Source organism: Paraglaciecola aquimarina (genome assembly GCF_032464635.1).
GTDB classification, from domain to species: Bacteria; Pseudomonadota; Gammaproteobacteria; order Enterobacterales; family Alteromonadaceae; genus Paraglaciecola; species Paraglaciecola aquimarina.
On record NZ_JAWDIO010000002.1, the window covers coordinates 4,631,885 to 4,689,555 of the forward strand.

A 57,671-nucleotide genomic window follows, 5' to 3' on the forward strand; every position below is an offset into this window, starting at 1 on the left:
GATTGAATTCGAAGAATTAGCGACCTTTATGGCAAGTAAATTACAATTTTCTGATCTTGCCCGCCAGCAACAATCGAGCAATAAACAGGCGATTTACATTCACCTTTACTATCCAGATTTATGGGCTAGTATTTTACCGCACATTAATAAAGTAAGAGAAGAAGTGGATATTCTCATCACTGTGCCAAACTTTACTTGCGTGAAGGCACTGGTTCACATAGCCAATTCTCGTAGCAACATCCGATTCTTTCAGACCGAAAATATAGGTCGGGACGTTTACCCATTTTTACGGCTTTTAACGGCTGGCGTCTTTGACAATTATGACGCTGTTTGCAAGTTGCACACTAAAAAAGCTTACACACCTCAATCGGCAATGAGTGGATGGAGAATACGTTAAACGCTTTGCTAGGCACGTCAGACAACATACACAGAATTACTCAAGCCTTTAAAGATAAACCGCAATTGGGGGTGCTTGGCCCAGAACAGTATTTAATTCCCAAAGAAGTGGTAGAAAAGGAGCGGCTGAACAATCGATTCTTAAAAATAATCATGGAAGAACTAAAAATACCTGAATCGACTTTTTCTTATAATTATTTTGCAGGTACAATGTTCTGGTTTAGGCCTTCAGCCTTGAGTCAACTTAAAAAGTTAGAGCTCGATATAAATATGTTTCCAAATGAAATGAAACAAACAGATGGTACGATCATGCATGGCTTTGAGAGGCTATTCAACACAATAGCAGCATTTTCTAACTATAGAGTTGAAACAGAAAAAGAACAGACTTGATCAGCGATCTTTGTTTCAGGAATTGAAAGAATACCTAACTCAGTGTTTTTGCTGACAGTTTAAAGATGGAAAAGAACAGTGAGTTTAAGTAATCAAGTATTAAAAAGTTCGATTTGGGTATTAGCTATTTCATGGCTCAATAGATTTGTTGGCATGATTAGTACTTTGATACTCATTAGAGTACTAAGCCCAGAAGACTTCGGCATAGCCGCATTAGCCACCATGGTTATGTTTTTTTTCATGTCATTCAGTGAATTAGGGATAAGACAATATATCATCAAAGAGCAACATATTACTGACGATGAAGTGAATAGTGCATGGACGTTACAAATATTAATCAACCTTGGTATAGGTCTATTACTATTTTTTTCCGCGCCCTATCTAGCTGAATTTTTGAAAGATGATAAATTAAAAGACGTGTTGAGGGTATTGTCTCTGGTACCACTGCTAGGCTCACTAAACAATCCCGGAATGGTATTATTAGAAAAAAAGCTCGATTACGCCAAGCTAGGTAAAGTAGGCATCAGGGCAAGACTTATTTCAGCACCACCTACCGTTTATATTGCTTACATTTATGAATCATATTGGGCATTAATTATTGGCCAGATATTAAGTATCGCCATAACATTTGCTTTAACCTACGTATATATTTCATACAGACCAAAGTTTAGATGCAGTGGCTTTAAACATATATTTAGTAAAACAAAGTGGCTGCTAGCAAATTCACTCACAGGTTTTGCCCGTTCTAAAGCCGAGAACTTTATCGTGAATAATAAGTTTGGGACCGAAGGGGTCGGCTTGTATGATATATCTCGAGAATTTTCCCATTTACCCTACAGCGATATAATTGGTCCCGCTTCTAAGCCTTTGCTAGCAGGTATATCTTCAATAAAAGGTGACTTAGCTCAAGTTTATGAAGGCTTATTAAAGCATTTATATGTTTCTTTATTTTTCATTATTCCATCCATAGTGGGTACATTTGCTGTTGGCGAGTTTTTTGTTTATGTCGCAATGGGCGAACAATGGATGAGTGCAGTTGATATCTTTAAAGCAATTTCTTTATTGATGCCTGTCTTTATTATTTACTCATTATGCCGACAGGTCATGTTTTTCGCAGATGAATTAAAACTATTATCAATTGCCGATATCTTTTCAATTATTGTTATGTTCGTCGTGCTAGGTGCACCTTTTGTAGCGGATTTAACCACCCTGACCTGGATTAGGGTATTGATTGGATTTTTATTTGTATTGGTACTCATATCGCTATTAAAATTTAGATATAAATTAAAAGTGCTACCAATATTTACATTACTCACGATTGTTTCTTTACTAAGCGCCCCTTTTTACTTATCTATAGAATCATTGAAGCTACTTGATATGCAATTACCCGCCTATTTACTGTTGCTCCTGTATGTTTCCCTTGGTGTATTAGTCTATTTTTTAACAGTATTCTTAGTGCGCAACATTCTATCTAATCACAACCATTACTTTTTGTTTACCTATGAGTTTATTGACAAGAGTTTAGCAATCTTAACTCAAAAATTTAAATAGGCTCTCTGGTTTCGGTGATTACTAATTATATTTACTAAGCTTGTATTAGCTTTGAGGCGAGTTTAATGAAAACTTTATATTTTCATGTGGGAACACCCAAGACAGGGACCACAACACTGCAAGAATTTTGCCTTGCCAACAATGAAACACTAGAGCAGTCTGGGCTATATTATCCAAATACGCCTGAGCTTCTTAATAATCGCAGCGCCAATGGTTTTTTGTTGGTTAGCAACCAAAAGGATAGGGCAACACGCGCGAAATGCTGGGAAAAATATTTAAATTCTATTGCTAAAACTGATGCGAAAAATATATTAGTTTCGGAAGAGATATTTTTTCTCATGCCAAATATCGAAATGTTTAGTGAATTGAAATTTAAAGGTTATCAAGTCAAGTTTATTATTTACCTAAGACCTAGTTTTGAATACCTCTGCTCCTTTTGGTCAGAAATGTGCCGAGTCCATGAGCCCTATCGACCCTACCTAGAATATCCGCTTCCACTAGAACAATTTTTGCTAGGAGAAAACCGCTATACGAAAGATCTACAGAAAATTATTACGCTTGCTGAATTATTTGGTAACGACAATATCATAATTAGAACTTTTGAAAAAACGTCCTTTGTAGGAGGCGATCTAATATCAGATTTCATGAGCATTTTTGGGCTCCCAAGTACGTTAGAGCTAAAATCAATAGATGCGCAAAATCCAAATAATCGCTCTCGAAAAATGTTAGATACGATCAATATTCTTCAAACTGCAAATATACTAGGAAGCTTTTTACATGATATTTCAACTAGCATGCAAGACCCTAAGGATGTTGAGGCAGATTTTGAATATCTGTTGGGCACTATAGGCGGCGACTTAAATGCTCAGGAAAGTGTATCTGATGAAGTTATTGAAAAAGTGGTTGCTAAGTACGCAATAATAGAATCAGCCTTTGCCGAACAATTTCTAAACAGAAAACAACTATTTACAAATAATTTCCCCTCAGTCTACCAACAACCTCGTCCACATTATAAAGGCCTATCAAATGAGGAACTGCTTAAAATTAATATATTTGTTCAAAACAAGATTTACGCGATGAGACCTTCGTACCAAAAGCTGTGGCGAAAAATTGAGAAAAAGTTGTACAACAAATTTAAGAAGTAACTAAGGTTACAGTGCGCAACACATGGCTCATCATATAAGGCTGATGGGCTGTAAGAGGGTAAATAAAACAAACGGGCAAACTACACTCCAACCTCTGGGGCAGTCCTACATCTCCGTGGGTATGCATCATAAAAGTTCGAACCTAGTTCACCCTGAGCACGTATTCCAGAGATAAATCATTTATATGATCGTCTTACATACCCTGGCAATTGAAATCGCTGTAGCGGCTAATTGAGCGTATTTACAAACCTCTTTGCCAACTCTGAATATGTATTATCAATAAAACGATTGCTACCAATGAAATGTAAGACTGACACTTTACTATCAAAATCTAACACGGTTTGGTTGGCATTGAGTTTAGGAAATCCATAGTTTTGATACTGTGGCCAGCGTAAAATTTTTGGATCTTCGCATACTGAAATCATGACATTTGATGCAAACTGTTCTGACCCCCACTCATGCCACTTTTGTTTTCCGAGCTTTTGTTCCATTTCAACGGAAAAAGCCTGTAAAAGCTCAAAAGATAAAGTACCTTTTGGAAATCCAGTGAAAGCCGCACATCCCCTACAATATTGAGAAATATCAATTGAGCTAGCACTATGTAAATGTCGTTCGGCTGACACTTGAACATGTTTACCATTATGAGCGTTCATGACTAATCGTAAATACTCAGTATTAACAGGCTCAGGCCAAGCAGGGCTGCCAATTGTAAATGCCTGATTACGGCTAACATGATCAAATACTTCTGCAACAGGCCCAATTGTTAACGTATCAGTATCTACCTGAATTACGTAGGCGTCTTGACTCAGATGCAAAATATGAACTAAACGTTCCCAGCAAGCACCGGCAGGGCAAAGCCCCACATCGATATCTTTTATATGAGTGATATTCAAATGGGGAATATGTTTTTTTAACAGGGCATAATCTTCAGCAGTCAAACTGCCATCGTCTAGTAACTCAACAAACCCCTGACCAAACTGTTGCAAAAAGCTTTTTAAAGCCAGTAATGTCATATCTACAGCGGCATGATAGACTTGAGAAACTATCACTACCTCTTTGTTTTTTTCAAATTGCACTGGCGGTGTATGCCTAACTTTAGCAGCAACTAAATCAAATTTTCTTTTTTGGTATTTGCTCGATATTTTTTAATAAAGTATTCATAGTATTCAATTTAATTCGCAAAGTTAACATTCAGTCTTTTTGAACGCTTAGATTCGACATCAATTCGTTTTAAACACACGGCAACGGCAATGAGTGCATACAACAAGTCATAATACGCCAAACTTAATAAGCCCCCACAAACGCAATACACAATTAAAGTAGTATTGATTGATGCTGCCAAGGCTTTAATCCAATCATCTTCCGCTTTTTTCGTAATCTATTGGTCAACAATACACTGCCAATCAAAATCATCAAGAATAAGGATAAGCCCAAAAAGCCCGCATCCCCTAAAACCTGAAAATAAATACTGTGAGCCGCTTTGGCTTTGAATTTAGAGGTGTTATTAGGCGTAATGAAATCAAACCGACCAATATCATCGTAATAATATTGCCATACAAAGGAATGCTGCACCGAATCTTGCCCGACTCCTATGAAGGGATGATCCATAGCAGCTAAAGTAGCCAATTTCCATGCTGTAGTCCGTCCCATAAATGAACTGTCAGTATCTGCACTTTCAATGGTTTGAATTCGATCAGTCCATTTGTCGGCCGCAATATATATTGCGCCAGCACTAAACATGGCAGCCATAATAATAAAAAATAGTTTCGCCCTAGATTTAAGAAAAATCTTCCAACCCACTATGACTAAACCAATAAAGCCGCCTCTTGAATAGGAGCCAATAACACAAATAGCCGATAACCCTGCTAATCCAGTAAACCCTAGTTTTAAGTACTTGTGTTTAATTTGCGGAATAATATACATGTATATGGGAATAACCATTAATACAGCTAGAGCAAATAAGTTATTGTCTGTCATCATAGAATTATGAATACCGACTATTTTATAGCCACCTAGCGTCACGACGAACTTTAAGCCTTCGAAAAAGATATTAAATCCGATCCCAAGCAACATAGCACATAGAAAGGTTTCAATTCTATTTCGAGTGGTTAATAAGGTAAGAATAAGCGCAGCAAAAAGTATCGCCTTAAAAAAGTCACTCCATACCCCCCAAGACGATTGGCTACTGCCCCAGGTAAAATAATTTGATATGCCAGTTTGAATTAAAAATAAAACCATTAATACAAACAAACCGCCAGTCGGCTTTTTCTTCAGGGGATCATCACTCAAAAACATGGCAATGATAGTAATGAGAGCAAGTAAATAGGTATACCGAATATCAGAGGCAAAGCCCCACAACATGTTCTTTGGCACGGCCATAACCGTCCAAATCCAAGCACACAACCCATTAAAAGGATTTTTGAACGCGAGATATATGAACGGTAAAAACATTAAAACAAAAAGCAGATCCTTCATTTACGTTTTCTCTTTTCTGGCTTTTGTTTTGCTAAAAATGCCTTTCGATCGATTTGATCCTGCTTATCCCCTTTTATCAGGAAATAAATAACAAACCCCATGCTAATCAAAAAAACTATCGAACTCATTAATCATTAGCCTTTTGCATTGGAGTGATGTCTTTTTTCACTAACTGTACAACCCGTTTAGAGTTCTCTTGCCAAATAAACCGCTTTTCAATAACGCTCGCTTTCACTGCCGCTCGCATATTATCTAATTGATGAATATTCTCAATTGCATAAATAAACTTTTCGATAAAAGAGGCTTGATTGCCCTTTTCAAAAAACAATGCACTGTCGTCTGATAAAATCTCTCGAATATTTGGGCAATCAGGCGCAATAATCACGCTACCTACCGCCATATACTCGAACATCTTTAATGGCGATGCATAAGCCGTTACATCAGGTTGTAATGTTATATCGAATTCTTTCACGAAATTCAGTACTTTATCTCTGGTGACCAAGCCTTTAAAGTCAACTTTATCGGCCACTCCTAAACGTTTCGCTTGCTCTTTGAGCTCTGGTAGAATTAAACCGTCGCCAATACACACCAACTTTAACGGCAAGTCTTTATGCTCGGCTATGGCTTCTATCGCTTTATCCATACCATGCCAAGGATGAATAAACCCAGTAAAGCCAATGACAATTTCTTTTTTATCTAGGTTAATCGGCGTCTCAAGCATTTCATCAATAAATTCTTGTCGTACACCATTGTGGATAACCGTTATGTTTTCTTCTTCCACGCCTACTTGACGCAGATGATCAGCCAATACATCGGTAACAGGCAGGCAGCAGGTAGCATGTCGCCAAGTATAGTTTTCAACCTTTTTTGCTAACCACTTTAATGACAAGCCGCTATATCGACTACGCTCTTCTACAAGAGGGGCATTAATTTCTAAGATGATAGGTATATTAAACAGTTTCGCGGCCCAGATACCTGCTGGCTGATACAAATTATAACGTTCGTAGATAAACTCTGGTTTAAACTGTTTAATAGCAATAACTAATTTAACAAAAACCCATAAACTGTAAGTTAGCTCGAGTAATTCATAGACCCATGCTGGTAAAGCTTGTTTCAGTTTACTGACAAAACCACCGTCATGGCCAAAATCTGATTGTTCGTTCACTTGTGGTGCGACAAATCGCAACTCATGGCCTTGCTCAATGAAGGCATTTGTTAATTCTTCCACATGCACAAACTGTCCATCTTTCGAAGCAATTCTATGGTGGTACAGAATTTTCATAATTCACCCATCTTCTGCTTGCTTAAAAACGATTCGAAAATCACCAAAGACCATATAGTTAATCCATGATTTTTTTCTTTGATGATGCTCTAATAAAATATTATGGATCCCCTGAATATCAAAGTAATCTGTAGAGAGTAGGTTCTGCGATAGCACTCTAGACTCCAGTGTCTCTAACGGAATTTGCCTAAACCATTCGTCTAATGGAGAAGTAAAGCCCATTTTCTTTCTATTCAAAATGTAACTAGGGACTAACTTAGCAAAAGACTTTGCTATGAGTTTTTTACCGGTTCTCAAACCTAGATTAACCTTAGGTTTAATTCTTAAGCCCCATTCAACCAACTTATGATCAAGAAACGGCACTCTGACTTCTAATGAGTTTGCCATACTCGCTCGATCAACCTTGGTTAAAATGCTCCCCGGTAAATAGGTTTTAAAATCGATATATTGCACTTGCTTCAAAGACTCTTGCTCACCCACCTCTTTTGCTAAAGAGCGAAATAATCCTAAAGAGCTGTATTTATTCAACATTCGCTTAAACTTATCCGAATAGATCGTCTGCAAGGTTTTTTGAGCGCTGATTGAAATAGCATTGTGATAGCCATCTATTTTATCGTTACTCAAACCTTCGAATGTCGTTTTTGCTCTAAGTAGCTTAGGAATAAATCTAGATTCAGGATAGAACTTGGCAACGCCGGACAACAAAGAATTGCGCATAAATGATGGGATTATCTTTCTTAACCTTTCTTCAAATAGAAACATTTGGTGATTGCGATAACCAAAAAACAGTTCATCGGCACCATCACCAGAAAGAGCAACTTTGACATATTTATTTGTCGCTTGGCTCAATATATAAGTAGGAATGGCTGAGTTATCGGCAAATGGCTCATCATAAATATCAACAATTTTGTCTACCAAAGATAAATCATTGACTGAAACACTGGTATTAACATGGTCACACTGAAAGTGGCTGGCTACTTTTTTAGCATAATACGACTCGTCATATGCAGATAAATCAAAACCAATAGAACTTGTTTTGACTGCTTGAGTAGTATGCTGACTCATACTGCCAACAATGACAGTAGAATCTACACCTCCGGACAAGAACGCCCCCACTTGGACATCAGCCATCATTCTTAGTCTTACACTTTCACTCAGTAACTGTTGAAACTCATGTTTAAGACTTTCAACATCCTCATAATCACTATTTAAATGGTCTTTCAATACCCAATAAGGCTGCTCTGACAAACTACTAAAATCATCGATGTCTACCTCCATATAATGACCAGCCGCTAATTTTTTTACTGATTTATATATAGATTTTGGTTCAACGATATAACCAAGAGAAAAGAAATCTTCGATTGCCTGTTCACATAAGTCTGTATTTAATTTAGGGTGTAATTTAAGTGCTTTTAGCTCAGAAGCAACCAGTAAATCACCATCATCTGCCAGTGCCCAATATAAGGGTTTGATACCAAACCTGTCGCGCACCAAATACAGTTTGTTTTGCAATTTATCTAAAATAACAAATGCAAACATGCCCCGTAATTTATTGATTAAATCGGAGCCCCATTGTGCCCAACCGTGCAGCAATACTTCTGTGTCACAATGAGTTTCGAATACAAAACCTATGGTTTCTAACTCTTGTTTGAGTTCAGGGAAATTATAAATTTCACCGTTAAAGGTAACCACGGTAGTATCTCTACTCATAGGTTGCTGACCATTATCAATATCGACAATAGCCAATCTAGTATGACCCAATGCAACGCTTTTATTGACATAAAAGCCTTCGCCATCAGGTCCTCTATGCTCTAAAGAACGGGTCATTTTTTTGAACAATGCATCATCAGTATGAACCTGTCCATTTGCTCGAACCCAACACACTATTCCACACATAGATTAGGTATCCTTACCTAATCGCTTATATAGGGATGACAGCCCCCAAAAATACTTGTGTTTATACATCAAATAAAATAGTCCTTTAAGATGTGAGAAATGAAACTTAGTTAATTTGAAGCCCCGAGATAACTCTTGCGCATCGTGAATGACCGATACACTAGGAACGTAAGTTATGACATATCCAGCTTCCCAAACTCTTAGACAATAATCCACATCTTCAGGAGAATAAAAGATTTTCTCATCCAACAAGCCTACCTTTTCTAGGGTCTCTCGTTTTAACATCCAACATGCAGATATTGCATAATCAACATTTACCGGCACCGTAGCTTTTGACAAGTCTGATTCTTGCTCTTCCATATTTTTCAAAAATAGAAAACGCTGGAACTTTTTCCATAGGGTAGGAAAAGTATCGCAAGACAACTGATAGTTACCGCTGCCGTAAGTTACTCTAGGAACAGCCATACCACAATTGGGGTGTTCATCTAAATACTGCGACAAGCCAGTCAATGCAGGTTCATTCATATAGGCATCTGAGTCTAACACCAAGATATACTTACCTTTTGCCTGTTTTAAGGCTTGATTTCTCGAATAAGTAGTGCCGGTATTGTGACTGAGTAAAATAGACGTCAGTCGTCCTTCTAATTCCCCTTCAATACGAGAAAGGATCTCCAAGGTACCGTCTTTAGAACCATTGTCTACAACAAAAATTTCAAAATCTCGTTCACTCTGCTTCAAAGAAGACGTTAATGACGACAGACATTTTTCGATAAATTTAGCCGAATTAAAAGATAGAATGACTACAGAAATATCCATATTTAGTTCTCTATTCTTGAATTGTAATCAACAATTTTTTTAATGACTTCAGTTGGATCCATATCGTCTCTTACTAAAGTAGATGAGATAAGTGCTTTACCACCGAAATCGGTAAAGGTCAGCTTCGAATACAATTGGAACACTTTTATTTTCAGTTCATTGCTAAAAAATGCATTAGCCACTTTGTAGGTTATGAATATGTTGCGCTCAACACCCAATGAATTAACCACAACAATATGCCTATAGGGTACGTTTACATCCTTATATTCCAATGAGTGGTAACTATTACTTTTTATTGTCCACAATTCTGGGTCATATAACCTATTCTCCCAGGAAATGAGTTCTTTCGTTTCGTCTTCAAAATCATACTGAATCACATATTGAATGACCTTAGTATCTGGACCAATTGAGACTGCATCAGCTTGGGGGAAAATAGGATGCCAACCAAGATTCGTTTTATATGGAGTGGACAGTTGTTTACTTTCTGGGACGGCAGATTCTTTGAAAGCATTCAACTTATAATGATAAATTGACGATATAGCAGGTCCTATACAAACGGAACATAAAAAAGCGATTAACAATAACGGTTTAGGCGCTGAAATATTAATTTCCGAAGCCGTAGTGGAGGCAGATGAATGCCCTTCAACATCTGATATTCTATTCCCTAACAGCACAACCAAAATAATAACAATGCAGAAAAATACCCAGCCATAAACTATATGATCAAAACCAACCGCAGCTTGCATATCAGACACATGACCAATAAATACAATCATAAAGGCTCTAAGCCCATTAGCAATGATCGGTATTAGGCAAACACTCAGCATAAATATAAACTGGCGTTTTCGACTTTTGATTTGCAAATGTGTAATTAGCAAACCTAAGGTGATAGTCGAAAAAAGAAAACGGATCCCGCTACAAGCCTCAGCCACGTGAAATGTGCCTTCTGGAATGTAAAGGTATAACCCCTCTCTATAGATCGGTACATTAACGAGTTGCAGGAAAAATACCGTGAGGTCGGCTGTAATCTCTTGTAAGTTTGGAATTAGAAACTCGCCGAATGGCACACTAAGTATTAAAAAGAAAAGAGGAAATCGAATAATTTTAACAAAATCAAAACCATAAAACGCCCATATAGCAACGAGCGGAATAGACAAAAGGGAAAACTGCGAGAGTGCATTTATACCCACTATTGTTCCTACTAACCACAATAGAGACAACCCACCCACCACACCTAAAAGTAGTGGTGCGGGCTTAATAGTGGCATTCGATAGTTCAGCCTGTTTACGATAGATTAGCCAAATCGCAATAGGTGCAATTAAGAAACTATGTTCGAATGTTGTTGATTCAAACCAAGTGTTGACCAGTAAAATAAAGGTATTTTGAAATACTAATAAAAACAGGATCAAACAAATTGTGGATAACGTCCACTTCGCTACACTACCTTGTGAAAAAAGAGTCATGATAATTTACCTAAGTTACAGGTAAACATCAGAAAACGACTGCCACTTGTAGTCATTTAACAATCTTATCAATTTATTTTCCATTTTAGACAAATTAACATAATGTCTAAACTTAGACTTAAGTCCAGCCCCTGCAACTCTTGGTTGGTCAGGATCAATCTCCCATGGATGGAAATAAAAATTATAAGGTTGGCTTTCTTCTTGCAAATATTTATCAATTCTCTGCTTAGATAACCAATAGGGATAAAGTCTAAAAAATCCTCCACCACCAATACCGGTATTGCCTGTACTACGAGAAATTGTTGAAATGGGAATTTCTATAATCCCCTCTTTACGCTGATGACAAAACCGTGGCCATTCTGGCACACCATATAAATCATGCTTAACTGGGTAGGTACTTGAACTGTATTTAAAGCCTATATCAGACAGCTCATTAAACGCCCACTCATTATCATAACCTATTGAAAAGCTCGGAGCTCGGTAACCTACAACCTCTTTATTAGTTAGGTCTTCCAATAGCGCCTTAGAGCGAATAACGTCTTCACGAAACTCCTTTGGCGTTTGCTCGGTGGCTCTTCGATGAGAAAAACCGTGACTCGCGACTTCATGACCACGAGCAGATATTTCTTTGATTAGCTCAGGATATTTATCGGCCACCCACCCTAAAACAAAAAAGGTAGCGCTAGCATTGTGTTGCTCAAATAAATCAAGTAAGCGCTTGGTATTACGATCAACTCTGGGCATAAACTTATGCCAATCATCAGGACTAATAACCGACTCAAAAGCAGACACATGAAAAAAATCTTCAACGTCCACTGTCATGGCATTAATAATATCTTTTTTCAATTTATCTTCCTTTGCCAAACAAAACGACTTCCACTGTACGAATTAAGATCAATATATCTAACATAAGACTTTGATGTTTCACATAATATAAATCAAACTTTAGTTTTTCCATAGAGTCTTCAACACTCGCACCATACGGATAATTCAATTGGGCCCAACCTGCTAGTCCAGGTTTAACATTATGTCGTTGATTATAATATGGAATTTCTCGAATAAGCTGTTCTACAAATTGCGGACGCTCTGGTCGAGGACCTATAAAAGACATTTCGCCGCGAAATACATTCAACAGCTGTGGTAACTCATCAATCCTATACTTACGGATAAAATGTCCCACTTTTGTCACTCTTGAGTCGTTGGTGGTCGCCCACTTTGCCCCATCTTTTTCCGCGTCAAGTTTCATACTACGAAACTTAATGATCTTAAATAGTTTACCATTTAAGCCAACACGCTCTTGCTTATAAAAAACGGAGGCACCTTTCACTTTTACGTCTTCAAAAAATATTATCGCAGCAGTTATTAGCATGATAGGCCACATCACTAATAAAACTAACGTAGCTAGACAGCAATTGATACTGTAATCCAGAGCGTCTCTCAAATAATTTTGCGAGCTAAACCCATTAGAGTAAATCACCCAGCTCGGATACATCAAATTAACTACAATTTGCCCCGTTTCTCGCTCCATAAAATCGAGCAAATCCGTCACTTCAACACCTCTTAATCTACAATCGAAAAGTATCTCAACAGGCAAGGTTCCTCTTCTTTGATCACAAGCAATAACAACTTCATCAATGTCATTGTCGGTAATAAAGTTTCTAAAATTTTCATCTATTTTAACGTGAATAAGTTTCTCATTTTGAATACCCTCTTCTCGGTTGTCGCTAAGGAATTGGCACAAAACCAAGTAGTTCAAAACCAAAACGGTCCACTTCGCGGCGCATTCGTTTTTCAATAATTGACGCCCGCTCACCTGCACCAATAACAATTATTTTAGATTGCCCTAAACCGAGGATCCCTAGTCTATTGACAAAATACCTAAAGGTCGTCAGGGCAATGATGGTAAGGGCAGCGTAAATGGGTAAATAATATTGACTGGTTTCTACATTTAAGAACAAGCTGTTAATTGCTATTTCGACCATAAAATAACTAATGGCTACACTAACAAAAATTCGCCTAATAATGCCTCTAAATGTTTCCCGTAATTTAGATTCATAGAGCCCAACGGACAACGCTGCCACAATCACCACTACAGTGAAAAAACCTATTTGATATACCAACTGCGAGAAGGGTACGGATTGTAATGAAAAACCAAAAAAGTACTTTAACAAGAGTGAGGATATATACCCCATATATCCGACGATTAGAGCCTCTAGAAGCATTAAAATATTTGAACGTCGAATCTCTTTCTTACTACCAAAGCTCATTTATATATTCCACAAAGTGTTAATATTCATAATATTGTTGTTGTCTAGCAAGTCTAAAACTTGGTACATTGCAAATCTGTGAGTTAAACATCGAGGAGCGTAATTTACATGAAGCGTAACAAAATAGCATTGTCAAATTCGATATTTTTTTAATTTTATTAGCAACAGGCTGTTCGAATAACTCTGGCAAGCTGCCCAGTGCTACGACCTACACATCAAACACTACATCGGTAGCTGACTATCAGTATTTAATTGGCCCGGGGGATAATCTATCGATTTTTGTTTGGCGAAACCCAGATCTTTCAGGATCATTTATCGTTCGGCCTGATGGCATGGTTACGACTTCATTAGTTGAGGATTTGGTTGTCTCTGGAAAAACCCCTACAAACTTGGCAAGAGAAATAGAAGAAGAGCTAGGAAAATACATAAACAGTCCAAGAGTAACAGTTAGTGTAAACAACTTTTTAGGACCGCTCAGTGAACAAGTTAGAGTAATAGGTGAAGCGACCACCCCAAGCGCTATTAACTACACAGAAAAAATGACCTTGCTAGACTTAATGATTTCAGTCGGAGGTTTAACCGAATTTGCATCTGGCAATGATGCAAAACTAATTAGAATGGTTGATGGGAAACAGACAACCTATGAATTACAAATTGATGATTTAATTAAAGAAGGGGACATCGAGCAAAATATTGATATGTTACCAGGAGACATAATTATCATACCAGAAGCTTGGTATTAGCAGTTGATTAAAAAGGAAGTGGATAACAAATAATGCAAGATATTCAACAAACCCTAGAGCTTTTAGTTAATTACATAAAAGGTATCTGGGTTAAAAAGCGCTACGTAATAATATCTACTTGGTTAATATGCCCTATTGGCTTTTTCTATGTGTTGACGTTGCCAAACGTTTACCAATCGCAAGCCCGTGTTTATGTGGATACTCGTTCAGTTCTTCAACCTTTACTTAGAGGACTAGCAATTCAAACCAATCCACAGCAAGAAATAGCGATGATGGTCAAAACCCTATTAAGTAGACCTAATTTAGAGATTATTGCTAGAGAGTCAGACTTAGATATTACCGCAACCACGGCTGAAGCATATTCAAGTCTAATTGATTCGATGTCTAAGAATATAAAGCTAAACTCTGCTGGGCGGGATAACCTTTATACCATTTCTTACAGCAGTACCAGCCCAGAAATTGCGCGCACCGTAGTACAAGAAACCTTAAATTTATTTGTTGAAAATAGTAAAGGCAACAGCAGGAAAGACTCTGACTCAGCTAACCAATTCATTGATGAACAAATTAATGATTATGAAAATCGACTTTCTGCAGCGGAAACAAGACTGGCGAACTTTAAGCGAAAGTATTCAGATCTCTTGCCCAACCAAGGGAGTTTTTATCAAAATTATGCGCAATTACAGGAAAGTTTAGAGGCAACCCTTCTCACCATAAAAGAAATTCAGCAACAAATTGTAGCCCTGAAGAGTAACAATACTAGCCAAAAACCTAATGTTGATGAGTTCTCGGTACACCACAGCAATTCTCTGTCACCCTTGACTACTAGGTATGATGTCCGAATTAAAAACTTGGAAGAAAACCTTGATGAATTAATGTTGAAATATACCGAACTGCATCCGGATGTAATTGAAGCCCAGAACTTGCTCGCATCATTAAAAACGGCAAGAAAAAGTGAAATTGAGGAATACCTCGCCAGTTCCTCTAATACAGACGAAGCAAACTCTCAAGTAGGCTCTGTAGCTAGTGAGATTAAGTTGGAAGTAAGTCGTTTAGAAAGCCAAATAGCTTCGTTAAAGGTGCGACAGAACAATTATGAGGCAAAAATTCAGGTCTTAGCTGAGAAAATAGATTTGGTTCCTCAGGTAGAGGCAGAGCGCACGGCATTGGACCGAGACTATCAAGTCACAAAACGTAAATATGAAGAACTATTATCTCGAAAAGAGTCTTCAGACTTAGCGCAAAAAGCAGAGGCATCAAATGAAGACGTACAATTTAGAGTAATTGACCCACCTAGGGCTAATAATAAAGCTAGTGGCCCCAATAGACCTTTGTTGTATACCTTAGTGTTGATAGTAGCCTTTGGCGCTGGTTTTGGTGTGGCATTCTTGTTAAGTCAAATTAACCCGATTTTAATTAGACCAAACCAATTAACCCAGTTAACTGGCTATCCAGTACTAGGCGTTGTTAGCCATCTCAATAAAGCTAAAATGAAGAAAGTGGCCCGTAAGCGTTTGTTTATTTTCTTACTTTCTTCTGGCATGAATGTCGGTGCATACGGGGTATTAATCGCAGCAGACATTATGAAGATTGACATTTATGCAAGGATTTTCTCATGAACTCAATTGAAAAAGCACTTCAGAAAAAGAATGAACAACAGGAAACCACAGAAAGCTCAATTGAAAAGGCTCAACAGCGCAAGCCCAATCCAACTCATGTCAAGAAATCTAGACCAAGTGGCCCAATTGACGACTTAGTTATTAATTTCGAAAATTTAGGCAATAAAGGATTTGTGGCGACTAATTCACAAAGACAGTTAATTAATGAAGAATACAGGGCGATTAAACGAAAATTACTCAATAATGCATTTGGCCCGCTATCTAAGTCTTTAAACAACAGCAATATAATCATGGTTACCAGCTCTCGTCCAGGAGAAGGCAAAACCTTTACTGCTATCAACTTAGCGCTAAGCATTGCACTAGAAAAAGATAAAACAGTTTTGCTAGTTGATGCGGATGTGTTACGACCAAACGTAATGAGAACCTTAGAGCTAGAAAATAAAGAAGGTTTAATGGAATATCTACTTGGTGAAAAGGAAGATATTGCAGACATCATGTGCAAAACTAATCTCGAGAATTTAAAGATTATTTCAGCCGGAAAATCTCACCACCTTTCAACGGAGCTTTTGGCAAGTGAAAGGATGCATGATGCTGTTGAAGAGTTTGCGAATAGATATACCGATAGGGTAGTTATTGTAGATACGCCACCTTTATTAGGTATTAACGAAACCGCCGTGCTAGCCAACTTAGCCGGGCAAGCTTTGGTAGTAAGCGAAGAATCTAAAACTAAATTAGTTGATTTACAAATGGCTGTTGAGCAATTAAATCCAGATATGGCGATTGGCTTTGTCGTGAATAAATCAGAAAGAGAAAATATAGATACAGTCGGTTATGGCTATTATTATGCAGGGGCAGATCGGAACTAATGTCACTCACCTTGGATAACAAAAACCTAGTTAACCTAAGCTTGTTACTGTCGGGTTTAATTTCGTGCCATGCTTTTTCGGGCGAGTTAAAAATTAAAGGAGGCGTAGATACAAAAGCCTATCTTTACGAAACAGCAAATGGCCAAGAAAGTGAGTTTGTCTCAAACGAGGCGCTAGTGATCAAACCGTCGTTGACGGGTATATTCTCTAGCAAAGGCTTGACCGCTTCAATCAGTGCTGTCAATACAATAGCAAAACTGCAGAACGATGAATCTGCAGATGTCGATAGTGATAAACAGTACACCGAATTTCAATATGACAGTAAAGTTGTACTGATCGAAAACGTTATGGATATTACTCTGAATGGCCGCCAAAGATACCGCGCAGCCAGTCAGGCGCAAAGTTTGGTGAGTGATATTGTTTTAGCTCCTGGGGAACTGACAAAATTTCAAACCCATAATGCTACCTTTAATTTCAATACACCGAACCCCAAATATATTGGCTTAAATTTTCAAGCTAATTATGCAAAATCCAATTCTGACGATACTGTTGATGACAACAATCCCGATGATGAAACCTCAACGGGATACGACGGCGCAAACTTATCCTCTGTTATTAGACTTTATCAAGGCAGAAGTGCTAAAAACTTCTCTTTCGATATATCAACCAGTTATAACCACTCAGAGCAAAGAGATTTAGAAGACTTCGAATCACTAAACCACGACGCCACTATTGGGGTAGGTATTGCACCTAAACTTAGTTTCACCTTAGTCGGCAGTATGGATGAATATAAAGGCGAACGATTTAACAGGCTAGATTTAGACTCAAACAGCTATGGCGTGGGCTTCAATTGGGCTCCTAAACAAAACCGCAATATACTCATCACTTACAATCAATTGGAAGAAAATGAAGACAATACCACTAACTTTATTGGCCTAAATACGAATTGGGCCTTTACTGACAGAACCGATTTAGCATTGAGAGTCAGTAAAAAATTCTACGGCAATGCCTATTCATTCGATTTTTCACATAAGTTAAAAAACTTCCGCAGTTCAATAACCTATGACGAGCAGGTCAACACATTTGGAGGATTAAGCTACTCCAATACATCAGGCCTTTTCGTTTGTGAGTTTGGTTCGACTGAGTTTGCCAATTGTTTTCAGCCAAGTGGTACAGATTATATTTTAAAGCCGGGTGAAGAATACATAAATATAAACTACGTTGAGACCGATATTACTGAGCAGACTTTGCTTAGAAAAGCGGGAAGCCTCAATTTAGGTTATGAAAAAAACAAAGTGAAAGTGTCATTGGTAACGCGATACGAGAAAAACAGTTATTTAGAATCCGATAGCTATCAATCAACTAAATCGGCTATCTTGAACTTTTTACTTACCTTGAGCCATAGAACTAGTATAGGGCTCAGCTATAATCTCAGTCGCACGCAAGAGTATAATCGTGATGAATATAGCACTATAAGAAACATTGGGTTAGACTTCAATCGTAAACTAACAGAAGACTTTAGCTTAGTCATAAATGCTCGATATCTTGACCGCACTAGTGCGATAGAAACTGACTTAGTCACAGATAAACGTATCACGCTCGGACTAAAATATGAGTTTGATTAAATCTCTCTGCTCCTCGTTCGACAAGCACGTTCAGTGCAGCAATTTTGGTTCACTCCCAGCCCTTTTAGTGATGCTATTTGTGTGATTCGTCTAGCAACAACTCGTTATTAAGTACGACTACCCGCCTTGCTATACACGGAAATTTCGTCACTGAGTGAAGATTTAGTTGAGGTTAGGTGGCCAAAACATGTTGAATTATATTGATATTGCTTAGCCAAACTAGTGCTTCGCTTAAACGATAGCTATTATCCAGAACTCAGTCTAAATAAACACTAGCAATAGCGCATATTTGGCGTACTGCTGTAAACATTGCCCACAGCTTGTAATACAAAGACAAAACCTTCTTCGAACAACATCACACTGATATCAAAGTGTGAGTACCAACTCCGATAAATATACACACAGCGAGAGCGTCCCAGCGGGTTTTGCACGACGTCAAAGTATTCGAACAAGCATTTCTGTACAGCGTCACCTTGTTCAAAAGCCGTAGAATTGTTCTACGGGCATAGTTATTTGATGAAATTGATATAACTCAAGGCAGAAAAAAAGCACAAGATGTAAACCTTGTGCTTTTTGGAGCAACATTAATTTTGACAGGTTATTTAATAAATAACATTTCTTGATATTTAGGCAGTGGCCATAGATCGTCAGAAACAACCAACTCTAATTCGTCGGCGTGAGAACGCACTTCCAACATAAGAGGACACAAGACATTTGCACAATAATTCATGTGGGCTTCTTCGTCATCAAACTCTTCAACAGCCATTGCTTCTTTAAGTTTGCTCACTGCCGCCATCATTGCGTCAGTTTCACTCACAATATGATCGATACTATTGTGGCTAATTTCAATATTCAGCTTACTTAAATTAGTTGCAGCACTGGCCAAACTATCAATATATTGAATCGCTGCCGGATAGATCCTTGTACTTGCCATACCAATCACTAATTTAGCTTCTACTTCAATAGACAACACATATTGTTCTGCGTATACCTCAAAACGACTGGCAAGTTCTGCTGGTGAAAGCACACCCGTTGACTTGAACAGTTCTACCACTGAGGCTTCTTTAAAGGCTGGCAATGCGTCAGCACTAGTCGGAATATTCTTCAGACCACGTTCAACAACAGCAGCGGTGTGCCATTCAGCTGAGTAACCATCACCACCAAAAATAACGTTACCGTGATCTAACATCAACTCTTGTAAAACCGTGATAACAGCAGCGGTCTTATCTTCCCCTTTGGCTAATACAGTTTCTAACTTATCGGCTATCCAAGTTAGCGAGTCAGCTAGCATTGTATTCATCGCCACTAAAGGACCTGAAACAGATTGAGATGACCCTACGGCTCTAAACTCAAAACGATTCCCGGTAAAAGCAAAAGGTGAAGTACGGTTACGATCTCCAGGGTCTCTCTCAAATTGTAAAATTTGTGAAAGCCCTAAATCCATTAGGCCACCTTTAGCTTTTTCTAGTAACTTACCTTCTTTAATATCATTGAATACACCTTCCAATTGATCGCCTAAGTAAACAGACAATATAGCCGGTGGCGCTTCATTGGCACCTAAGCGATGATCATTGGCTGCAGATGCAATAACCGCCCTTAGCAATGGTCCATATTTGTGCACACCACGAATTACTGCACCACAAAAGAGCAAAAAGTTAAGATTATCATGTGGAGTGCTACCTGGATCAAGTAAGTTACCTTGTGTCGCGTTGCCTACCGACCAGTTAACGTGCTTACCAGAGCCATTGACCCCAGCGAAAGGTTTTTCGTGAAGTAAGCATAAAAAGCCGTGCTCTTTTGCCGTGCTTTTCATCAAAGTCATTAATAGTTGTTGATGATCTGCCGCGACATTGGCAGCTTCAAAATAAGGCGCTATCTCAAATTGTCCTGGAGCAACTTCGTTATGGTGAGTTTTCGCAGGAATACCTAGACGATACAGTTTATCTTCGAAGTCTTGCATGAACACTTGAACACGCTGAGGGATGGCGCCAAAGTAATGGTCATCAAACTGCTGCCCTTTAGCTGGAGGCGCACCAAACAGAGTGCGACCTGCCAATAATAAATCTGGGCGCGCATTGGCAAAGTGTTCATCTACCAAGAAATACTCTTGCTCAGCACCACAGCTAGAATTTAGCGTCGCAATGTCTGTTTCGCCCATTAGCTTAAGTACTCTTTGGGCAGCCTTATCCATCGCTTTATTTGAACGAAGAAGTGGGATCTTTTTATCTAACGCTTCACCAGTCCAAGACATGAACACGCTAGGGATCATTAGCGTAGCACCATTCGCGGTACGCATCACATATGCTGGACTAGATGGGTCCCAAGCGGTATACCCACGCGCCGCATTAGTCATACGTAAACTACCGTTCGGGAAAGAAGAACCATCAGGCTCACCCTTTATCAACAAACTACCAGTAAATTCAGTTATAGCCCCGCCATCTGAATTAGTGACAATAAAGCCATCATGTTTTTCAGCAGTGATGTTGGTCATTGGATAGAAAATATGAGAGAAGAATTTTGCGCCTCTAGCCATTGCCCAATCTTTCATGGCAGCAGCAACTACGTCAGCCGTTGCCGCATCTAATGGTGCTCCCGTTTGCACGGTTTTTTTCATCGCTTTGAAGGCGTTTTTTGAAAGCGCTTCTTCCATCGCCCCTAAACTAAATACATCCGAAGCCCAAATTTTACTCAAAGACTCAGTCATTTCGCACTCTTTTGGTGCGCGATTAGTTATTTCATTTACCGCTGTTTTTCGCGAGTTTAATCCAGTCATTTGTTGTCCTTACCTTGTATCATAGAGGAGTGGCAAGATTTACCTATTACTACTAAGGAAAAACCTAGCCATGTCTAACGAGTTATGAAGCAGCTATTAGGCCAATTTTATTAAAAAAAGTAATTACTATGATGAAACCTACAATTAAGTCAATTTTAGAGTAATGTATCTTGCCAACATTCGATTGTGTTTACTTGTACACGATGTTGAGCTTGTCGAAAAATATAGAGTTCCTCAGGCGCCTATGCTTCACAACGCGAGTATCATCAGTCTCTCAATAACGCTATAAAAACACTAGCGATATGCGCGGTATTAGCGAGTTAAACTCCATGAGTATTAAGCCCAAAAGGCTTTCCTGTATCTATTCTTACGTAAATGTGTGATAAATTGCAGTTACATCATTCAGAAACGCTTCGTTTATTGACAATGAACAGTAAAAAGAAACAACTCGCAAGATTAGGTAAGTACTCAAACTATGTAACGGGATTTATCTTAGTTTTTGTCATTCTATTTAGTTTCTACGCAATTGGCTTAATCAACAGATTTACCGTTATCAACCAATCATGGCATCAATACACGTCTAAAATGGTTATGGTGAGCGATGAGCTAGCAAAATTACAGTCAGCTTTAGGTTATGGTGGTTTCATCCATAATTTTAAAAACTACTTGATCAGAAAAGATCCCGCCAACTGGCAATTACTCAAGCAGGACATCCGGCAAATTAATCAGGCTTTAGATAATCTAAATTCGTATTTTGAATATGAAGAAGAGCTAGTCGCGGTAAAGAGTATCAGAATGACAGTCGCTGCTTACGAAGCCAAGTTATTGCTACTGAAAAATACGTCTAATTTAGCTGTAAAAGACTTAGATGAGCTAGTTAAACAGAGTGATGAGGAAGCACTACAAGCACTGTCAATATTAAAAAACCGAACACATGAGCTAAATATAAAACAGCAGCAAGACACCTCATTAGCTTTTAAGCAAGCAATGAACTGGATGTATTTTGGTAGCTTTTTATTTGCGCTGGTCTTACTTTTTTCGTTTTTACTGTTGAAAGTGCTAAGTTATTTAAAGTCCGCCACGCAAGATCTCATCACAACGGTAGAAGACGGCGAATTGTTGATGCAACACGCACCTGACCCCATGATAAGAGTGGCAGAGAATGGCACCATTGCGAATTGTAATTTACAGCTAGAATCACTGTTCGGTTATAAAAAAACGAATTGATTGGCCAGAACTTATCCATACTATTGCCTGATGTTGTCACAAAAAAGCATCACCAACATTTATCAGAGTATTTTACACAGCCTGAAAACCGCCTGATGGCTCAAAACCGCCCCAATCTATATGGCAAGCACAAAGATAAAAATTTAATACCTATCGAAATAAGTCTAAGCAGTTCAACTATATCTGACGTCAAATTTGCTACAGCAACCATTAGAGATATCAGCGCTAGACTGGAAACCGAAAAAGAACTAAAAGAGAGTATAACTAAAGCTAAACAATCTTATGAACAACTGAAGCAAATGCAAGTCACGCTTGGTGAAACGAGAATGACTAACATTATGTTAGAGAAGTTACCTTTAGGTACAGTTTTATACACCAGCGAAGGTAAACTAATAATTGCCAATGATCGGCTGTTAGCAGATACAAACTACTCACGCTCTGAATTGAACTCAATCAAATTTGAAGATTTCATAGAATTTGAAAATACCGAAGACCAAATCATTTTTGCCAAAATAACCTCAGCGAAAGCTTCTAAGATAAATAGAAGTTTAACTATGCTCGCCAAAATAAAACCACAGTACGATCAAATGTTTCCGGTGGAGCTGCATATTTCTACCTATGCCTATAACGAGCAGTTCTTTTGGCTAATCACTTATACAAATTTGACTGACGTAATGTTAGTTCAAAATCGCTTAATGCAATCTCATGAGCAATTAGCCAGAGCTGTTTCTGCTACTGAAGACGGTATATGGGAATGGAACATAGTCGAAGACAAAGTGAACTTCTCCCCCAAATTCATGCAGCTGATAGGCAAATCAAATGAAGCTTACCCAGAATACAAGCACTGGTTCGAACATATTCATCCCGACTTCAGAGCCAAAGTAGACAAGGCGATAGCAACCCATTTCGCCACCCATTCTCTTTACGAGGTCGAATACCTAGGCCTGAATGAGAATGGTGAATATAACTGGTTTATAAGTATCGGCAACTCCCTATTTAATGAGCAAAATAAGCCAGTGTTGATGTCAGGATCGATACGTAACATCCATAAGAGTAAAATGTTAGAAATAGAAGCCGCTGAAAAATCAGAGTTTCTCAATACGATCTATGAAGGCTCAAGCCATGCAATTTGGGTATTAAATGTAGAAGCCAATAATGAGTTTCGCTTCCTCGTATTCAACCCTACAGCTTGCAGAACTATTGGTGTCACGGAAAGCGCAATAAAAAATAAGACCATTAGTGAAATTACACCTGCTATTTTTACAACTGAAGCAGCCGAGAAATATCGTAACCATTATTCTATCTGTGCCAGCAAAGCGACACACCTCAGTTATGTGGAATCAATCGAAATTAATCATGAGATAAATTGGTTTCGCACAGATCTCTATCCAATTATTGATTCAAGTAATAAAGTCACCAAAATTATCGGCACCGCAGTCAATATTACTGAGCAGAAAAATGTAGAAATAGAACTAGAGAATAACAAAACATTTTTGGAGAAAATTATAAATTCCACAATATGTGGACTCTATTTATATGATTTAAAAGAAAACAAAAATACCACATTCAATGCTCGCTACACCGAAATCCTCGGCTACAAGATTGAAGAATTAAACCAAGCTACAGATTTAGAACAATTCTATCACCCGGCCGACAGAGACAAAATGCGTCAACATATGGCCAAAGTCACTAGCGCAACCAGTAACCAAGTGTTCTCAGTCAAAATGAGAATTAAGCATAAAGATGGCCATTGGGTATGGTGTTATTCTTTTGATTCTATTGTTAAATTTGACAAGAATGGGGCACCAGAGCTAATGCTAGGTACCTTTGTCGATATCACCGAACAAACGTTGCTGCTCGAAAAGCTGCAAGATTCAAATCAATACTTAGAAAATTTTGCATTTATTGCTAGCCATGATCTCCAAGAACCCTTACGGAAAATTACCGCCTTTTCTAACTCGTTAAGCCAAAGGTTAGAGCAACAAAGAGCAAACGACGAACATATCGAGTTTGAATTTTCTCGCTTAGTTAGTGCATCAGAACGAATGCGCAACATGATAAAAGATCTACTAAAGTTATCTAGAATAAACAGCTCAGAGCTCGAAATCTCTCCTGTCTCATTAGATATAATATTAAAAGAGAGTATTGATTTACTGAGTCATTTGATTGAAGAGCAGCAAGCTCATATTGAGACTCTCAATACTGATTACATATTAAATGTAGATAAAGGCTTATTTGTTCAGCTGTTTCAAAATCTAATAGCCAATAGCATTAAGTTCAAAAATAAAAACAATAATCCATTTATTAATATAAGCTTAGTAAATGGATTAGAAGACATTGAAATCATCTTTACAGACAATGGTATTGGTGTAGCCAATAAATTTACTGAACAAATATTTGAGCCTTTCCGGCGATTGCACAGTAAAGAGAGATACCTAGGTAGTGGGATTGGTTTAGCCTTATGTCGCCAAATTTTATCTATACACAGAGGAACGATTACTTGTATGAATGATGTAACTGAAGGCTGTGAATTTAGGATTATTTTGCCTAAAATTAATATTAAAGGCTTATAAATGATGGTTGATATTATTTTAGTAGAAGATGATTTAGATGATGTTTACTTTTTCAAAATGGCATGTGAATCACTCCCCAAAAACCAAACGTCATAGCACTACATGATGGGTTAGAGCTTATCGACCATCTTGAAAATAACAATTGTTATGGAAAAGTGATTTTATTAGATTTAAATATGCCTAAACTAGATGGCTTAGGCGTGTTAAAAAAGTTAAATGATTTGGGTCAGGTCGAAGAATTAATTATTGTGACCTACACCACTTCAGATAACGAATCTGATATTAAAACCGCTTATCAACTTGGAGTAAAATCCTACTTAACCAAACCAGATAATTTAACTGAGCTATCTGCGCTAGTTTCAGTACTTTCTGAATATTGGTTTAACTTCAATACCAATGTGCAAGGGTAATGGCGACCATGCAGGCAACACTAACCATATACTTACTTGAAGACAGCGTTGACGATGTATATATTTTTAATAACATCGTTAACGCAGATCAAAATTCTACATATAAAACCGTTAGTTTCGACTCATTATCCAGTTTACAAACGGCGATAGAGTTCATCACTCCAGACTTATTAGTTATTGACCTAAACCTGCCAGAAAGCACAGGACTCCAAACCCTAGTCGCAGTAAAAGCGATCAGCCTTGATATTCCTATTATTGTATTAACAGGTAACGATGAAACCTTAGGAGTTGAAGCAATTCAATTGGGGGCTCAAGATTATTTAATCAAAGAAGAAATCACCCCCTCTTCACTCATGAAAGCTATTCGCTTTGCCAAAGAACGCAGTATGCTCTTCACAGCCCTAGAGCAGCGGGCGATAAAAGACAAATTAACCAAGTTATATAATAGAACCACATTTGATCTCAGGTTAGAGAACTTTGAAGCCGACTTTGATCGATACCAACGCCCTTATGCATTAATAATGTTTGACCTAAACGGTTTTAAAGCGGTTAACGACGAAAATGGCCATGTTATTGGCGACAAAATATTGCAACATGTGGCTGACCGTTTTCAAATGTTTAATCGAGCAAGTGATTTTATTTGTCGCTACGGCGGAGACGAGTTCGTATTGATCGCACCAGATGTGGAGATCAGATGAGAAATTAGCTGAAATTATAGAAAACAAAAGATCGGTGATAAATGGCAAGTACCCACTTCATTCAGCCGATGACCAACTCGTTTATGTGGATATATCGATAGCAATAGGCGGCGCTGTTCGAGGGCTAGGCACACAAAATTGCGCTGAGCTCATGCAAAAAGCAGATCAAAATATGTACTTAGACAAAGAAAATCAAGCCCCCTTCGGGCCAGCGACTGCAGCATCGGATAATACGTGCGCCAGCTCTACTAAGTGACACTTCACCAAAAAACCCCCTCTAAGTTTTGCATAACCATCAATAATCATTTGTAATGGCTAAAACTAAGGAACCGTCAATGAATGGGTTATCAAAATTTGTCCTGATACTATTAGCATTTGGAGCACTATCGTCTTCATATGCCGCCGATAGTGTAAATTTACTCGTCATGATAGAAGACGCAGATAAAGACTCTATTGCTAGAGATAGCCGGATCAATAAACGGGTACATACCAGTGTAAGTCAACAATTGAATCACATAGTCAATGTATATGACGAAACCGCGATAACCTTAAACCAATATAAGCAAGGACGAACACAAAGAAGTGACGCAGAGCTATTGGACATAGCCCGTTCGGTAGTCAACCCACCGATAGATTTAGTGGTAATATTCAGCACATACGCATCTGTACAAACCAATGAATATAGTAAAAAGGCCCAAGCACGAATACAAGGACGCATGCTGGACGCTAAGTCTGGCCAGTTTTTGGATAGCTTCGAAGTCCAGAGTTCCAATGCTTGGGCAATCCCTTACACCTGTGTAAAGCAAGCCTGTATCCTCGAAGAAATAGGCAATGAAGCAACAGGGCTAGGCGATGAGTTAGGCTTTGTTCTAGCAGAAAAACTCGATTGGTTGATAAATGGTGAAAATCCTGACACGGCAGTTGACAATCGGTCTTCTAACACTCAAATAACCAGTGACTTTTACTTACAGTTTGATGGGTTTAGCCCTCAAGAAGTGGCCAGAATTGAAGAATACTTATTGGTATTCTCTGGTTATATTTCTCATCGCCCAACTGAACAAAGGCATACCCGCACTACTATCTTGTACCGTACCAACAGCAGTACTGCCAAACTCAACCGCAATATTCTGCGGGTGTTAGCAGAACTCGATATGCGAGCCACTATTCACTTTCAAGGCAATAAATTTAACTTGAAGCGCATTACGTTTCGCGGAGACAAACCACACCGAGACATTACTCAGGGTTGGTGAAGTAATTGAATTCATTTGACCTCGCCTGCTAACATGAGCCATCAACCCAGAGCAATAATCAGCAAAGATGACCCATGCATTGATAGGTAAATTTCGACCACAACAAATAGGCGCAATATTTGGCCTACTTTGCCTTTATGTGCAAAGCTGTTTTGCCAATGAACCTTGGCAGATTATTGTATTGCCTGACACAAATTACCGCACGCCTTTAGAGCTTCCTCCCTTAGCCGACCTGCATAGTGCCATTTCTCAAGGCTTAACCACGGCCCTAAGCAAAGACGATTTTGATGTATTGCATGGGCCTTATCTGGGTTTAGCCAATTGTATTATCGAAGACTGCTCACAGTTAACCGATAACCGCATAAAAAGGGCTGCGCTATCATCAGGTAAAGAAGTTAATTTAGCGCTGCTGTACCAGCTTACCGCCTATTCGCAACGACAGTCACATTCTCAGTATTGGCATTTCAGTTTATCTGGCAGGCTACTAGATTTACAAACCAGCATACAACAAGACTCTTTTGAGGTTGATAGCCTTGTGCCGCTGCCTCTGCAAGACTGCATTAACGAATGCTTAACTAGCTGGTTAAATCAGCATTTGCAGTTGTTGGCACAAGACTTAGGGGCGGTGTTAAGCGAGAAGCTCAATGCATTTCCACGACGTTTTCGCTACTTGCTAAATCTACATCAATTCAGCAGCACAGAATTACAACGAATTGACCAATATTTAAAGCAGCTAGATGGATATGTCGCCGATACTTTGCTTGCCGACACCCTAAGTAACAGCGCAGAACGACCAGCCAAAATAAATCGCTCCTACCAATACACTTCTGAATTAACCGCTTCACAGCTTAGCCTTAAACTGGAGCAACTAGACCAATTCTCTAGCCAGTCTCTGCACTTTGAATATGACAACACAACACGCAGGTTCGACTTAACGACCCAATCCCTTGAATCATGGACTGCTAATTTACAGAATTCTGCTCCATGGACAACGATGACTACATTTTTTAGTGCTCTATTTTCAAATCCTAGCCTTGAACCTGATCCAACACCGCAACCCGAAACAACGAACACACACTCCGCAGCCGTTGAGATGACCGAAGCCGTCGTAGAAAAAGAAGAAACAGAACAACACAAACAAAGCCGCAGAGAGCTGCAAACATGGCAACAGGCTACAAGCGTAAATACGCTACAAGCCTATCAACAGTACTTAAATGTTTGGCCACAAGGACAACATGCCATATTGGCTCAAGCCGCTGTTAACAGTTTTCAAGATGATGAGAACCAATGGCAACAAGCAAGACGGCAAAATGACAGCCAAGCCTATCAAACATATTTGAATACTAAGTTAGATGGAAAATACAGACAACAAGCCAAACAGCAATTAGCAGTATTACGTGAACAACAACAGTTGCGGCAAAAGAAACAACAAATTAACACCCTAGCAGACAAGTTCTATTTTCAGGAAAAAGACTACTAGGAAGCTTTATATTACTACCATCAAGGGGCAAAACTAGGTGATGCCTCGGCTCAATATTCATTAGCGAAAATGCACCAAGATGGAGTCGGTACACAACAAGATTTACATCAAGCCGCCCATTGGTTTGAACAAGCTGCGCAACAAGGACATGCCCAAGCACAAGCCACACTTGGCTTATTCTACGCCAATGGAACAGGCCTTAAGAAGGATGACACCAATGCCGCTCACTGGTATGAAATGGCCGCCACGCAAGGCCACATGAATGCTCAGCAACAACTTGCCTATTTGTATTCCTTAGGGCAAGGTGTCGCTCAAAATCATCAACTTGCGGCGTACTGGTTTGAAAAAGCGGCACTACAAGGTGATGCTATTTCACAAAACCGCTTAGGCAAATTGTATGAAAGAGGATTGGGCGTAAATCAAGATTTAGCCAAAGCCAAAAAACTATATCGACAGGCTGCGGATCAAGGTCACCAAATCGCTAGCATCAATTTACGCATGTTAGACAACTAAGGCTATCTAGGGCGAGGCGTAACCTACACCGCACATGTCACTCTGTACTCTGTACTCTGTCTATACAGTAAATAACGGTTACCATTAAAGTAAAAGTCTCTCTAAGTGTTGCATAACCTCAATCAGAGGTGACATATGCAACAACCAGCTAAGCAATTCCGACAATCAGATGTACGACAGTCCCATTACGACACCAGCACTCAAGCGATGACCGAGGTGGCGTTAGGTTTATCTATGGCATTTTTTGCATTATTGATCCTAGCCTTAATTTCCATTGGCCTACCAGAGCAAACCACCAAATATGAGACCAAACCGTCAGCGGCATTACCTGACACAGCGCAACTAAAATTGACAGCGGAAAACCCGAGTATTGGGGCAGAAAAAAGCCAATTACCAGACCCGCAGTATGTTTTTTACTTCGCGAATCAATTTTACGATAAACAGCTCAAACCTTTAAACATCAACACCTTTGTCAGTTTCAGCCAGCAGCAACCGCTGATCTTAGCAGTGCAGGACAATCTGCCTATGTTGCAAGTTATGACACTACGAAAACAAATCAACCATCCGAACCTATCTATCACCATGTTAAATGAAAGTTGGTTACAGCAATTGGAGAAAATACAATGAAAGTTTCGTTAATAATCACAATAGTTGGCGTGCTAACACTGGCTATCAACCATAGCGCTTTAGCCTCTTTTAGCTACGATCCACAAGAAATCCAAGCCAAAGTCATTGACGAAGCCATTCGTCAAAACATTTCACCGTCCTTAGCCTTAGCTATCGCCAAAGTAGAGTCGGACTTTAACCCTCAAGCATTGAGCCACGCAGGAGCAAAAGGTGTGATGCAGATTATGCCTCGCACTGCTGAACAAGGCTTTGGAGTCAACCGCCAACGTTTATTTGATCCGGCGGTTAATATCGAAATAGGGATAAAATTCATTAAACAGTTACTCGAGCGTTATGATGGTCGGTTGGACATAGCCTTATCTCACTACAACGGAGGATCCGCAGTGAAAGATCGTTTTGGCAAGTTAAGTGTTATCCCTGCCACCCAACAGTATGTAGAGAAAGTAATGAGCGCACAACAGAGTTTTCTAAAGCATGACGCATTATTGCAAAATACTGGTCGGTATGGGTCTTTAGATAATAAGCCGCAGACAATACTTGCCTCAAAACCAACACCTACCACTACGACGCATGCAGCCAGAGCCAAGAATGGAATATCCAATAATCATCACTGGCAAAATCCGCAAATCGCCACCTTGCGGGCCTTGCGTATACATAACATTACCCGCAACTACAAACATGCCCCCTAACCACAAAAAGTTCAGTTGACAAAAGCGCCGCGGATCCTAATGTCAGCATGATTACATCCGGCGATTCAACTGCCACTGTCACCTCAGCCACACCGAGTAGGCTGCAAACTGACGGACCCAAACCCGCGCACTTCCCGCAGCCCAAAGCGATAGCAACTAGTATTCAAGCTCGTATAGCGAAAGTGCGTCAGTGGGAATCAATCTATAGCGATTAGGCAAACGAAAGTCTTTGATTACATTCTATTTGTTGGTTAAATTGGGGCTATATTTATAACCACTTTTTCAGTTGGGCCAAATGAGCAGTATTATCAACTATGGTATTAGCGAAACCCTCAAATCCGTATTCGCTCAACTAAAAGAAACGCCAGGCCTAAATGGAAATAAATACCACAGCAAAGATGTTGAGCAATTATCTCAAGATATCGTGTGCAGAAACTACGGTTCAGTTTGTTATGAATTAAGTTTTTTGTGTTGGGCTGTGGTGAATCGCTCTCAGTTGTCAGTAGCCAATTCAAGCACCACTCATCCATTTTCCAGCTCAACTACGCTCTCAACCTCACCATTGCTCAATTTTTTTGGGTTGAGCAGAACATAAAGCCCAAAGCTTTCCGTCAAGCATTTAGTCAGCCCATGCAAACAGATAGTATTCGGCTTTACATGGGAGACGACTACTTACACATGCAATTTGATAAAAGCGAATTCGCGATTTCCGCTACTCGCATTGGCGTCTTAGCCGTCATGTTAGAGTTTATTGTGAACATAGAACCTGCTCAATTAGCACACATCGAACAATCCCTTATTGGCGCCAGCACTGATGCAATTAAGCAGTTGTCATCTCGATTACAAAAGTTAATTTACAGTTATTTGAAACAACATATTCCAGAGGCCAGTACCTAGTAACGGTCCCGAGCTATCAGCAATTGGCTCGACCAACACCAGCTCACAACCGAAACCATCACCGACCAAGATGTGCTTAACTTTTGGTTACAACCACCAGCCCAGCCTAGCTATATTAAATTTTCCACAGTGTTAGAGGACTTACTCGACGCAGTAGCCGCTATCGAAATAGTAGATAACACCTTAAATGCCGATAATGCGTCGAGCATAGGCAATAATCTAGTTCAAGGAGAGCTTGCGCCAGATTGGCTGCAAAGCAATGTGTTTGAGCAAGTCACCGACGCGGTCGATTTCAGCTGGTTATGCCAATCACCAAAGTTTCTTACCTTAGCTCAATATCAGCCGATGAAGTCATTACTTAACCAAACAAAAATGTGCCAGCAGCTACCTTTATCTTTTATGCGCTTAGCTATATTTGGTGCTTGGCAATCCGTACTGGTGCAAGCCAAACGAAAGTCCTCTCAGATTTTGGCTAACAAACTCAGTCAGCCCCCTGCACGGCAGCATCAAGACTACATCAATGAACTGGCCACCTGCGAGACTCAATGCAAACAAGTACAAGCAGTCATAGCCTATATTCTCTATGCTTTGCGCAGTCCTTTATTTGCTGGCATTCTCCTCAGTCAAGGCCCAAAAATATTGCAACAACCTTTAAAAAAGTGGCTACGCCAACAAGTGGCGAATACAGCAAGCCCCGAAACCGATTTTTTCCAACCACTACAGCAATGGTTGTTGCAACATGCCGACGGGCGGGCTTGGTTAACACAAGCGGAGCTAGCATTTAAGAACACGAATAAAATGGGCTTTAAAACACTTCCTTCCCTTGCAGACGTACAGATATATCAAGATGGCAGTGAGGCGCTAACGCAGTGCCAGCAAATAATTGAGCGGTACTTAGTCGCTATTGAGCGAGCAATGGGCGAAAAAACCTCGCTAACGGAAATTTATCGCTCTGACCTGTGCATATTCAGTAATAGGTTTACGCAACTTTATGGAGCAGCAAGTGACTGACCATCTTTACCATCATAAGCAACAAGTTTTTACAACTAAAGCCATTTATCGCGAACTACATCGGCCTGCATCGTCGCTAGACAATGCCCCCGTAGCTAACGATCACAGCACAACCGTGTTATTTAATGACTTAGTACAATTGGTGTTAGGCAACACACAACTTGATAGCAACGCTATTATGTTGCAAATTAATCAATCACTGACTTTACGTCGACAATATATACGGTTGCTAAAAACATTAGCCTTTGCCAATAGCCCTGTACAAGCGGCGGCGAGTTCGACAATGACCCAGATCAGTAAGCGTAACTCAGCCGAATTTGAATTATTGTTTAAGCCAGACAAACAGTTTCTGGGCAAGTGTACGTTGTACTTAACATAGCCCATGCAACTGAAAAGCATCACAATCAGGGAGTACGTTTGAATTGCTGCTCAGATAATTTGATATCTTCCATTCATTTTCCACCAATTGAAGATGGTAAAACGCAGCTTTTAATGGAAGAATCAGATCAGAAGTTTATTAATATGTTTGATCCTGAGTTTGCCATATACTTATCCTAACCTACTTTGTAAGGAATCATTTTGCCTAGCGCGTGCTAGCCTAAGGCGAGAATACTAGCAGAATGAAAGTTCATATTTTTATCGCCACCACTCAAGGTTTAGTCGCGATTCAAAACATCACGGCAATAGACGATCCAGATATCCGCTCTGTGGTGTCAGTAAATGGCACATCAACCACCGCCAACATCAGCAGTAGTTATCATAATTTTGTCAAAAAAGGCGTGGGCATCATTCAACAAATGTTTGGCGCTTGTAGCTATCGCGTGGATATTAGTGCTCGCATTGACCAAGGCAATAGTTGGCAAGTTGCTATTTATTTAGCTCACCTAGCACAAACTAAAAACATGCTCGGCAATGGTAACGTACAAAGCGGCGATCACGTTATTTGTGCCACTGGTGAAGTAAACACTACCAACCATCAAATATTGGCTGTAGGACAAATCGCGACAAAATACCAACTCGCCAAGCCACTGCTAGCACAATGGAAAAAGTTAGCGAGCAGTGTTAAATTCTTGCTGCCTCTAGCCAATCAAGTTGATCTCAAACACGATGATGACCTTTTCGCCATTAGCAGCCTGAAACAAGCCGCCGCGATGCTTCCTAACAGCACTCAAAAAATTCGTCCAAGCAGCTCAAGCAACAGAATGTTAGTTAGTACCAACTTTATATATATATCTTTATTTACCTTACTATCTTTCGCTGTTTTAATGTACTTATGGAGCAATCAGCAACCAGAGATCATCAACAGTCAAACCCCAGAAGCATCATCAGCCAGCGGCCAAAACATACAAATGCGGGCTTGGTTAAAACAACATAACGCCTGCCCAAACACTACAAATAGCAGCAAACAAGCCAATCAACTTATAGCCCTAGCACACAATACTTTTGCTGACATAGCACTTGGCCAAGTATGTAAATTAACTGTGCAAACCGATAGTTCGCTCGCTCAACTACTGCTTGTCGCCCAAGATGCTTACACCGTTTTTCCTCTAAGCAAAGGTCCACAAGGCTGGGATATTCCCTTGCCTAAAAATCGCTCTGTCGATCGCAGTTATTTTATCGTACTTTTGAAACAAAAGTTGTCAGATGACAATATTGAACAACTCAGGCTTTACCGCGAAAGCATGGCAAAACCTGAGCTTTTAACCGAACAAAAACTATCTAGTTGGCTAACCAAGCAAAAGGCCACCTTTAGACTGTATTCCCATAAGTTGCTACAAAGCTAATGTCTGCTGTAATACGTCGTCTCACACAGTCAAAATTATTAAGTATTAGCATATTGTTGTGTACCGTATTGCTCGTGATATCTGTATTTCGTCGCCCTATCGCCATCCAAACCATTGAACACTTTGCGAGTTCACAAAACATACAGGTTAGTTGCTTAGATTTTTCATTTAATTGGCGATTAACCCTCAATATCCAACGAGCGTGCCTGAACTCGCCTGCGGCAAAGCTGGTGGTACAAAATGCCAGTTGGCAGCCTTGGACTCATACATTAGATATTGAACGGCTTAGATTTAAGCATTTAGCCCCCTTTGCTCCTGACAATTTGGCAGACACCGAACAAACTGATACGCCCCCCACGGAACTTTTAGAATTAATAAGTTCACTACCGCAGATCCATATTGCTAGCCTTGAGTTAGACTCGTACACATTATTGCAACCCATACGCTTAGCGGTAGACTCAAGTAGTCACAAGCAATTGACCGTCGCCGGAGCTGTGCACGCAACAATCGACATTACCGGCCAAGCTTTAATCGTCAATGCAAATTGGCGATTAACAGATTTAAGCCAGTATATCCCTCAAGCGCAGCAACTGCTCAAAGATAACGCAACAATATTCAAAGATGCGCAGGTACAGACCAGTCAAATAGCCACCACGCTAACGTACAACGGCAAAGACATAAATGTAGATAACCACATACACCTAAGCAGCCGTCTTAGCGCCCCCTCTTGCTCGATAGATGCGAAAATTCAAGGTAAACTACTCGCCCATTTGGACATAGAAATGTCTGAACTGGAGCTCGATTTGAGTCGACTTAATAATACCATTATCGCAGCTGATTGCCCGTTGTTGCAGGAGTACGTAGATAATGACAATTTACCCCAGCTCTCCTTTAGTTTGCCGCAAACTATCCACATAGACCCAACACAAATTCAATTACCAGAATTAACAATAGAAACAAAACATGGCTTTACTACAAAAACACTAGGCGATCAGCCCCAACCAGCCACGATAACTATTCGCCCATTGCGTTATCAATCCACGGGGGAGTTGACCTTTAGCTATCAAATATCAATTAAACAACCACTACAGAGTAAACCGCTAGCAGCTAAAATGTTCGACTTACAAGGTTCAGGAGATGTAGAGGTAGACCTATCTTCTCTCATTTCATCCCATGTGGTAGCTAACAGATCAAATAGTGGACAACAGGTTAACTTCAAAATTGAGCATGATAAACATCGGTTAGTTTTACATGATGTACAGTTTGAGGGCTTAACATTAGAGCAGCTATTAGCTACCTTCTCCTTTGAGCATAAGCCACCCAATAGCTCAAACCAAGACTTGTTGACTTTGGCAGGTTCACTCGACAGCAGCAATCTGCATGCAGGCGAACTTCAAATAGGTAAAATCACTAGCCTTTTTTCTGTGACGGGTACACATTTGCAGAATGTAAAACTGGCGCTAGTCAACCAAGTATCTCAACTCAAGCACCCTCAAGGCAGCATCAAAAAGATTAGCAATCATCTCGATTTAACCCTGAACTCCCTTAACCAAGTGAACTTCTCAGCCAACACTAGTGTCACAGGTTTATCGACGCAAAATATTCGTTTTATGCCAATTAGCGCAGCCCATTCTGGGCATGGAGCGTTATCGGAGCGTACCTTATCTAGTCAGCATAAAATTATGTTAGAACAAGGCTTTGAGTTTGACATGCAACAACAGCAAGGTAATGTAAATATACAATTAAAATCGCAACCTATCGCCTATTTACAACCAGTCTTATCGCAAATAGACGATGCACTCACCATTTCACAAGGCACACTTGGGGCGGATTTTGCAATACAGTTGCCCCAAGATGAACAGCCTCTTATCACCACTGGGCAAGTGAATATTCAACACTTACAATTACAATATCAAGATTACCAGGTAAACAATGTCACTTACCAAACGCCATTGACTTATGATCCAGCTGGGCTACAGATCATCCAATCAAATTTGCATATAGAGTCAATTGATGTGGGGGTGCCGATTCGCCAAGTCAGCGCCAACCTGATTGCTAAAAACTCGCAATTAAGCTTAAAACAAGTACAAGGTGAAATATTTAGCGGTCAATTTTCATTGGCAGAGTTACACCTAGATGGTCAGGACCAGCAGTTTAAAGTCAATTTTAAGGATATTGATTTAGCCCAAGTGGTCGCATTGCAGCAACAACCCGGCATTAACATTACCGGCACTGTAAATGGTGAACTGCCCATAGTGATGGATCAACAAGGAATAAAAATTGAAGATGGTTGGATGACCAGCCTAACGGGAGGGAAATTAACCATCACTGATAACCCATATTTTGATTCTATTAAATCCCAACAACCGCAGTTGGCATTATTAGAAAATCTTAACTTTACCCAACTCGAAAGTAAGGTAAAGTTTAACCCAGAAGGCTGGGTATTTTTTGATTTCGCCCTACAAGGTAACAATCCAGACAAAACCAAAGTGTCAATTTCAATTATAACCATGAAGAAAATATATTTTCTTTGTTAGAGTCGATACGATTAGTCAATTCCGTTGAAAACAGCATCGAACAAAAAATAACGCAAGGTGATCAAAAGTGAAAACAAACTATTGGGTACTCATCGGCATGGGCTTGCTAACTGCTTGCACACACAAAGTGCAAGTCGAAACTAAAGAGCCCATTACTATTAATATCAATGTAAAAATAGATCATGAAATCAGAGTTAAAGTTGATAAAGAACTCGATGATGTATTCAGTGACGACAGTAGCTTGTTTTAGACCAATTTAGGAGAAATTTCATGAAAAACAAAATGATACTTAACGCACTATTGATGATAGCGTTTCTTTTTAGTTCTATCGTTTTCGCACTAGAGCTAGACGAAGCAAAACAAAAAGGATTGGTAGGTGAAAAAGATAATGGCTACTTAGGTGTAGTCGTAGCGCAAAATGATGCGCAAAGCCTCGTCACTGAAATCAACGAAAAACGTAAAGAGGTATATAAAAAATTAGCCAGCAAAAACGGGATTACTTTGCAGCAAGTAGAAAAACTAGCGGCCCAGAAAGCTTATCAAAAAACCAGCCCTGGGCACTACCTTTGGACCAATGGCCAGTGGGTCAAGAAATAACCAGAAGCTAACAAACGCTGCCAACACAACACTGCAACAAGGAATTATATGCGGACAACTAAAGAACAAAATATGCATTACAGGCGTAACGTATTGCGAGGATTGTTATTTATGATCATGGTAGGGGGGTTCGTTTTTTCTATTATTAATTTCTATCGTGGCTTGATACCGCTAGCAATAATTGAACTTACTTACAGTGTAATATCCGCATTTTTATGGCGTAAAATAATGGTCGTCAAAAATTTTCAGCTTTTGGTCAAAGCTTACTTATTGCCTTTTTTTGCGCAATGATATACGCCATGTATGTACCGAATTCAGCCTCTTCCATATTTGTTTGGATACTAACCATACCCGTAATTTCATACCTACTCATGGGTCGAAAACAAGGCTTTTGGTATTCTGTGACCTTTATAACCCTTGGGGTCGCCATGTACCATATCCGTTTTATAAGTACTGACTTGGCGGTCAATATTGCTGACTCACTCAACATCATTCTTAGCTCATGCTTAATGATTTCTTTAGCCCATGTTTATGAAGTAAATAGAGAAAAAAATGAAGAAAGGCTATTAGAATTGGCAGGGACAGATAAGTTAACTGGCTTAGCTAATCGTATGAGGCTAATTGAAACCTTTAGGCTGTATGCCGAAAGCGCTAAACGGAACAACTCTGCTCTAGCCGTTGTGCTGTTCGATATCGATTTTTTCAAGAATATCAATGACAAGCATGGCCATCCTGTTGGCGACGCATCTTTGCAGTATGTGGCCAAATTTATTAAGGATAGAATCAGAAAAACAGATTTGTTTGCCAGATTTGGTGGTGAGGAGTTTGCTTTGCTCGTCGCGGGTGCCAATCAAGAGCATTGTTTCAACCATGTCAACTCAATCAGACAGCAATTATCAAACTTACCTTTTGTCTATGGTGAACTAACAATCCCTATCACCTTCAGCTCAGGCATATCAATGTTTGGAATTGATGGTGAAAACTTCGACGAATTACTCAGCAACGCCGACCAACGTCTATATATAGCCAAAGACAGAGGACGAAATTGTGTGGTAGCTGCCAATTATCAGACCATAAGTGAAGCGGCCCAAGTACCACTAACTAGCTCTTAACGAGCAAACTATAAACGATTGTCATAAAGACGATTGCAAGGTTTATAGACTCAAACATTTTAGCCTTGCTAGAGCTTGTGGCAGTACTAATAAACCTGAATCCTGGATAAGCGAACCTCTCAATAACGCTTTTTTTGTGTCTAGCGGCATTGGATTGCTTAGCTTAAACGATACTTCTTATCCAGAACTCAGGTTAGTAATTATAGTGAAAACGCCAGCGTTGCAGTCCAGCCAGCACGAGACAATCCTAGAGCAAATATGCGCCCTTGCTAATAATCTGAGCTCTCCCAGCATATAAAGGCTAGCCGCTAGCGTTTTCGCCATTAGTTTTTTAACCAAGCGACCAATGCACTAAATTCGCGCAACATCTAGCAGAACATATTGCCAAGCCCGCCGGTTATACTTTAAAGTTAAGCACTAATTTGGTGCGGGCAGTAAGAAAATAATATTGAAACCTTTCATTCATGAATTGCGATCACTCGTTGGCTATACGTCCAACTCTACTAGTCATGCAGAAAAACTAATTTCGGCTCTCGGTGGCTCACTGAGTATTGGCTGTATTTTCTGGCTGGCACAAATACTAGTCGAAGGGGATATTTTAGATTCAACAAGTGGTGTGTTAGTTGTTGCATCTATGGGCGCAAGCGCAGTACTCCTGTTTGCCGTTCCTCATGGTGCGTTATCGCAACCTTGGGCTGTGACCGGTGGACACATTCTGTCAGGATTAGTTGGAATTAGCTGCTTTAAATTGTTTGGTGATTCTTTTATCGTTGCTGGCCTAGCCGTTGGCTTGGCAATAGGCGCAATGTACTATTTACACTGTATTCACCCGCTAGGAGGGGCGACCGCTTTAACCGTTGTTATTGGTGGTCCAACGATTACCGATATGGGCTATCAATATATTCTGCTACCGGTCATCATCAACATAGTGATTATTTTATTGTTTAGCGTTATATACAACGGCCTTTTTAAGTGGTGTCGATATCCTGCTCACTTAACTCACAGACTAAAGAAATCAGCATTAACCAAACCTATAAACAGGCAGTACGAACTCACCCACGAAGACTTTGCTGCTGCAATGCAAGAGTTAGACTCTTATGTAGATATTACGCCCGAAGGACTGGCTGATCTGTTGGAATTAGCCAAGCAACATGCTGAAAAGAACATTACTCATCCGGCTGAAATTTTGGCTGGGCGTATTTATAGCAATGGCAAAATGGGCAATTTATGGAGCATTCGCCAGATCGTTGATGCAGCACCAACAGACAGCCAACCTCATCGAGATCAAGTGATCTATAAAGTGTTAAGTGGTGACGGAGCTTATAAAATTGATATTTGCCTACGTAGTGAGTTTCATCAATGGGCTAGATTTGAAGTAATTAAGCATCAACAACAATGGGTTAAGGTAACAACTGACTCGAGTCTATAAGGCAGTAGTGCCGCCACTTCAGACCTCTTGAAGGGAGTGATAAACTGTCGAAATTCACTCTCTCCTCTATTTGATATAATTCAATGACTAGCTAAGTTTGCAGCTAAATAGCCTGAATCCTGGATAAGCCGAACCTCTCGATAACGCCCTTTTTGTGTCTAGCGGCGCAGGATTGTTTGGCTTAAATGATAATTCTTATCCAGAACTCAGGTTAAATAAAAAATTCCTCTAAGGTTTTTATAACCTCTGTTATACCAATAACAGGAGTGATTTATGGATTATCTATCTCATCCAAAAAACAGTGTTAACGCACTGCTTAGTCTAGTACTGGCAGTCGCTATCAGCGCGTGTTCGTCTACTCAATCTAGTACACCACTAGTACCAGCCAGCAATCAAGCATATGACTATGAGCCGTATCAGTACATAGACGTTAGTTGTAAGGAGCAAGCCATAGACATGGATAACTTTGCCCAACGCTCTGGCCAAACAGCCCAATATTTAGCCTCTGCGAAAGCCATGCTGCGCTGCGTTGATGGTATTCAATTTTCCAAACGCCATCCTGATGCTGACCAGGCTTTACGTCTCATGGCATTATCGGTAATGAACTTCATCAAAGGCGGCGACATAGATGCAGCGAACATCGCCTTAAGTAAAGCACGCAATAAATTTCCCGATAAAGATCTATATTTTGCTGATTACAGCTCTTTCTTTGATACTGCTACTGCACTACTCAATCAACAAAACCTGTCACCTCATCAGTTAACCGCGCTAAATATCCCAGCCAATTTACGGACGGAAATAGAGCGCAATCAATACTGGCTAAGTCACTAAAAGGGTTAGATAAAATGAAAAACCATCCGATCATCTCCGCGTTTATTTTAACTATTTGTCTAGGTAGCAGTAATCTACTGGCCAATACCGAACAAGACTGGCAGCCTGTGGCAAGTGACAAGCTCATAAAGCTTCCGGCAAATATTATTGAAAAACGAATCCAACAAGACTTCTCCGCTTCACCTATGGCGTTACACATAGTGGAGCTTGAACAGCAAATGCAAGGTAAATTGTCTCAACTGAAATCCTTGCAAGCATTAATGATCGACAGCGAAGGTGACGATCTCGTCAGCCAAAGGTTTGAGTTGGTTCAGCAAAAATCCGAGTATTTAGACTTGCTGCAGGAAGCACAAGCCCTGCGGCAAAACGCTCTGTCTAAAAAACAGGCGCTATACGAATCCGTACTCAGTAAATTACGCAATAAAAACGGTCGCATATCTCAAGGTGAGATCTATCAACTTAGACAAAAGCAAGTTGAAGCACGGCAAAGAATGAAAAACGTAATGGCACAAGTGGACAGCAGTTTGATGCATACAGGCCTAGATCAACGTTCGCCCTACGCTGATGAGTTTGCAGCTAATTTGGCCAAAGTCGAAAGCCTGAAAGATGCCATTTCACAACATAAAGCCAATGCAGCCCCTACCCTTGGCGATAAAGAAGTCACGAGTGAGGAATATGTGCGCCAGCTATTAATGGAGGCGTCAACCCAGCAATCCTTGTTAGATCAAGAAGCACTTATGTTTAGCTACATGGCCAAACTCGTCGCCTTAGACGCCCAAGCTCTAGAATACGAAATCAGCTATGGCGACGATAATATCGATATTACTCAAGGCAATAGAACTAAAACTGCCGATGTGGCTGACTTATTTTTATAAAGAACAACTGTAAGGAACCATCATGAAATCACTATTTGTTTTTGCCGTATTGATCAGCCTAGTTAGCCCCAATATCAGTGCCAACAACCTGCGCAGTTTAGAAAATTTAGAAAGAGAGCGGGCCGCTTTGCTCAATATTCAGTTAGACCCATCGCTAGACTTACATCAGCGCCAACAAAAGTCTCAGAACATTTATCGTCGTTTAGTCGATATGGAACGTATGGTATTGCGTGATGACAGGGTAACATCAAGTAGCAGTCAATTGGCTCAAAACGCGTTCAACCGTTATGAGTTAACGTTTTTGGTTCATTCTAGTGCTGAAAAAAAGTTACCTCCCATGTCTCATTGGCTATCTGAGTTAGACCTAACCAGTCAATCAATTCTTTCTGCCAAAGCGGGACACAGATAATGTTTGCCATCAAAGCTATTCCTTCAACGGCCAACCTAATTGGTTTGTTTTTGGGCACTGGGATCATTTTGTTAGCGGTAGCCAGCTATTTAACTCAAATGCCGGTTATCGATTTAGTTACTTGGCTGCAAAGTGTTTTTAGCTGGGGCTTCGTAATTATTTTCAGTGCTTTATTCTCTATTGGAGTGGTAGCAGGCGCCTCGATTCAAGCCAGTAAAAACAACACCTTTTTATATGATGTCGGCATACAAGCAGCGAATGGAATTTCTACCTTAGCCCTGACATTTACGTTATTGGGCATTAGTTTAGGTATCGGCAGCTTGTCAGAACAGCCTCTTAGCCCCAGTTCAGTCAACGGCATAATTGGCGAATTAACCGAGCAGTTCTCTATGGCGTTCATGACCACAGTGGTTGGCCTTCCTAGCTCGGCAATCATTCGAGCGTGGGTCAGCTTACGCTACAGCAAAATTGAAACGGAGTAATTTATGAAAACACTATTTTTTATCGCAGCCTTAGTCGGAGCTATTTATTTAGTGCTGCAGTCTCCCGCTGGACAAGCCTGGTTGGTAGACAGTGAAGTAGTTTTACCCGCCCCGAAAAAGACACCAAGAATAGCCCTAGACGCGCCAACAGTGAGTCCATCAAAAAACCGCGAGATTGAGCCTAGCCAACCGCAAAATCAACAACAAACTCAGATTGAACAGCTAGAAAACAGAATTGCGCAACTTGAAAACGAATTGATAAACCAACAAATTGCTCAACAACAAACATTGAATCTTCCCGCCCAAGAACTGCTCCCAGAGCAAGAGCAATTGGTTTCATTGCCTAGCTCTAAAGGTATCCCCATAGCGGCTGAGAATGCCCATCCCCAGATACCGAAAACAGCCAATAAATCTTCTGCCAATGATACTATTGCTAGTAACTTACAACGCCACCGACAAGCAAAGTTGCAAGATATTGCAGAAAAAATGGAACTATCGTCCCTCCAGGTGTTAGTTGACTAGGGCGCTCAAGTAACGATGTCAGTCATCACTAAAACCCTGCAACAAAGTCTTGGGCTAGTAAGGGCCTTGATGCTGATTATCTTTATTGCATGGCTGATAAGTGTTGTGCTGCCGTACTACTGGCTAGATGACAATAAGAAAAGTAGCCCCTTACCCAAGGAGGCTTCTCAACAAATGTCGATGAATAGCCTCAGCATACAGCCATTGCCTCTGCCACCAGCGCCAATCAAACAAAGCACTTCGTCTGCACATCCCCTTGAAAAAAGGCCGACAGCCAAGCAACAAATACAAACACAGGCTGCAAGATCCGCTAGTCATACAGGGCAATCTTCTAAAAAAACACTCCCCCGCAAAGTACTCAACAGCTATACCAACAACTCAGTAGCCAAGGAATAGATATTCAAATAGCGTGGCCACAAAATAGCGTACAAAGGCAGGAAATACTTGACTTTATGTACCAATGCGTGGGCAGTCAATTTGCCGTTTTAAACGGCAACAATATTACCCATCTCAATCAATCAAAAGTGCAAAATTTCAGTACTTGGATCCGTATAGCGCAAGGTAGTTTGTCGGTGAAAGAACAACATTGGTTAGCCGCATTTTCGGTAACAGGCACGCCAATACGTTTATTTCCTCGGCAAATTGATTGGCAATTAGCCAAGTACATAGCACAGTCACTACATGGTAATGAGCTGACTAGTTTTAGAGCGACATACCAGCTAACCAACCAGAAACTGCAGCTAACAGATATCCGTCTCAATGCTCAGCCAATCAACAAAACTTGGCTACTTTATCAGAAGAAATGTTGAAAACGGCCGATAACTTGTTAACTCATGGCTGTTGGTTTGATACTTGCAGTACATGCTTGTTGCGAAACCCCTAAATGCATCAAGCGAATTTAAATTGAGGAATTTATGCTAACACCTACCAAATTTGTAAAACATTGTGCCTCTATGAAGAGGCAATTTGTCGCCGTTTTGTCTACAGTTTTGACTTTAGTTACAGTTTCTTTGCCTACTCATGCTGTGGAGTTAGGTATTAATGGGCACCAAGGAACAGAGCGGGAAACCCAAGGTTATGAAATTTACGTTACCGATAATTTTTCTCGTAGAAGTCCATTTTACTGGCGCTTAGGTCTAAGCCGATACAATGACGTCTTTGTCGAATGGAACGGCAGTGAATTAGAATTTCCGATGAACCATGCTGAAGCCGCCTTATCTTATCGCCATCCACTCTTTGCGCGCAGTCCAACTATGCGCCGCTTGAGTTTTGAGTTTCAAGCAGGTGCCGCAGTATCTCTCACTGAGAACAAATTCACCTGGGCAGAACTAGATGAAGAAAAGTACTTTTCAGAAAGTGGTGATATTAGTGCTTTTGTCGCCCTATCAGCGCACTATAAGGTCAGCTCCAATATCTCCGCTTCATTAGGGATCAAACACTTTCCAGACATGTCTGAGTTTGGCAGCATAAGCTCCGCTTTTTTAGGGGTAAAATTTAACTTCAACTTTGGTCCTACTTATTACGGTAACTAACCCATAAAAATAGCACCTGTACATTCTTGAACATGCTAGGGGCCAGCAAGTAAACATGACTGCTAGCTTTACGCTCAAAATATCGGTCCCAAGGATGCAACACAAAGTAGTCAATAAGTTAGAAAAGAGTATTGTTAATGTATAAAACTAAAACGCAAAACAGCATAACCCACTGGCGAAGTTGGCAACAACTCACCGTCATTAGTCTTCCTCTACTAATGATGATTGGGTTAGCGTGGCCGCAAAAAGCAATGCTCAAGTTGTGACCTGTTTAGGTCCACCACCTTTGACTACAACTGACTCAGATAACGATGGCTATGACGACAACATTGATTTATTTCCTAATGATCCTGCTCGGCACTATGACTACGATTTAGATGGGATCAGCAACTTAGACGACGTTGACGACGATGGTGATGGTGTGCTGGATGCCGATGACAATAACCGAGATGCCGACCCCGTCATTAATTTTTACGACCCTTTTCCTGAAGATCCGCTTGAGTGGTTAGACACCGATGGTGATTGTTTAGGTAACAACGCCGATTTAGATGATGATAATGATGGCGTTGTTGACACAAACGATCCTTTTCCATTAGATAGAACAGAATGGGAAGACACTGACAGCGATTTAATTGGTAACAATGCTGATTCTGATGATGATAATGATGGCGTTATAGATTTATATGATGCTTTACCCACCGATCCGGACGAACAAGTTGATACCGATAAAGATGGTATAGGTAACAATACAGACGATGATGACGACAATGACGGCGTAGTGGATATCGATGACGCATTTCCGTTGCATGCCGCTGAGACTTTGGATTCAGATAATGACGGTATTGGCGACAACGCAGACCCTGACCGAGATGGTGATGGCATATTCGACATTAATGATATTTGGCCTGATGATCCCACTGAGTGGTATGACAATGACGGGGATATGATTGGTGACAACGAAGACACCGATGACGACAACGACGGATTTGCCGACGGCATCGATGCCTTTAGGACTGATCCAGCAGAATATTTGGACACTGACGGTGACGGTATAGGTAACAACGCCGACAGTGACGATGACGGCGATGGAGTGACAGACGCCAGCGATGCTTTCCCTCTAGATCCCACAGAATATATAGACACCGATAATGATGGAATAGGTAACAACAGCGATACCGACGATGATGGCGATGGCGTAGCAGACGGTATAGATGTATTCCCACTAGATAGCACAGAAACCATAGATACTGACGGCGACGGCATAGGCAATAACGCGGATACTGACGACGATGGAGATGGTGTCGCTGACGCGATTGACCCCGACCCATTAAATATGGCTGAAGATACAGATACAGACGGCGATGGCATTGGCAATATTACCGATACCGATGATGATGGTGACGGTGTAGAAGATGGCTTAGATGCATTTCCACTTAATAAAGACGAATGGGATGATACCGACGGAGATGGCTTAGGCAACAACTTATCTGATGCTGATGATGACAACGACGGGACTGTGGATGTAAACGATGCATTCCCGCTAGATAGCTCGGAGTGGCTAGATACAGACGGCGATGGAATAGGAAATAATGCCGACCACGATGACGACGGCGATAACACCATTGATAGTGAAGATGCCTTTATGCTTGACCCTGCAGAGTCAGTCGATACAGACGGCGATGGCATAGGAAATAACGCCGACAGCGATGACGACAACGATTCGTTTGTTGATTCGGCTGATGATTTCCCACTTGATCCACTAGAATGGCTTGATACAGACGCTGATGGTTTAGGGAATAATGCAGACCAAGATGATGATAATGACGGCGTCAATGACGCAGCTGATATCTTCCCACTAGACAGTGCCGAGTGGTTAGATACAGACGTAGATGGCATAGGTAACAATGCCGACAGCGACGACGACAATGATGGCTCAATTGATAGCGACGATGTCTTCCCACTAGATATTTCAGAATGGTTAGACACCGACCTTGATGGTATAGGCAATAACTTAGATACAGACGATGACGACGACCAAGTCCCTGATAATGTAGACTTATTCCCATTAGATAATAGCGAATGGCAAGATACCGATGCCGATGGCATAGGCAACAATGCCGACAGTGATGACGACAATGATGGGGTCAGTGATATCGACGATGCATTCCCCCTTGATCCGGTTGAGACACTAGACACGGATTTAGATGGATTAGGCAATGTGTTTGACAACGATGATGATGGTGATGGCGTAGTAGACAACGTAGACGAAATGCCATTAGACGCGACCGAATCAGTTGACAGTGACAAAGACGGTGTGGGAAATAATGCGGATCTTGATGACGACAACGACGGCATGAGCGATGTATTTGAAAACACCTATGGATTTAATCCGTTAAACCCAGCCGATGCACTACTCGACAGTGATTTAGATGGTGTGATAAACCTTGATGAAGCCAAAGACAGCAATAATCCGCTAATTGATGACTACCCGCCAGAGATAGATATTCCTCAAGCGCTACATCTCAATGCTGAGCATATTTTTACGCAATTAACCAAGCAAACATTAGAAGCGGCAACCAGTATCACTGCAAATGACGGCCTAGATGGCGACAATTGTTGTAACTTAACGCCTGTAGGGTTTGAACGAGGTCTGCAAGTTTTGCAATCAGGGCTTCACCCCATTACCTGGCAAGCCGTTGATAAAGCAGGCAATATTGCCTATAAACAGCAAACCATTAACCTCTATCCATTGGTCGACTTTGAAGCCGACCAAACAGTCGCCGAAGGTGCAACTGCTAGCGTTAAAATCGTATTATCGGGTGTTCCACCTCGCTATCCATTCAGTATTCCCATTGCTGTTGTTGGTACGGTAGATAAGTTTGACTACGAATTAGACAATAGCATAGTGGTCATTGAAGAAGGCACGGTAGCCTATGTACATATAAAACTGAATCAAGACTTTCAGGAAGAAGGCGATGAACAACTAATTCTGCAGTTTGGTGAAGGTATTAATGTGGGCTCACAAGCCACTCACACCATCACCGTCAGTGAACAAAACCTAGCACCTAAACTAAATGCACGGGTGACACAGAAAGGACAAAATTTATCAACCGTTGCCAAAGATGATGGTGAAATCACTATCACCTTAGATATTGATGACTCTAATGTTGACGATACACATATTATTGAATGGAACATTCCAGCAAGCTATCAAGCCCTAGTAAGTGCCAACCAACTTGTTGCCATCATCGATCCAGACAACTTAACTCTGCCTAATACCAATAAAGCTATTTTGTCTCTATCAGCAAAGGTTACCGACAGTGGAGATAATACCTTAACCGCTACAGAGGTGGTCAATATCGCGATTCTGTCGACTCAACCAACGTTAACCAGTACAGACGTTGACCGTGATGGTCTAACCGATATTACCGAGGGTTTTATCGACAGCGACCTAGATGGCTTACCTGCCTTTATGGATATTTCAGATGTCCCTTATATTCAACCTATTCATGTTAACTCGGCTATTACTAAGTTTGTAGAAACGGAACCAGTGCCTAGAATTGAGCTTGGGGAAATATGCACAACTACAGCAGTCTGATGGCGTACTGTTATCTGCGCAGGAAATAACCGCGACCGGTTTAATCCAAGCTGATAACATTGAACATCAGAATGAATACTATGATTTTACCATTCACGACATTCTACCCGTTGGCCGTTCTGTTGATATCGTATTACCTTTGCAACAAAGCATTCCTGAATTTGCTATCTATAGGAAATACACCGAAGCTCAAGGCTGGGCGGACTTTGTTGAAAATGCACAAAATGCCCTAGCCTCAACCTCATCTGTTAATGACGTTTGCCCGCCACCGAGTAGTAATCTTTATACAGCAGACTTAACCGAAGGTGACGACTGTCTGCGATTAACCATCCAGGATGGTGGCCCGAATGATGCAGACGGCATCGAAAACGGCAGTATAGACGACCCAGGTGGTGTGGCGGTGCAAAAAGTAGAAGAAATAGTAAAAGGCATCGACCCAGAAACCAGTACATCTGGTGGTGGTGCACTGACAATAAACATTGGTCTGTTATTAATTATACTGGCATGGCGCCAGTGGCAATACATCAAAACAGCTAGCAATGACACAACGGGCTAGCGATAGCCGCTCTATGTACAAAAAGGCCTTCGGATAATGAAGGCCTTAGAATACGAGTACGACCCAATTAGTGTGTTTTCAGACCACTGTTAGGATCAATTGGCGTGCCCGCCTGTCCTGTCACAAACGCTTTCCAAAACTGTTCAATAGTATGCAAACCTGACATATTCAAGATAAACCACACTTCAGAAGTATCAGAAAAATCGACGCCACCGTAATGCAGTGCAGACCATTCTTCAGAAAAACCTTCTGGGTGATAACCATTAATCACTTCATCAGCTTTACTCCATAAAGCTTTAGCTTTCGCGACTGAAGAATTCATAGCGGCAGGCATAAAGCGTTTGTCTTTTTCCTGATAGCCAGGAGTACTGTAATCACTGCGATCGCCCCACTCAGTTGAGCCGTAAGGAGCATTGCCATCGTCAAGCTGAACATACCAAGACTTTTGTTTGACGTAGGCTAAATCATTTTCTGTTGTTTGATTTTCATTCCAAAGACTGTGTTGCACCACTATCACCTGTTTTTTTATGATCGCAGGATTCATACCATCAGCGATAAGCGCAGCAATCCAGTCCGCGGTGACATCGGACTGACCAGCTTCTGCAACCCACACTCGACCACCCGCCTGGATAATTTCGCTGGCTTTATTTTTCAAACGTATTACCGAGCCAGCATTGTCGGTATGCCTGTCGGTCCATTTCACGTTTTGTTCACCAAAAGCCAAATTAAATAGCTCCGGTGAATGCATGAACTTACCTTTTTGTTTTCCGTAGGCACCAGACACAGCATAATAATTGATGTCTTGAAAATCTCGGTGTGCCTAGGATACTGCCGGCAGCCGCAATAGCATAAATATCATCGGGATCAGGCTTACTATCATATTGCAGCAACAAAAGATCTTTAGTTCGGTCAAATTGAATTTTAGTGGCAGTCATAGCGTGACTGTGTTGTATACCAAGCAAAACGGTGAATAAACAAACGAGTGTTAATTTTCTAATCATGTGTCTTAATTCTCTCAAAGTGTTGTGTATTAATTTTTACATACTTTTTAAAAATATGAATCATTAATTTTACATATGAATAAGCTTAAATGTATTACCGCATTTTAAGTCAACATGGGTATAATCTCAGCGTAAGTAGTTATAGCTAACTGGCTAGGAATGAATAATATGCAGTTACATGTCAAAAAGTCTTTGATGTTTTTTACTTTTGTAAGCTGTTTTTTTATCAGTTTTTCTGCCCAATCAACTAAATTGCACCACGACCAATTTGGCGAATTAGTTTTTGCTCATTCTGTTAAAGATACCGCGCTAACGTTTCATTATCTCGACTCCCAATTGTCTGACTGCCAATACGTTGCCATTGACAAATATCCAGAAGTTGAGGCTATGCTGTTAGAAGGAATAATTGTGCGCGTAGAAACAAAGGATATTCAGGTGCTCGGCACCGACAGTCCATTTTACTCGTTAGCAAACAACTTGATGGATCTAGCGGCATTTAAACAAGCCCACCCACAGGTCGAAGTTGCTGCGCACGAATATGAAAATGGCTACTATTTACGCTGGTATAACAATAATCAAAGCAAGGCGATTGTCGTGGATTACGTGCAAGGAAAAGTGACAAACATTAAAGCAGGCATAGTACCACACGTATTATTTGTTGAGGGTTGTGCCTAGTGAACACACAACAATCGACGCCAAAAACAGTCTCACTGTTTTTTATAAAAATCCTTTGTTTGAAAAAAGCAGCAAAATCACTAAGGACAAAAAGCCTATCTTTGCACCCATATATATTGCATTTGGTCTTTTTTAGCGCTGTCAGCCTTAGTTTAAGCGCTTGTATTCCTGTACTACGCACAGAATACCTGTCACCTAATTGGCAAGGTACTGTAATTGACAGCCAAACGGGTATGCCCTTACAAGGTGTAGAAGTCATAGACCTTTACTCCCAACAAAGTGTCAAAACCGACCAAGCGGGCCATTTCGAATTAGCCGCACTTACTCGTCAATTCAGCCTAAAACTGCCTGTAGCAAGTATGTCTAGGAATTATCAAATAGAAATTAAATTTGCCGATAGCACATTAACCCATACAGACTCTGTGCGCATTACCGGAAGACGCTTAGCCACCACAACCGAACCGACTCTGTTTGATATTGGCCATTTTGCCATTGTAACCACCACCAGAAACGCTCCCTTCTTGTTAGAAGATGGAGGCCAACAGAGTCAATTACCTGCACGCTTTATTAGTGACTGTGGTCAGCCGTTACAGGATGCAATTAGCCTAGCAAATTCAGCGCGCTTTTATCAAAAACTGTGGCAGCAACAGCAACATTTAGGTGATGTTATCATCGAAAAAGCACAGCTAAAGCGCTCCTATACATGGGCATTTCAAGGGTGGCTGTTCGCCGGTGAACAGTGCTTCAGAGGTCAATATACCAAATCCCAAGAGTTTGACCCTTTCGTAAAAAGTTTCTTGCAAGAAGCCGACAAATACCTAGACTAGATTTGTGCAAATAGGTAACAGAGACAAAATGACAACACTCAATATACTCATGTTAACTTTGCTTACGAGCTTGTTAAGTGCATGTGTTTTGCAAACAAAAACAGGCGGGCCTTGTACTTATGTATCCTCAACCGAACAAGCCAGCGTGTTGCAACTAAAAACCAGTTATGCGCTACTAAAAAGTAGCACCAATCAATATGAAGTAGAGTTAACACTATTTAACTCAACACCCCAAATTGGTGACAGCTACCGCCTTGCCTTAAGCACTATAACGCAAGGCAGCTGCACTCCCATTGTTATTCAGTCGGTAAAATTAAATGCAACTCATTAATATAAATAAAGCCCGTTATCGCAAACACCTAAATATTGTTATTGTCGCCTGTATCTTGGCCTTATTGGTTGGCTGTTTAGCCATTTCACAAAGCTTGATTGCGCTATTTCCAGATGAAAGTGGTAGCCATTTCCATTGGAATTTGTTGGGTGTCATAGCCGCAGGAGTCGTTGTTGCCTTGCTGTTAAACAAATTTCGCTACCATGACTTTATGACCGAAGTCGCCTACGTGTGGGATTTAAAACAAAGCCTAAATAAAATTAACCGAAAAATGCCCAAGTTAAAACTAGCCGCACAAGCTGGCAATATTGATGCCCTGGTCGCGATGGAGTTTTGCTATGCAGGCTCTCGTCAACTCTGGCAACTCGACGACAATACGCTAGTGATGGACGAATTAGTGGTTAAACAAGCCGAGCTCGATGCACTGGCAGAAAAATACAAGGTTACCCTTAGGGCTGCCGATTATGAGCAAACTATGTTACAACAATTTTAACTCACCTGAACTCGATGTATGGACTCCATACATCGAGTTCAGGTTAACTAGCAATAGTCACATGTACTTTGGCTGCAGGGTAAGATCCCATATTTTTTACTTTGGCTATTTTGTTAATTTCATCAATAGCTTCTGCCACCGCTTGCTCACGGTAATGACCTTGCACATCGATTAAAAAATTATATTGGCCGAATTCAATTTTGGTAGGCCTAGAAATAATAGAGGTTAAGTTGACTTGCCGAGAGGCAAAAGAGGTTAAAACCTCAGCTAACAAACCTGGTCTGTCATGATCGTCAAACACCACCAAGCTAGTTTTCCAATGTGTATTTGCCTGCACATCATCAACTTGACTACGGTATTTGGATAACGCCAAGAATCGCGTTTGATTATTTTTGTAATCATTAACGTTTTCGACCACATGTTTAAACGTTGTCGGGTCAAACGAGCCAGAAGGTACAATAGCAGCACAGTTACCTGCTTCTTGCAGCACACGATTAAGGGATTCTATATTGCTTTGAGTGGTGATAATTTGCGTGTTATCGAGTCCATCAATATATTCAGAACATTGCCCTTTTGCTACAAACTGGACAAACAATCTATCTATTGCAGTCAAATCGGCGGTATCACTTACAAAGGAAAACTGTATAGGCAAAAGCAGCTCCGATACTATGCTCAAATCACTATCAATCAAATGATCTAACACCAAAGACACATACCCTTCAGAAAAATTCTCAATCGGCAGTACCGCAATATCACTGCTGACTCCCACTGAATTCAGGACTTTTTTGATCGAGCCAAAATACTCAATCTCGTATTGACTATTAGTCGATTGAATATATTTTAACGCAGCAGATTCTGAGTAGGTGCCTTTAGGGCCAAGAGTGGCTAATTTGTTCATATTACTAGTATATTTTCAGTTTCAGTGAGGTACGTCCAAGCCGTTAATAATGATACAAAAATGCATCATTGTTAAATAAGAATCTGACCCAGCATATATTTAATGGTCTGGTTGGTGACATCTAAATACATAGCTGCTCCCCGCTACCGATAAAAACAGGCACTATGAAGGGCAGCATAGTGTTGTCTAGCATGGCCAATTAGTTGGCCCAACGCAGAGCCGAACAAGGACTACCAATGCGCCTACTGCACACCCGAATATTTTTCAAGCTTCATGTCTTTTTCCCACGCCACTAACTTAGTCGTAAGTCTATCTACTATCTCTGGATGCTGAACTGACAGATCATTTTTCTCACCTATGTCTTGGCGGATGTTGTACAACATTTTGCGACCACTGCGATACGCGGCTAACTTCCAGTCTCCTTCTCGTACAGACGCATACAGGTCTTCATAAGCTCGATAGCCGAATAAGGGTTCATTTCTTTGCAACATGCTATTTTGTTGAATGGTAGACAATAAAGACACACCATCTAGATGTTGATATCGGCTAGGGTCGCCGCCCGCTATCTCAACCAAAGTTGGGAACAAATCAGTCGATTGCACTAGACTTTGGTTAGTTGTACCCGCTCTTGTCACACTCAGTGCCAACTAACAATAAAAGGAACGCGTGCACCACCTTCGTATAAGGTGTCGATTTTTTCCCTCCACGGAAAGGTTTATTCTCTAAAAGCCCCCCTTGATCCGACAAGAATATCACCACAGTATTTTGCTCCATACCGCTATCTTTGAGCGCTTTACGTACACGACCTATCGATTCATCAATGCCGCTGACCAACGCCGCGTGATGGGCTTCTTTGCTAGATAGGCCTTTGTCGATAAAATGCTTAACTAGGTCTTTACGCCCTTCAAAAGGGGTATGAATTGCGTAATACCACATCGACAACATAAACGGCTTTGACTTGTCATAAGTTTGAATGAACTCAACCGCATCGTCTGTCAGTTTGTCTGTCAGGTACCGGTCTTTTACATCTTTGTACACATCTGAGTTTTTAAAATATGGTGGATAGTATGAGTTGGGATGGCCCCAGTTACTTGCCCCAATTTGCTTGTCAAACCCTTGATCGGTTGGGTGGTAACCTTCATGCCCTAAATGCCATTTACCAACAAAGAGATTGTAATAACCTTGCTCTTTAAGGGCTTCTGCGTAAGTCACATATTCGGTGTCCAACCAATTCACACTCGGTACCTGAGCGGGATCTTTTTCCCAAAAGTTATACTTTTGTGTCGTGCGACCAAACTTATCAAAACCATACTGCTTTTTATGGGGAATGTGCCTTGGCATACCAATGCGAGCAGGGTGCTGTCCTGTCACCAGCGTTGCTCGACTTGGGCTACATGTTGGTGTGGGGATGTATGCACTTTCGAACTCTAACCCATCCAAAGCAATTTGCTCAATATTCGGCGTTTCATATACCGGATCCCGTAAAGTACGAGACGACCACCCCATATCGTCGGCAAAAAACAAAACGATATTAGGTTGTGACTTTTGCTTATTAAACAGGCCGCCCGCTTGTGCTGGAGGAACGGCAACTAACGCCAAAGTCATGCTTAATTGAATCAATTTAGCTATAGAATTTTTCACATTCATACTCCCTTTTAAAAATGACAACAGGTACCTCTTTTAAAGAGATGTGCTGAATTTGGTTAATTCTTCTTTCGACTTTTCAAACCCCACAAAGGTATTGTCTTTTTCTATGCTCACAGCGTCGCTGTGATTCACAACAAATAGATGTTTATACTTGGCTCGGGCGGGGTAAGCGCTGTTTTTTTCGATTACATTATTTTTGAACACTAAGCCATCTACTGAAAACAAATTTAGGATAGGCGCATAGTCAAACACTTTGAAGGTATTATTTTCAATCAAAATATTTTTGTTGTAGCGAGAGCTTTCTTTGTATTTGTTGTCAATACCGGCGGCAACGGCAATTATGCCGGTCCCCCACTGTGCATAAAAACTGTTGTCAAACACGTTATTGCGAATAATCGCTTGGCTAACCCCACCTTGCTCGTACCAAAAATTCGCGTCACCTTCAAATAAAATAGCCGAACCGGGAGCATGGAAGTAATTGTCTTCAACCACTGTTTTACCTCGGCTATTCAGCAACATGCCTCGAGCGCGGTTACGGCGTATGGTATTACCTTTAATCAATACCTCTGCGTAGTCACGTACCTCGGCTATTGAATCGCCCTCTTGTAGACGACTATCAAATTTGTCTTGAAACACGACTCGAGTAATCTCTTCGCTGATACGCTCACTGCTCGCCACCTTAGCCGTTGAGTATGTGTTCATGCTAGGTGCATGAACTAATTCTAAGGTGTCGCCGGCGTCAATAAAATCAAAACCATATTGTTGAGGGTGTTGTAATCGAACGTCTATGGTTTTGGCATCTAAAATCTTATCTACCGCCACATAAATACCGTGTATGTTAGTCGCGTCATCTTTTTGATTTTCGAATAAATTGTTCAGTAGTTGGATTTTTCCGGTGCAGTTTACAAAGTGTGTAGCGTCGGCAGTAGTAGACACGTAACGTCCTTCACTGGGAGTGACTTTGGAGTTTTGCATAGTGACATTATGACTACGCTGAGCCAATAATCCCATGCCACCAGCATGATGAATAGTAATATTATCGAGCACTACGTCAGAACTGTCAGACACCACAAAGCCTGGATATTTGCGATATTTAGCTTGAAAAGTCATGATATTACCCACCGTGGCTACCAGGTCTTTCTGGAAAATCCGTACGTTTCTATCACCCGGCAATTTCTCTGCGGGTAAGCCGTTACCGGTTTGAATATCCTTGCGCATATAAGCCGTTTCTCTTAGCTTGGCATCAAACTCTAGCAATCGTTTAAATTGATAGTCAGAGGCGTTATCAACCGCTATACGTCGCTCTAATTTTGGAATTAAGATTTTACCAGGAGGACTATCTTGTAAACCAACAAAGGTCAAAATACCTGCAGTATTAATTTTATAGGGAAAGGCTTCAGGAATGTGTATATCTAAGTATCCATCTCCTGTGGCCAGAACGCTTGCTTCACTGTGAAACGAACGCTTAAAGTCCACTGAAAAGTGACTAAACTTGATATTTTTTCCGTCTTCAAGAACAAAAGGATTGACTCCACCGTGGAACATAAAATCTGAACCTTGGCCGTCTATCTCTAGGTTTTCGAAACCATCCAAAGGAAATATAATACGCTTGACACCGGGATCGTTATTGCTGATATATACATTTTTTTGCATCGCACGATCCGGATAAAAATCGTACTTCCCTTTTGGAAAAACAATCTTAGTGGCACCTTGCTGTTTTGCCATTTCCAATATTTTTCTGATTTGGTAAGTACTATCCGATCCATCATTCTTCGTTACACCATACTGGCTAACATCAATAATTGTACCGGCAATGACTTGCTGAGCGGCTAGCAACAAGGCCAAGCCTAATCCTAAGGTTGTCATGTGTTTTTTGACAAATTTACTGTTTGTAATATGCATTTTCTGAGTCCGATAGCGAAAAATTATTTGGCGATAGAGCCGTCATCTTTTAAGGTCTTTTTACTATGCTCGTCTGCTTTAACGGCAAAGCCATAGTCTCCCTTGTAGCTATTATTTTTCAGCTCAACATTGTTACTATGCATAAACTCAAATAAAGGACGGTTTGGGTGTAACACCGGCTTATCTATAGATTGTTCAATAGTGTTATTTTGGATCAGCAAACCATCCACTCTGTCAGCCCAAACAATACGGGTACCAAAGGTTTTTATGGTGTTATTCTCAAAGCGAATATTTTTGTCAAAAACCTGAGTCTGATCAAAGGTTTTCCCCAAACGAGGTGTGATGTACAAAGCCGCGTGCTCTTTGCCTGCGTAGGCAAAATCTTCGAATACATTGTTACGTATAGTCGCATCTTCTACTATGCCTGATTCAAACCAAAAGAAGGTTTCACCACGAAATAAAATAGATGACATCATTGAAGACAAGTGGTTGTCTTCTATAACAATTTTGAGCGGCGTTTTTATCACAATATTTCGCGCCCTATGGTCACGAATAACATTACCACGCATTGTAAAAGTAGGATTCCAGGTTTTGTTCTCTAACAAATCCCCCACTTTAAGCTGACTAGGAAGTGCCGAGGTAAAACGGATATCGGTATATTTCTCGTTAATCACTCGCACACTTTCAACGGTAGCGACACCTGCTCGCCCTACATTAGGTTGATGTACAAACCAGATATCATCACCTTTAGCGGCAAATTCAAATCCCATTTGTTCAAAATGGCCAAACTTCACTCTTACGGTTTTATTATCAATGACTTTATCCACAATGGTGTAAGTGCCATGTACGTTAGTGCCATCATCTAGCATGTTTTCAAAACGACTATTTTCAACCAAGATGTCGCCTTTACAGTTAGCAAAGTGTGTGGCATCTGCAGTTGACGAAATAAGTCGT

At 40.5% G+C, this 57,671-nt stretch carries 54 protein-coding genes and 5 pseudogenes (1 of these 59 cut by a window edge); 44 read left to right on the forward strand and 15 right to left on the reverse strand.

The genetic code is table 11. The features are described 5' to 3' along the window. Nucleotides 1-28: 28 nt before the first annotated feature. The 3 genes and pseudogenes from RS130_RS22985 to RS130_RS22995 all read left to right on the forward strand — a co-directional run bounded on the left by RS130_RS22985 (nucleotide 29) and on the right by RS130_RS22995 (nucleotide 3,482). Nucleotides 29-786 (forward strand): annotated as a pseudogene (locus RS130_RS22985) (rhamnan synthesis F family protein). 78 nt (nucleotides 787-864) lie between these two features. Further along, the gene (locus RS130_RS22990) at nucleotides 865-2,337 is read left to right on the forward strand and encodes an oligosaccharide flippase family protein (protein WP_316027863.1); all 1,473 of its coding nucleotides are present in this window, start codon (nucleotides 865-867) and stop codon (nucleotides 2,335-2,337) included. A gap of 65 nt (nucleotides 2,338-2,402) precedes the next feature. Next, nucleotides 2,403-3,482 (forward strand): hypothetical protein, encoded by a 1,080-nt coding sequence (locus tag RS130_RS22995; RefSeq protein WP_316027864.1) that lies wholly within the window; start codon nucleotides 2,403-2,405, stop codon nucleotides 3,480-3,482. A gap of 227 nt (nucleotides 3,483-3,709) precedes the next feature. On the opposite strand, the gene RS130_RS23000 is transcribed toward RS130_RS22995, so the two are convergent. The 8 genes and pseudogenes from RS130_RS23000 to RS130_RS23035 all read right to left on the reverse strand — a co-directional run bounded on the left by RS130_RS23000 (nucleotide 3,710) and on the right by RS130_RS23035 (nucleotide 13,681). Next, entirely contained in the window at nucleotides 3,710-4,558 is an 849-nt protein-coding gene (locus RS130_RS23000) for a hypothetical protein (protein WP_316027865.1), read from the reverse strand. Between the two features lie 238 nt (nucleotides 4,559-4,796). Continuing rightward, on the reverse strand, nucleotides 4,797-5,957 hold the full coding sequence (locus tag RS130_RS23005; protein ID WP_316027866.1) for a putative O-glycosylation ligase, exosortase A system-associated: 1,161 nt from the start codon (nucleotides 5,955-5,957) through the stop codon (nucleotides 4,797-4,799). 127 nt (nucleotides 5,958-6,084) lie between these two features. Then, complete coding sequence (locus RS130_RS23010; RefSeq protein ID WP_316027867.1) at nucleotides 6,085-7,239, reverse strand: glycosyltransferase; 1,155 nt, start codon at nucleotides 7,237-7,239, stop codon at nucleotides 6,085-6,087. Nucleotides 7,240-7,242: 3 nt separating this feature from the next. Then, complete coding sequence (gene asnB, locus RS130_RS23015) at nucleotides 7,243-9,135, reverse strand: asparagine synthase (glutamine-hydrolyzing) (protein ID WP_316027868.1); 1,893 nt, start codon at nucleotides 9,133-9,135, stop codon at nucleotides 7,243-7,245. Nucleotides 9,136-9,138: 3 nt separating this feature from the next. Then, complete coding sequence (locus RS130_RS23020; RefSeq protein WP_316027869.1) at nucleotides 9,139-9,951, reverse strand: glycosyltransferase family 2 protein; 813 nt, start codon at nucleotides 9,949-9,951, stop codon at nucleotides 9,139-9,141. Nucleotides 9,952-9,953: 2 nt separating this feature from the next. Beyond that, the gene (gene xrtA / locus RS130_RS23025; protein ID WP_316027870.1) at nucleotides 9,954-11,414 is read right to left on the reverse strand and encodes an exosortase A; all 1,461 of its coding nucleotides are present in this window, start codon (nucleotides 11,412-11,414) and stop codon (nucleotides 9,954-9,956) included. 15 nt (nucleotides 11,415-11,429) lie between these two features. Further along, nucleotides 11,430-12,260, reverse strand: a complete 831-nt coding sequence (locus RS130_RS23030) for an XrtA system polysaccharide deacetylase (RefSeq protein WP_316027871.1) — start codon at nucleotides 12,258-12,260, stop codon at nucleotides 11,430-11,432. Nucleotide 12,261: 1 nt separating this feature from the next. Then, nucleotides 12,262-13,681, reverse strand: a pseudogene (locus tag RS130_RS23035) (TIGR03013 family XrtA/PEP-CTERM system glycosyltransferase). Nucleotides 13,682-13,809: 128 nt separating this feature from the next. Between RS130_RS23035 and RS130_RS23040 the strand changes: the two are divergent. From RS130_RS23040 to RS130_RS23055, 4 genes are read left to right on the forward strand one after another with little or no spacing between them, the layout of a single operon-like run. Continuing rightward, nucleotides 13,810-14,424, forward strand: coding sequence for an XrtA/PEP-CTERM system exopolysaccharide export protein (locus tag RS130_RS23040; protein WP_316028133.1), 615 nt, complete (start codon nucleotides 13,810-13,812; stop codon nucleotides 14,422-14,424). Nucleotides 14,425-14,456: 32 nt separating this feature from the next. Continuing rightward, the gene (locus RS130_RS23045; RefSeq protein WP_316027872.1) at nucleotides 14,457-16,040 is read left to right on the forward strand and encodes an XrtA system polysaccharide chain length determinant; all 1,584 of its coding nucleotides are present in this window, start codon (nucleotides 14,457-14,459) and stop codon (nucleotides 16,038-16,040) included. Further along, entirely contained in the window at nucleotides 16,037-16,906 is an 870-nt protein-coding gene (locus RS130_RS23050) for an XrtA-associated tyrosine autokinase (protein WP_316027873.1), read from the forward strand. Before RS130_RS23045 ends, RS130_RS23050 begins: the two co-directional genes overlap by 4 nt. Then, nucleotides 16,906-18,531, forward strand: a complete 1,626-nt coding sequence (locus tag RS130_RS23055; RefSeq protein WP_316027874.1) for a hypothetical protein — start codon at nucleotides 16,906-16,908, stop codon at nucleotides 18,529-18,531. The genes RS130_RS23050 and RS130_RS23055 overlap by 1 nt, the downstream gene beginning before the upstream one ends. Before the next feature lie 598 nt (nucleotides 18,532-19,129). Here the strand turns inward: RS130_RS23055 and RS130_RS23060 are convergent. Further along, complete coding sequence (locus RS130_RS23060) at nucleotides 19,130-21,304, reverse strand: glutamine synthetase III family protein (protein WP_316027875.1); 2,175 nt, start codon at nucleotides 21,302-21,304, stop codon at nucleotides 19,130-19,132. 426 nt (nucleotides 21,305-21,730) lie between these two features. On the opposite strand from RS130_RS23060, the gene RS130_RS23065 reads away from it, so the two are divergent. From RS130_RS23065 to RS130_RS23220, 33 genes and pseudogenes are all read left to right on the forward strand, one after another. Then, nucleotides 21,731-22,531: a PAS domain-containing protein gene (locus RS130_RS23065; protein WP_316027876.1), complete on the forward strand. Its 801-nt coding sequence runs from the start codon at nucleotides 21,731-21,733 to the stop codon at nucleotides 22,529-22,531. 23 nt (nucleotides 22,532-22,554) lie between these two features. Then, nucleotides 22,555-25,104 (forward strand): PAS domain S-box protein, encoded by a 2,550-nt coding sequence (locus RS130_RS23070; protein ID WP_316028134.1) that lies wholly within the window; start codon nucleotides 22,555-22,557, stop codon nucleotides 25,102-25,104. Between the two features lie 119 nt (nucleotides 25,105-25,223). Continuing rightward, entirely contained in the window at nucleotides 25,224-25,514 is a 291-nt protein-coding gene (locus RS130_RS23075) for a response regulator (RefSeq protein WP_316028135.1), read from the forward strand. An 8-nt stretch (nucleotides 25,515-25,522) separates the two neighbouring features. After that, the gene (locus RS130_RS23080; protein ID WP_316027877.1) at nucleotides 25,523-26,212 is read left to right on the forward strand and encodes a GGDEF domain-containing protein; all 690 of its coding nucleotides are present in this window, start codon (nucleotides 25,523-25,525) and stop codon (nucleotides 26,210-26,212) included. Next, a complete protein-coding gene (locus tag RS130_RS23085) occupies nucleotides 26,196-26,468 on the forward strand; it encodes a nucleotidyl cyclase domain-containing protein (protein ID WP_316027878.1) in 273 nt (90 codons plus the stop codon). Before RS130_RS23080 ends, RS130_RS23085 begins: the two co-directional genes overlap by 17 nt. Nucleotides 26,469-26,547: 79 nt before the next feature. After that, nucleotides 26,548-27,462, forward strand: a complete 915-nt coding sequence (locus tag RS130_RS23090; RefSeq protein WP_316027879.1) for a hypothetical protein — start codon at nucleotides 26,548-26,550, stop codon at nucleotides 27,460-27,462. A gap of 67 nt (nucleotides 27,463-27,529) precedes the next feature. After that, complete coding sequence (locus RS130_RS23095) at nucleotides 27,530-28,942, forward strand: sel1 repeat family protein (protein WP_316027880.1); 1,413 nt, start codon at nucleotides 27,530-27,532, stop codon at nucleotides 28,940-28,942. A 54-nt stretch (nucleotides 28,943-28,996) separates the two neighbouring features. Continuing rightward, nucleotides 28,997-29,188: pseudogene (locus RS130_RS23100) on the forward strand (tetratricopeptide repeat protein); the annotation flags it as partial. Between the two features lie 12 nt (nucleotides 29,189-29,200). Then, nucleotides 29,201-29,455, forward strand: a complete 255-nt coding sequence (locus RS130_RS23105; RefSeq protein WP_316028136.1) for a tetratricopeptide repeat protein — start codon at nucleotides 29,201-29,203, stop codon at nucleotides 29,453-29,455. 135 nt (nucleotides 29,456-29,590) lie between these two features. After that, complete coding sequence (locus RS130_RS23110; RefSeq protein WP_316027881.1) at nucleotides 29,591-30,082, forward strand: hypothetical protein; 492 nt, start codon at nucleotides 29,591-29,593, stop codon at nucleotides 30,080-30,082. Beyond that, complete coding sequence (locus RS130_RS23115) at nucleotides 30,079-30,771, forward strand: lytic transglycosylase domain-containing protein (RefSeq protein WP_316027882.1); 693 nt, start codon at nucleotides 30,079-30,081, stop codon at nucleotides 30,769-30,771. The genes RS130_RS23110 and RS130_RS23115 overlap by 4 nt, the downstream gene beginning before the upstream one ends. A 47-nt stretch (nucleotides 30,772-30,818) precedes the next feature. Beyond that, nucleotides 30,819-30,986, forward strand: a complete 168-nt coding sequence (locus tag RS130_RS23120) for a hypothetical protein (RefSeq protein WP_316027883.1) — start codon at nucleotides 30,819-30,821, stop codon at nucleotides 30,984-30,986. An 80-nt stretch (nucleotides 30,987-31,066) separates the two neighbouring features. Continuing rightward, entirely contained in the window at nucleotides 31,067-31,366 is a 300-nt protein-coding gene (locus RS130_RS23125) for a hypothetical protein (RefSeq protein ID WP_316027884.1), read from the forward strand. A 35-nt stretch (nucleotides 31,367-31,401) separates the two neighbouring features. Next, on the forward strand, nucleotides 31,402-31,668 hold the full coding sequence (locus RS130_RS23130; protein ID WP_316027885.1) for a hypothetical protein: 267 nt from the start codon (nucleotides 31,402-31,404) through the stop codon (nucleotides 31,666-31,668). Between the two features lie 72 nt (nucleotides 31,669-31,740). Then, on the forward strand, nucleotides 31,741-32,679 hold the full coding sequence (locus RS130_RS23135; RefSeq protein WP_316027886.1) for a hypothetical protein: 939 nt from the start codon (nucleotides 31,741-31,743) through the stop codon (nucleotides 32,677-32,679). After that, nucleotides 32,672-33,058, forward strand: coding sequence for a hypothetical protein (locus tag RS130_RS23140; protein ID WP_316027887.1), 387 nt, complete (start codon nucleotides 32,672-32,674; stop codon nucleotides 33,056-33,058). Before RS130_RS23135 ends, RS130_RS23140 begins: the two co-directional genes overlap by 8 nt. A gap of 241 nt (nucleotides 33,059-33,299) precedes the next feature. Then, nucleotides 33,300-34,463 carry a hypothetical protein gene (locus RS130_RS23145; protein WP_316027888.1) on the forward strand — a complete coding sequence of 388 codons (1,164 nt, stop codon included), beginning with the start codon at nucleotides 33,300-33,302 and terminating at the stop codon, nucleotides 34,461-34,463. After that, nucleotides 34,463-37,071: pseudogene (locus tag RS130_RS24110) on the forward strand (intermembrane phospholipid transport YdbH family protein). The gene RS130_RS23145 and the pseudogene RS130_RS24110 overlap by 1 nt, the downstream one beginning before the upstream one ends. Before the next feature lie 26 nt (nucleotides 37,072-37,097). Further along, entirely contained in the window at nucleotides 37,098-37,250 is a 153-nt protein-coding gene (locus tag RS130_RS23155) for a YnbE family lipoprotein (RefSeq protein WP_316028137.1), read from the forward strand. Nucleotides 37,251-37,270: 20 nt separating this feature from the next. Continuing rightward, entirely contained in the window at nucleotides 37,271-37,597 is a 327-nt protein-coding gene (locus RS130_RS23160; protein WP_316027890.1) for a YdbL family probable chaperone protein, read from the forward strand. A 117-nt stretch (nucleotides 37,598-37,714) separates the two neighbouring features. Then, nucleotides 37,715-38,103: pseudogene (locus RS130_RS23620) on the forward strand (GGDEF domain-containing protein); the annotation flags it as partial. A 105-nt stretch (nucleotides 38,104-38,208) separates the two neighbouring features. Further along, nucleotides 38,209-38,709 carry a GGDEF domain-containing protein gene (locus tag RS130_RS23165; protein ID WP_346433352.1) on the forward strand — a complete coding sequence of 167 codons (501 nt, stop codon included), beginning with the start codon at nucleotides 38,209-38,211 and terminating at the stop codon, nucleotides 38,707-38,709. Nucleotides 38,710-39,157: 448 nt separating this feature from the next. Then, complete coding sequence (locus RS130_RS23170; RefSeq protein WP_316027892.1) at nucleotides 39,158-40,138, forward strand: HPP family protein; 981 nt, start codon at nucleotides 39,158-39,160, stop codon at nucleotides 40,136-40,138. 273 nt (nucleotides 40,139-40,411) lie between these two features. Beyond that, entirely contained in the window at nucleotides 40,412-40,969 is a 558-nt protein-coding gene (locus tag RS130_RS23175; RefSeq protein WP_316027893.1) for a hypothetical protein, read from the forward strand. 14 nt (nucleotides 40,970-40,983) lie between these two features. Then, a complete protein-coding gene (locus tag RS130_RS23180) occupies nucleotides 40,984-41,844 on the forward strand; it encodes a hypothetical protein (RefSeq protein ID WP_316027894.1) in 861 nt (286 codons plus the stop codon). Nucleotides 41,845-41,866: 22 nt separating this feature from the next. Continuing rightward, nucleotides 41,867-42,253 carry a hypothetical protein gene (locus RS130_RS23185; protein ID WP_316027895.1) on the forward strand — a complete coding sequence of 129 codons (387 nt, stop codon included), beginning with the start codon at nucleotides 41,867-41,869 and terminating at the stop codon, nucleotides 42,251-42,253. Continuing rightward, complete coding sequence (locus tag RS130_RS23190) at nucleotides 42,253-42,735, forward strand: hypothetical protein (protein ID WP_316027896.1); 483 nt, start codon at nucleotides 42,253-42,255, stop codon at nucleotides 42,733-42,735. The genes RS130_RS23185 and RS130_RS23190 overlap by 1 nt, the downstream gene beginning before the upstream one ends. Before the next feature lie 3 nt (nucleotides 42,736-42,738). Further along, nucleotides 42,739-43,257 (forward strand): DUF2730 domain-containing protein, encoded by a 519-nt coding sequence (locus RS130_RS23195; protein WP_316027897.1) that lies wholly within the window; start codon nucleotides 42,739-42,741, stop codon nucleotides 43,255-43,257. Between the two features lie 15 nt (nucleotides 43,258-43,272). Next, entirely contained in the window at nucleotides 43,273-43,653 is a 381-nt protein-coding gene (locus RS130_RS23200) for a hypothetical protein (protein WP_316027898.1), read from the forward strand. A gap of 56 nt (nucleotides 43,654-43,709) precedes the next feature. Beyond that, nucleotides 43,710-44,066, forward strand: coding sequence for a hypothetical protein (locus tag RS130_RS23205; RefSeq protein ID WP_316027899.1), 357 nt, complete (start codon nucleotides 43,710-43,712; stop codon nucleotides 44,064-44,066). Nucleotides 44,067-44,210: 144 nt separating this feature from the next. After that, nucleotides 44,211-44,789: a hypothetical protein gene (locus RS130_RS23210; protein ID WP_316027900.1), complete on the forward strand. Its 579-nt coding sequence runs from the start codon at nucleotides 44,211-44,213 to the stop codon at nucleotides 44,787-44,789. 235 nt (nucleotides 44,790-45,024) lie between these two features. After that, nucleotides 45,025-48,387: a thrombospondin type 3 repeat-/CalX-beta domain-containing protein gene (locus tag RS130_RS23215; RefSeq protein ID WP_316027901.1), complete on the forward strand. Its 3,363-nt coding sequence runs from the start codon at nucleotides 45,025-45,027 to the stop codon at nucleotides 48,385-48,387. Beyond that, entirely contained in the window at nucleotides 48,356-48,943 is a 588-nt protein-coding gene (locus RS130_RS23220) for a choice-of-anchor U domain-containing protein (protein ID WP_316027902.1), read from the forward strand. The genes RS130_RS23215 and RS130_RS23220 overlap by 32 nt, the downstream gene beginning before the upstream one ends. A gap of 67 nt (nucleotides 48,944-49,010) precedes the next feature. On the opposite strand, the gene RS130_RS23225 is transcribed toward RS130_RS23220, so the two are convergent. Continuing rightward, entirely contained in the window at nucleotides 49,011-49,691 is a 681-nt protein-coding gene (locus RS130_RS23225) for a hypothetical protein (protein WP_316027903.1), read from the reverse strand. A gap of 421 nt (nucleotides 49,692-50,112) precedes the next feature. On the opposite strand from RS130_RS23225, the gene RS130_RS23230 reads away from it, so the two are divergent. From RS130_RS23230 to RS130_RS23245, 4 genes are all read left to right on the forward strand, one after another. After that, nucleotides 50,113-50,619 (forward strand): hypothetical protein, encoded by a 507-nt coding sequence (locus tag RS130_RS23230; RefSeq protein ID WP_316027904.1) that lies wholly within the window; start codon nucleotides 50,113-50,115, stop codon nucleotides 50,617-50,619. 101 nt (nucleotides 50,620-50,720) lie between these two features. Beyond that, the gene (locus RS130_RS23235; RefSeq protein WP_316027905.1) at nucleotides 50,721-51,446 is read left to right on the forward strand and encodes a peptidase associated/transthyretin-like domain-containing protein; all 726 of its coding nucleotides are present in this window, start codon (nucleotides 50,721-50,723) and stop codon (nucleotides 51,444-51,446) included. Between the two features lie 28 nt (nucleotides 51,447-51,474). Next, complete coding sequence (locus RS130_RS23240) at nucleotides 51,475-51,777, forward strand: hypothetical protein (RefSeq protein WP_316027906.1); 303 nt, start codon at nucleotides 51,475-51,477, stop codon at nucleotides 51,775-51,777. Next, on the forward strand, nucleotides 51,764-52,270 hold the full coding sequence (locus RS130_RS23245; RefSeq protein ID WP_316027907.1) for a DUF3087 domain-containing protein: 507 nt from the start codon (nucleotides 51,764-51,766) through the stop codon (nucleotides 52,268-52,270). The genes RS130_RS23240 and RS130_RS23245 overlap by 14 nt, the downstream gene beginning before the upstream one ends. A gap of 43 nt (nucleotides 52,271-52,313) precedes the next feature. Here the strand turns inward: RS130_RS23245 and RS130_RS23250 are convergent, their stop codons facing one another. The 5 genes from RS130_RS23250 to RS130_RS23270 all read right to left on the reverse strand — a co-directional run. Beyond that, nucleotides 52,314-53,168: a prephenate dehydratase gene (locus tag RS130_RS23250; RefSeq protein ID WP_316027908.1), complete on the reverse strand. Its 855-nt coding sequence runs from the start codon at nucleotides 53,166-53,168 to the stop codon at nucleotides 52,314-52,316. Nucleotides 53,169-53,410: 242 nt separating this feature from the next. Then, a complete protein-coding gene (locus RS130_RS23255) occupies nucleotides 53,411-53,803 on the reverse strand; it encodes an alkaline phosphatase family protein (protein ID WP_316027909.1) in 393 nt (130 codons plus the stop codon). Beyond that, on the reverse strand, nucleotides 53,781-54,809 hold the full coding sequence (locus RS130_RS23260; RefSeq protein WP_316027910.1) for a sulfatase-like hydrolase/transferase: 1,029 nt from the start codon (nucleotides 54,807-54,809) through the stop codon (nucleotides 53,781-53,783). Before RS130_RS23260 ends, RS130_RS23255 begins: the two co-directional genes overlap by 23 nt. 39 nt (nucleotides 54,810-54,848) lie before the next feature. Beyond that, nucleotides 54,849-56,717: a right-handed parallel beta-helix repeat-containing protein gene (locus RS130_RS23265; protein WP_316027911.1), complete on the reverse strand. Its 1,869-nt coding sequence runs from the start codon at nucleotides 56,715-56,717 to the stop codon at nucleotides 54,849-54,851. Nucleotides 56,718-56,740: 23 nt separating this feature from the next. After that, nucleotides 56,741-57,671: the 3' portion of an alpha-1,3-galactosidase-related protein gene (locus RS130_RS23270; protein WP_316027912.1), read on the reverse strand. 890 nt of this gene lie beyond the right edge of the window; 931 of the gene's 1,821 nt are visible here — the last part of the coding sequence; its start codon lies off the right edge, out of view; its stop codon occupies nucleotides 56,741-56,743.

Excerpts from the sequence above, each read along its gene's own strand:
- RS130_RS22995 (WP_316027864.1), top strand. The coding sequence starts at position 2,403 with ATGAAAACTTTATATTTTCATGTGGGAACACCCAAGACAGGGACCACA.
- RS130_RS23005 (WP_316027866.1), bottom strand. The coding sequence starts at position 5,957 with ATGAAGGATCTGCTTTTTGTTTTAATGTTTTTACCGTTCATATATCTC.
- RS130_RS23010 (WP_316027867.1), bottom strand. The coding sequence starts at position 7,239 with ATGAAAATTCTGTACCACCATAGAATTGCTTCGAAAGATGGACAGTTT.
- asnB (WP_316027868.1), bottom strand. The coding sequence starts at position 9,135 with ATGTGTGGAATAGTGTGTTGGGTTCGAGCAAATGGACAGGTTCATACT.
- RS130_RS23020 (WP_316027869.1), bottom strand. The coding sequence starts at position 9,951 with ATGGATATTTCTGTAGTCATTCTATCTTTTAATTCGGCTAAATTTATC.
- xrtA (WP_316027870.1), bottom strand. The coding sequence starts at position 11,414 with ATGACTCTTTTTTCACAAGGTAGTGTAGCGAAGTGGACGTTATCCACA.
- RS130_RS23045 (WP_316027872.1), top strand. The coding sequence starts at position 14,457 with ATGCAAGATATTCAACAAACCCTAGAGCTTTTAGTTAATTACATAAAA.
- RS130_RS23050 (WP_316027873.1), top strand. The coding sequence starts at position 16,037 with ATGAACTCAATTGAAAAAGCACTTCAGAAAAAGAATGAACAACAGGAA.
- RS130_RS23055 (WP_316027874.1), top strand. The coding sequence starts at position 16,906 with ATGTCACTCACCTTGGATAACAAAAACCTAGTTAACCTAAGCTTGTTA.
- RS130_RS23060 (WP_316027875.1), bottom strand. The coding sequence starts at position 21,304 with ATGACTGGATTAAACTCGCGAAAAACAGCGGTAAATGAAATAACTAAT.
- RS130_RS23065 (WP_316027876.1), top strand. The coding sequence starts at position 21,731 with ATGAACAGTAAAAAGAAACAACTCGCAAGATTAGGTAAGTACTCAAAC.
- RS130_RS23080 (WP_316027877.1), top strand. The coding sequence starts at position 25,523 with ATGCAGGCAACACTAACCATATACTTACTTGAAGACAGCGTTGACGAT.
- RS130_RS23085 (WP_316027878.1), top strand. The coding sequence starts at position 26,196 with ATGTGGAGATCAGATGAGAAATTAGCTGAAATTATAGAAAACAAAAGA.
- RS130_RS23090 (WP_316027879.1), top strand. The coding sequence starts at position 26,548 with ATGAATGGGTTATCAAAATTTGTCCTGATACTATTAGCATTTGGAGCA.
- RS130_RS23095 (WP_316027880.1), top strand. The coding sequence starts at position 27,530 with ATGACCCATGCATTGATAGGTAAATTTCGACCACAACAAATAGGCGCA.
- RS130_RS23105 (WP_316028136.1), top strand. The coding sequence starts at position 29,201 with ATGAATGCTCAGCAACAACTTGCCTATTTGTATTCCTTAGGGCAAGGT.
- RS130_RS23110 (WP_316027881.1), top strand. The coding sequence starts at position 29,591 with ATGCAACAACCAGCTAAGCAATTCCGACAATCAGATGTACGACAGTCC.
- RS130_RS23115 (WP_316027882.1), top strand. The coding sequence starts at position 30,079 with ATGAAAGTTTCGTTAATAATCACAATAGTTGGCGTGCTAACACTGGCT.
- RS130_RS23120 (WP_316027883.1), top strand. The coding sequence starts at position 30,819 with ATGATTACATCCGGCGATTCAACTGCCACTGTCACCTCAGCCACACCG.
- RS130_RS23125 (WP_316027884.1), top strand. The coding sequence starts at position 31,067 with ATGAGCAGTATTATCAACTATGGTATTAGCGAAACCCTCAAATCCGTA.
- RS130_RS23130 (WP_316027885.1), top strand. The coding sequence starts at position 31,402 with ATGCAAACAGATAGTATTCGGCTTTACATGGGAGACGACTACTTACAC.
- RS130_RS23145 (WP_316027888.1), top strand. The coding sequence starts at position 33,300 with ATGAAAGTTCATATTTTTATCGCCACCACTCAAGGTTTAGTCGCGATT.
- RS130_RS23155 (WP_316028137.1), top strand. The coding sequence starts at position 37,098 with ATGGGCTTGCTAACTGCTTGCACACACAAAGTGCAAGTCGAAACTAAA.
- RS130_RS23160 (WP_316027890.1), top strand. The coding sequence starts at position 37,271 with ATGAAAAACAAAATGATACTTAACGCACTATTGATGATAGCGTTTCTT.
- RS130_RS23165 (WP_346433352.1), top strand. The coding sequence starts at position 38,209 with ATGAGGCTAATTGAAACCTTTAGGCTGTATGCCGAAAGCGCTAAACGG.
- RS130_RS23175 (WP_316027893.1), top strand. The coding sequence starts at position 40,412 with ATGGATTATCTATCTCATCCAAAAAACAGTGTTAACGCACTGCTTAGT.
- RS130_RS23180 (WP_316027894.1), top strand. The coding sequence starts at position 40,984 with ATGAAAAACCATCCGATCATCTCCGCGTTTATTTTAACTATTTGTCTA.
- RS130_RS23185 (WP_316027895.1), top strand. The coding sequence starts at position 41,867 with ATGAAATCACTATTTGTTTTTGCCGTATTGATCAGCCTAGTTAGCCCC.
- RS130_RS23190 (WP_316027896.1), top strand. The coding sequence starts at position 42,253 with ATGTTTGCCATCAAAGCTATTCCTTCAACGGCCAACCTAATTGGTTTG.
- RS130_RS23195 (WP_316027897.1), top strand. The coding sequence starts at position 42,739 with ATGAAAACACTATTTTTTATCGCAGCCTTAGTCGGAGCTATTTATTTA.
- RS130_RS23200 (WP_316027898.1), top strand. The coding sequence starts at position 43,273 with ATGTCAGTCATCACTAAAACCCTGCAACAAAGTCTTGGGCTAGTAAGG.
- RS130_RS23205 (WP_316027899.1), top strand. The coding sequence starts at position 43,710 with ATGTACCAATGCGTGGGCAGTCAATTTGCCGTTTTAAACGGCAACAAT.
- RS130_RS23210 (WP_316027900.1), top strand. The coding sequence starts at position 44,211 with ATGAAGAGGCAATTTGTCGCCGTTTTGTCTACAGTTTTGACTTTAGTT.
- RS130_RS23225 (WP_316027903.1), bottom strand. The coding sequence starts at position 49,691 with ATGCATTCACCGGAGCTATTTAATTTGGCTTTTGGTGAACAAAACGTG.
- RS130_RS23230 (WP_316027904.1), top strand. The coding sequence starts at position 50,113 with ATGCAGTTACATGTCAAAAAGTCTTTGATGTTTTTTACTTTTGTAAGC.
- RS130_RS23240 (WP_316027906.1), top strand. The coding sequence starts at position 51,475 with ATGACAACACTCAATATACTCATGTTAACTTTGCTTACGAGCTTGTTA.
- RS130_RS23245 (WP_316027907.1), top strand. The coding sequence starts at position 51,764 with ATGCAACTCATTAATATAAATAAAGCCCGTTATCGCAAACACCTAAAT.
- RS130_RS23250 (WP_316027908.1), bottom strand. The coding sequence starts at position 53,168 with ATGAACAAATTAGCCACTCTTGGCCCTAAAGGCACCTACTCAGAATCT.
- RS130_RS23265 (WP_316027911.1), bottom strand. The coding sequence starts at position 56,717 with ATGCATATTACAAACAGTAAATTTGTCAAAAAACACATGACAACCTTA.